Source organism: Streptomyces sp. NPDC007856 (assembly GCF_042868225.1).
In the GTDB taxonomy this organism is placed as follows: domain Bacteria; phylum Actinomycetota; class Actinomycetes; order Streptomycetales; family Streptomycetaceae; genus Streptomyces.
This window is the reverse complement of record NZ_JBIAEC010000002.1, coordinates 452,124-501,659: the sequence shown is the minus strand read 5'-3', so window position 1 is coordinate 501,659 and position 49,536 is coordinate 452,124. Positions and strand designations below refer to the sequence as shown.

At 71.4% G+C, this 49,536-nt stretch carries 50 protein-coding genes, 1 pseudogene and 1 riboswitch (1 of these 52 cut by a window edge); of the genes and pseudogenes, 22 read left to right on the top strand and 29 right to left on the bottom strand.

Annotation, left to right across the window (positions count from 1 at the left end; genetic code table 11):
• A pseudogene (locus ACFYOH_RS06760) lies at positions 1–349 on the bottom strand (peptidoglycan-binding protein); the annotation flags it as partial.
• Positions 350–497: 148 nt separating this feature from the next.
• Between ACFYOH_RS06760 and ACFYOH_RS06755 the strand changes: the two are divergent.
• Entirely contained in the window at positions 498–2,537 is a 2,040-nt protein-coding gene (locus ACFYOH_RS06755) for a DHA2 family efflux MFS transporter permease subunit (RefSeq protein ID WP_388621892.1), read from the top strand.
• On the opposite strand, the gene ACFYOH_RS06750 is transcribed toward ACFYOH_RS06755, so the two are convergent.
• Entirely contained in the window at positions 2,530–3,027 is a 498-nt protein-coding gene (locus ACFYOH_RS06750; protein ID WP_388621890.1) for a GNAT family N-acetyltransferase, read from the bottom strand. The genes ACFYOH_RS06755 and ACFYOH_RS06750 overlap by 8 nt on opposite strands.
• Positions 3,028–3,168: 141 nt before the next feature.
• Between ACFYOH_RS06750 and ACFYOH_RS06745 the strand changes: the two genes are divergently transcribed.
• Together ACFYOH_RS06745 and ACFYOH_RS06740 are read left to right on the top strand one after the other, a co-directional pair.
• On the top strand, positions 3,169–3,777 hold the full coding sequence (locus ACFYOH_RS06745; protein ID WP_388621888.1) for a hypothetical protein: 609 nt from the start codon (positions 3,169–3,171) through the stop codon (positions 3,775–3,777).
• A gap of 266 nt (positions 3,778–4,043) precedes the next feature.
• Positions 4,044–4,784 (top strand): hypothetical protein, encoded by a 741-nt coding sequence (locus ACFYOH_RS06740; RefSeq protein ID WP_388621887.1) that lies wholly within the window; start codon positions 4,044–4,046, stop codon positions 4,782–4,784.
• Here the strand turns inward: ACFYOH_RS06740 and ACFYOH_RS06735 are convergent.
• Positions 4,773–5,207, bottom strand: coding sequence for a DUF1992 domain-containing protein (locus tag ACFYOH_RS06735; protein WP_388621885.1), 435 nt, complete (start codon positions 5,205–5,207; stop codon positions 4,773–4,775). The two genes, ACFYOH_RS06740 and ACFYOH_RS06735, sit on opposite strands and share 12 nt — an antisense overlap.
• A gap of 103 nt (positions 5,208–5,310) precedes the next feature.
• On the opposite strand from ACFYOH_RS06735, the gene ACFYOH_RS06730 reads away from it, so the two are divergent.
• A complete protein-coding gene (locus ACFYOH_RS06730) occupies positions 5,311–5,703 on the top strand; it encodes a hypothetical protein (protein WP_388621883.1) in 393 nt (130 codons plus the stop codon).
• Between the two features lie 18 nt (positions 5,704–5,721).
• On the opposite strand, the gene ACFYOH_RS06725 is transcribed toward ACFYOH_RS06730, so the two are convergent.
• On the bottom strand, positions 5,722–6,393 hold the full coding sequence (locus ACFYOH_RS06725; protein WP_388621881.1) for an O-methyltransferase: 672 nt from the start codon (positions 6,391–6,393) through the stop codon (positions 5,722–5,724).
• Between the two features lie 170 nt (positions 6,394–6,563).
• Positions 6,564–7,940 carry a glycine betaine/L-proline transporter ProP gene (gene proP / locus ACFYOH_RS06720; RefSeq protein ID WP_388621879.1) on the bottom strand — a complete coding sequence of 459 codons (1,377 nt, stop codon included), beginning with the start codon at positions 7,938–7,940 and terminating at the stop codon, positions 6,564–6,566.
• A gap of 389 nt (positions 7,941–8,329) precedes the next feature.
• Here proP and ACFYOH_RS06715 point away from each other — a divergent pair, with 389 nt between their 5' ends.
• Positions 8,330–10,366 (top strand): bifunctional glycosyltransferase 87/phosphatase PAP2 family protein, encoded by a 2,037-nt coding sequence (locus ACFYOH_RS06715; protein WP_388621877.1) that lies wholly within the window; start codon positions 8,330–8,332, stop codon positions 10,364–10,366.
• A gap of 28 nt (positions 10,367–10,394) precedes the next feature.
• Here ACFYOH_RS06715 and ACFYOH_RS06710 read toward each other — a convergent pair whose 3' ends face one another.
• The gene (locus tag ACFYOH_RS06710) at positions 10,395–10,787 is read right to left on the bottom strand and encodes an ATP-binding protein (RefSeq protein WP_388622335.1); all 393 of its coding nucleotides are present in this window, start codon (positions 10,785–10,787) and stop codon (positions 10,395–10,397) included.
• Between the two features lie 108 nt (positions 10,788–10,895).
• Between ACFYOH_RS06710 and ACFYOH_RS06705 the strand changes: the two genes are divergently transcribed.
• Entirely contained in the window at positions 10,896–11,723 is an 828-nt protein-coding gene (locus ACFYOH_RS06705; RefSeq protein WP_388621875.1) for a helix-turn-helix transcriptional regulator, read from the top strand.
• On the top strand, positions 11,704–11,961 hold the full coding sequence (locus ACFYOH_RS06700; RefSeq protein ID WP_388621873.1) for a DUF397 domain-containing protein: 258 nt from the start codon (positions 11,704–11,706) through the stop codon (positions 11,959–11,961). Before ACFYOH_RS06705 ends, ACFYOH_RS06700 begins: the two co-directional genes overlap by 20 nt.
• Here the strand turns inward: ACFYOH_RS06700 and ACFYOH_RS06695 are convergent.
• Positions 11,945–13,114: a steroid 3-ketoacyl-CoA thiolase gene (locus ACFYOH_RS06695; RefSeq protein ID WP_388621871.1), complete on the bottom strand. Its 1,170-nt coding sequence runs from the start codon at positions 13,112–13,114 to the stop codon at positions 11,945–11,947. The genes ACFYOH_RS06700 and ACFYOH_RS06695 overlap by 17 nt on opposite strands.
• Positions 13,115–13,393: 279 nt before the next feature.
• Here ACFYOH_RS06695 and ACFYOH_RS06690 point away from each other — a divergent pair, with 279 nt between their 5' ends.
• The gene (locus ACFYOH_RS06690; protein WP_388621869.1) at positions 13,394–14,629 is read left to right on the top strand and encodes a cytochrome P450; all 1,236 of its coding nucleotides are present in this window, start codon (positions 13,394–13,396) and stop codon (positions 14,627–14,629) included.
• A gap of 84 nt (positions 14,630–14,713) precedes the next feature.
• On the opposite strand, the gene ACFYOH_RS06685 is transcribed toward ACFYOH_RS06690, so the two are convergent.
• The 8 genes from ACFYOH_RS06685 to ACFYOH_RS06650 all read right to left on the bottom strand — a co-directional run bounded on the left by ACFYOH_RS06685 (position 14,714) and on the right by ACFYOH_RS06650 (position 23,251).
• Positions 14,714–15,412 (bottom strand): YoaK family protein, encoded by a 699-nt coding sequence (locus ACFYOH_RS06685; RefSeq protein ID WP_388621867.1) that lies wholly within the window; start codon positions 15,410–15,412, stop codon positions 14,714–14,716.
• Between the two features lie 101 nt (positions 15,413–15,513).
• The gene (locus ACFYOH_RS06680; RefSeq protein WP_388621865.1) at positions 15,514–15,927 is read right to left on the bottom strand and encodes a transglycosylase SLT domain-containing protein; all 414 of its coding nucleotides are present in this window, start codon (positions 15,925–15,927) and stop codon (positions 15,514–15,516) included.
• A gap of 285 nt (positions 15,928–16,212) precedes the next feature.
• Positions 16,213–17,109 (bottom strand): ECF transporter S component, encoded by an 897-nt coding sequence (locus ACFYOH_RS06675; RefSeq protein ID WP_388621863.1) that lies wholly within the window; start codon positions 17,107–17,109, stop codon positions 16,213–16,215.
• Positions 17,106–18,827: an ABC transporter ATP-binding protein gene (locus tag ACFYOH_RS06670; RefSeq protein WP_388621861.1), complete on the bottom strand. Its 1,722-nt coding sequence runs from the start codon at positions 18,825–18,827 to the stop codon at positions 17,106–17,108. Before ACFYOH_RS06670 ends, ACFYOH_RS06675 begins: the two co-directional genes overlap by 4 nt.
• Entirely contained in the window at positions 18,824–19,960 is a 1,137-nt protein-coding gene (locus ACFYOH_RS06665; protein WP_388621859.1) for an energy-coupling factor transporter transmembrane component T, read from the bottom strand. The genes ACFYOH_RS06670 and ACFYOH_RS06665 overlap by 4 nt, the downstream gene beginning before the upstream one ends.
• Positions 19,947–20,597 carry an SCO2322 family protein gene (locus ACFYOH_RS06660; protein ID WP_388621857.1) on the bottom strand — a complete coding sequence of 217 codons (651 nt, stop codon included), beginning with the start codon at positions 20,595–20,597 and terminating at the stop codon, positions 19,947–19,949. Before ACFYOH_RS06660 ends, ACFYOH_RS06665 begins: the two co-directional genes overlap by 14 nt.
• On the bottom strand, positions 20,594–21,820 hold the full coding sequence (locus ACFYOH_RS06655; RefSeq protein WP_388621855.1) for a prenyltransferase/squalene oxidase repeat-containing protein: 1,227 nt from the start codon (positions 21,818–21,820) through the stop codon (positions 20,594–20,596). The genes ACFYOH_RS06660 and ACFYOH_RS06655 overlap by 4 nt, the downstream gene beginning before the upstream one ends.
• A 134-nt stretch (positions 21,821–21,954) precedes the next feature.
• Positions 21,955–22,029: riboswitch (cobalamin riboswitch) on the bottom strand.
• 190 nt (positions 22,030–22,219) lie between these two features.
• Positions 22,220–23,251, bottom strand: coding sequence for an MBL fold metallo-hydrolase (locus ACFYOH_RS06650; RefSeq protein WP_388621853.1), 1,032 nt, complete (start codon positions 23,249–23,251; stop codon positions 22,220–22,222).
• 286 nt (positions 23,252–23,537) lie between these two features.
• Here ACFYOH_RS06650 and ACFYOH_RS06645 point away from each other — a divergent pair, with 286 nt between their 5' ends.
• Positions 23,538–23,711: a hypothetical protein gene (locus ACFYOH_RS06645; protein ID WP_388621852.1), complete on the top strand. Its 174-nt coding sequence runs from the start codon at positions 23,538–23,540 to the stop codon at positions 23,709–23,711.
• Between the two features lie 96 nt (positions 23,712–23,807).
• Complete coding sequence (locus ACFYOH_RS06640) at positions 23,808–24,149, top strand: hypothetical protein (protein WP_388621850.1); 342 nt, start codon at positions 23,808–23,810, stop codon at positions 24,147–24,149.
• Positions 24,150–24,242: 93 nt separating this feature from the next.
• Here the strand turns inward: ACFYOH_RS06640 and ACFYOH_RS06635 are convergent, their stop codons facing one another.
• Entirely contained in the window at positions 24,243–25,208 is a 966-nt protein-coding gene (locus ACFYOH_RS06635; protein WP_388621848.1) for a DUF1152 domain-containing protein, read from the bottom strand.
• A gap of 171 nt (positions 25,209–25,379) precedes the next feature.
• Here ACFYOH_RS06635 and ACFYOH_RS06630 point away from each other — a divergent pair, with 171 nt between their 5' ends.
• Positions 25,380–26,831, top strand: a complete 1,452-nt coding sequence (locus tag ACFYOH_RS06630) for an aldehyde dehydrogenase (protein WP_388621846.1) — start codon at positions 25,380–25,382, stop codon at positions 26,829–26,831.
• A gap of 3 nt (positions 26,832–26,834) precedes the next feature.
• Positions 26,835–27,068 (top strand): ferredoxin, encoded by a 234-nt coding sequence (locus ACFYOH_RS06625; protein ID WP_388621845.1) that lies wholly within the window; start codon positions 26,835–26,837, stop codon positions 27,066–27,068.
• Positions 27,069–27,094: 26 nt separating this feature from the next.
• Here ACFYOH_RS06625 and ACFYOH_RS06620 read toward each other — a convergent pair whose 3' ends face one another.
• Positions 27,095–27,727, bottom strand: a complete 633-nt coding sequence (locus tag ACFYOH_RS06620; RefSeq protein WP_388621843.1) for a TetR family transcriptional regulator — start codon at positions 27,725–27,727, stop codon at positions 27,095–27,097.
• A 219-nt stretch (positions 27,728–27,946) separates the two neighbouring features.
• Here ACFYOH_RS06620 and ACFYOH_RS06615 point away from each other — a divergent pair, with 219 nt between their 5' ends.
• The 3 genes from ACFYOH_RS06615 to ACFYOH_RS06605 are packed head-to-tail and all read left to right on the top strand — an operon-like array spanning position 27,947 to position 31,265.
• The gene (locus ACFYOH_RS06615; protein ID WP_388621841.1) at positions 27,947–29,452 is read left to right on the top strand and encodes a glycosyltransferase family 4 protein; all 1,506 of its coding nucleotides are present in this window, start codon (positions 27,947–27,949) and stop codon (positions 29,450–29,452) included.
• Positions 29,446–30,198 carry a class I SAM-dependent methyltransferase gene (locus tag ACFYOH_RS06610; protein WP_388621839.1) on the top strand — a complete coding sequence of 251 codons (753 nt, stop codon included), beginning with the start codon at positions 29,446–29,448 and terminating at the stop codon, positions 30,196–30,198. Before ACFYOH_RS06615 ends, ACFYOH_RS06610 begins: the two co-directional genes overlap by 7 nt.
• Positions 30,195–31,265, top strand: coding sequence for a prenyltransferase (locus ACFYOH_RS06605; RefSeq protein WP_388621838.1), 1,071 nt, complete (start codon positions 30,195–30,197; stop codon positions 31,263–31,265). Before ACFYOH_RS06610 ends, ACFYOH_RS06605 begins: the two co-directional genes overlap by 4 nt.
• 23 nt (positions 31,266–31,288) lie before the next feature.
• Here the strand turns inward: ACFYOH_RS06605 and ACFYOH_RS06600 are convergent, their stop codons facing one another.
• Entirely contained in the window at positions 31,289–31,582 is a 294-nt protein-coding gene (locus ACFYOH_RS06600) for a hypothetical protein (protein WP_388621836.1), read from the bottom strand.
• 128 nt (positions 31,583–31,710) lie between these two features.
• On the opposite strand from ACFYOH_RS06600, the gene ACFYOH_RS06595 reads away from it, so the two are divergent.
• On the top strand, positions 31,711–32,289 hold the full coding sequence (locus ACFYOH_RS06595; RefSeq protein WP_388621834.1) for a hypothetical protein: 579 nt from the start codon (positions 31,711–31,713) through the stop codon (positions 32,287–32,289).
• Here the strand turns inward: ACFYOH_RS06595 and ACFYOH_RS06590 are convergent.
• The 5 genes from ACFYOH_RS06590 to ACFYOH_RS06570 all read right to left on the bottom strand — a co-directional run bounded on the left by ACFYOH_RS06590 (position 32,286) and on the right by ACFYOH_RS06570 (position 37,753).
• Positions 32,286–33,296: an LLM class F420-dependent oxidoreductase gene (locus ACFYOH_RS06590; protein ID WP_388621832.1), complete on the bottom strand. Its 1,011-nt coding sequence runs from the start codon at positions 33,294–33,296 to the stop codon at positions 32,286–32,288. The two genes, ACFYOH_RS06595 and ACFYOH_RS06590, sit on opposite strands and share 4 nt — an antisense overlap.
• Before the next feature lie 104 nt (positions 33,297–33,400).
• A complete protein-coding gene (locus ACFYOH_RS06585; RefSeq protein ID WP_388621830.1) occupies positions 33,401–34,192 on the bottom strand; it encodes a hypothetical protein in 792 nt (263 codons plus the stop codon).
• Between the two features lie 83 nt (positions 34,193–34,275).
• On the bottom strand, positions 34,276–35,226 hold the full coding sequence (locus ACFYOH_RS06580) for an N-acetylmuramoyl-L-alanine amidase (protein ID WP_388621828.1): 951 nt from the start codon (positions 35,224–35,226) through the stop codon (positions 34,276–34,278).
• 22 nt (positions 35,227–35,248) lie between these two features.
• Positions 35,249–35,899, bottom strand: coding sequence for a class I SAM-dependent methyltransferase (locus ACFYOH_RS06575; RefSeq protein WP_388621826.1), 651 nt, complete (start codon positions 35,897–35,899; stop codon positions 35,249–35,251).
• A gap of 108 nt (positions 35,900–36,007) precedes the next feature.
• On the bottom strand, positions 36,008–37,753 hold the full coding sequence (locus ACFYOH_RS06570; RefSeq protein WP_388621824.1) for an MFS transporter: 1,746 nt from the start codon (positions 37,751–37,753) through the stop codon (positions 36,008–36,010).
• Positions 37,754–37,962: 209 nt separating this feature from the next.
• Here ACFYOH_RS06570 and ACFYOH_RS06565 point away from each other — a divergent pair, with 209 nt between their 5' ends.
• Positions 37,963–39,393 carry an MFS transporter gene (locus ACFYOH_RS06565; protein ID WP_388621822.1) on the top strand — a complete coding sequence of 477 codons (1,431 nt, stop codon included), beginning with the start codon at positions 37,963–37,965 and terminating at the stop codon, positions 39,391–39,393.
• 112 nt (positions 39,394–39,505) lie between these two features.
• On the opposite strand, the gene ACFYOH_RS06560 is transcribed toward ACFYOH_RS06565, so the two are convergent.
• Entirely contained in the window at positions 39,506–40,147 is a 642-nt protein-coding gene (locus tag ACFYOH_RS06560) for a response regulator (protein ID WP_388621820.1), read from the bottom strand.
• 63 nt (positions 40,148–40,210) lie between these two features.
• On the opposite strand from ACFYOH_RS06560, the gene ACFYOH_RS06555 reads away from it, so the two are divergent.
• Complete coding sequence (locus ACFYOH_RS06555; protein WP_388621818.1) at positions 40,211–40,984, top strand: methyltransferase domain-containing protein; 774 nt, start codon at positions 40,211–40,213, stop codon at positions 40,982–40,984.
• Between the two features lie 169 nt (positions 40,985–41,153).
• Entirely contained in the window at positions 41,154–42,713 is a 1,560-nt protein-coding gene (locus ACFYOH_RS06550) for an alpha-L-arabinofuranosidase B (protein WP_388621816.1), read from the top strand.
• Here ACFYOH_RS06550 and ACFYOH_RS06545 read toward each other — a convergent pair.
• The 3 genes from ACFYOH_RS06545 to ACFYOH_RS06535 are packed head-to-tail and all read right to left on the bottom strand — an operon-like array spanning position 42,691 to position 45,638.
• Complete coding sequence (locus ACFYOH_RS06545; protein WP_388621814.1) at positions 42,691–43,965, bottom strand: sensor histidine kinase; 1,275 nt, start codon at positions 43,963–43,965, stop codon at positions 42,691–42,693. The genes ACFYOH_RS06550 and ACFYOH_RS06545 overlap by 23 nt on opposite strands.
• An 18-nt stretch (positions 43,966–43,983) precedes the next feature.
• The gene (locus ACFYOH_RS06540; RefSeq protein WP_388621812.1) at positions 43,984–44,700 is read right to left on the bottom strand and encodes an ABC transporter permease; all 717 of its coding nucleotides are present in this window, start codon (positions 44,698–44,700) and stop codon (positions 43,984–43,986) included.
• On the bottom strand, positions 44,700–45,638 hold the full coding sequence (locus ACFYOH_RS06535) for an ATP-binding cassette domain-containing protein (RefSeq protein WP_388621810.1): 939 nt from the start codon (positions 45,636–45,638) through the stop codon (positions 44,700–44,702). Before ACFYOH_RS06535 ends, ACFYOH_RS06540 begins: the two co-directional genes overlap by 1 nt.
• A gap of 255 nt (positions 45,639–45,893) precedes the next feature.
• On the opposite strand from ACFYOH_RS06535, the gene ACFYOH_RS06530 reads away from it, so the two are divergent.
• The 3 genes from ACFYOH_RS06530 to ACFYOH_RS06520 are packed head-to-tail and all read left to right on the top strand — an operon-like array spanning position 45,894 to position 48,839.
• Complete coding sequence (locus ACFYOH_RS06530; protein WP_388621808.1) at positions 45,894–46,769, top strand: MaoC/PaaZ C-terminal domain-containing protein; 876 nt, start codon at positions 45,894–45,896, stop codon at positions 46,767–46,769.
• Between the two features lie 25 nt (positions 46,770–46,794).
• A complete protein-coding gene (locus tag ACFYOH_RS06525) occupies positions 46,795–47,871 on the top strand; it encodes a Zn-dependent alcohol dehydrogenase (RefSeq protein WP_388621806.1) in 1,077 nt (358 codons plus the stop codon).
• A gap of 14 nt (positions 47,872–47,885) precedes the next feature.
• Positions 47,886–48,839 (top strand): 3-oxoacyl-ACP reductase, encoded by a 954-nt coding sequence (locus ACFYOH_RS06520; RefSeq protein WP_388621804.1) that lies wholly within the window; start codon positions 47,886–47,888, stop codon positions 48,837–48,839.
• A gap of 75 nt (positions 48,840–48,914) precedes the next feature.
• Here the strand turns inward: ACFYOH_RS06520 and ACFYOH_RS06515 are convergent, their stop codons facing one another.
• Both ACFYOH_RS06515 and ACFYOH_RS06510 read right to left on the bottom strand, forming a co-directional pair.
• Complete coding sequence (locus ACFYOH_RS06515; RefSeq protein ID WP_388621802.1) at positions 48,915–49,073, bottom strand: hypothetical protein; 159 nt, start codon at positions 49,071–49,073, stop codon at positions 48,915–48,917.
• Between the two features lie 96 nt (positions 49,074–49,169).
• Positions 49,170–49,536, bottom strand: the 3' portion of a protein-coding gene (locus tag ACFYOH_RS06510; protein WP_388621800.1) for a hypothetical protein. 950 nt of this gene lie beyond the right edge of the window; the window shows 367 of its 1,317 coding nt (coding positions 951–1,317); its start codon lies beyond the right edge, outside the window — the gene reads right to left on this strand; its stop codon occupies positions 49,170–49,172.

The following is a 49,536-nucleotide window of genomic DNA, read 5'->3' as shown; positions in this document are numbered from 1 at the left end:
GTATCCGCGGTGGGCCGTCGTCCGGCTGCCGCGCCGTCGCGGAATCGATCGCGGCGGAGTCGCAGGCCGAGGCACGGTCCCGCACCTCTTCAGGGCGCTGTATCCGCAGGTCGGTCGTGCTCGGCGGCGGCTCCGCCGACGGCCGCAGGGGCGGCGTCGTCTCGACGGCCTCGACCCGCACATACGGCCGTATCCGCAGCGGATCGAAGTCCTCCGCCGCTGCCGCCTCGGCCGTCCGCGTCTCGCGCAGGGCCTCGGCCGCGCGCTCGGCGCAGTCGCAGGACGGGCTCAGGTCCGGGCCCCTCGGCGCTCCGCACTCCGGACAGCTGTGACCCTCGGATTCACTCATGCGTTCGCCCCCTCCCCTCACCAACTACAGACCCTATGCGCAACTTCTTCGCATCCGCCGCCGGAAACGCGGGACTCAACAGGCCATAAAGGGTGACTCCGACCACGATGGAAGGTGCACTCGAGCCCCTGAGTCCCAGGAGGTCTCCATGGCCCTGGACGCGCACGCCACGCAGCAGGAGATCAAGGCCGCCGAGCACGTCTCCGGCAACGTGTTCGTCTCGATCGGCGCCTTGCTCCTCGGGCTGCTGCTCGCCGCGCTCGACCAGACGATCGTGTCGACCGCGCTGCCCACCATCGTCAGCGACCTCGGCGGCCTGGAGCATCTGTCCTGGGTGGTCACCGCCTATCTGCTGGCCTCGACCGCCGCGACCCCGTTGTGGGGCAAGCTCGGCGACCAGTACGGCCGGAAACGGCTGTTCCAGACGGCCATCGTGATCTTCCTCATCGGCTCGGCCTTGTGCGGCATGGCGCAGAACATGGGCGAGCTGATCGGGTTCCGGGCGCTGCAGGGCCTGGGCGGCGGCGGGCTGATGGTGCTGTCGATGGCGATCGTCGGCGACCTCGTGCCGCCCCGGGAACGCGGCCGCTACCAGGGGCTGTTCGGGGCCGTGTTCGGCGCGACCAGTGTGCTCGGACCGCTGCTCGGCGGGCTGTTGACCCAGCATCTGAGCTGGCGCTGGGTGTTCTACGTCAACCTGCCCGTCGGCGTGGTCGCGCTCGCCGTGATCGCCACCGCCCTGCACATCCCGCGCCGTACCGAGCGCCATGTCATCGACTACCTCGGCACGTTCCTGATCGCCTCCGTCGCCACCTGCCTGGTCCTGGTCGCCTCCCTCGGCGGCACGACCTGGCCCTGGGCCTCGGCACAGATCATCGGGCTCGCCGGGCTGGGCGTCCTCTTCGCCGTGGCCTTCGTCGCCGCCGAGCGGCGGGCCGCCGAACCCGTCCTGCCGCTCAAGCTGTTCGGCATCCGCACCTTCAGCCTCGCCGCCGTCATCAGCTTCATCGTCGGTTTCGCCATGTTCGGCGCGATGACCTATCTGCCGACCTTCCTGCAGGTCGTGCACGGCATCTCGCCGACCCTGTCCGGCGTGTACATGCTGCCCATGGTCGTCGGCCTGCTGCTGTCGTCCACGATCTCCGGGCAGATCGTCAGCCGCACCGGCCGCTGGAAGGTGTTCCCCGTCACCGGCACCGCCGTCACCGCCATCGGCCTGCTCCTGCTGCACCGGCTCGACGAGCACAGCCCGACCGCCGAGATGAGCGCCTGCTTCTTCGTGTTCGGCCTCGGACTAGGCCTGGTCATGCAGGTCCTGGTGCTCATCGTGCAGAACGCGGTGTCGTACGAGGACCTGGGCGTCGCCACCTCCGGCGCGACCTTCTTCCGCTCCATCGGCGCCTCCTTCGGCGTGGCGATCTTCGGCACGGTGTTCGCCGGCCGCCTCGGCGACAAACTCGCCGCCGCCTTCCGGGGCGTGAGCCTGCCCCCGGGCGTGTCCGCGAACGCCCTCAAGTCCGACCCGCGCGGCATCGCCGCCCTGCCGCCCACCCTGCGCCCGGCGGCCCTGCACGCGTACGCGTCCGCCATCACCGACGTCTTCCTCTACGCCGCCCCCGTCGCCCTCCTCGGCTTCCTGCTGGCCTGGTTCCTGAAGGAGGACCGGCTGCGCGGCTCGGTCACCGCGCCGGACGTCTCCGAGACCATTCCGCCCAACCCGGTCGAGCGGTCCTCCTACGACGAGTGCTGCCGCGCCCTGTCCCTGCTCGGCACCCGCGAGGGCCGCCACGAGGTCTACCGGACGATCACCGAACGGGCCGGGTACGACCTGCTGCCCGCCGCCAGCTGGATGCTGCTGCGCATCCGCAAGTACGGCTCGATCGAGCCGGGCGTCCTCGCCGAGCGCAGCCCCGTCCCGCTGGAGGCCGTCCTCGCCGCCGCCCGCCAGGTCGAGGAACGGCACCTGGGCGAACGCCGTGGCCTCGACCTGTACCTGACGAATACCGGCCGCGAGGTCGCCGAACGGCTCGCCAAGGCCCGCGAGGAGTCCCTCGCGGAACTCCTCGGCGACTGGTGGAAACCGGGCCGGTCCACCGACCTGACCAAGCTCGTCAGGGAACTCAGCGGGGAGATGTGCGGCACCGAGCGTGAACGACCGCACGACGCCACCGGCGCCAAGGTCAGTTGAGCGCCAGCTCCTTGCGGAACCAGTGCTCGGCGTAGAAATCGTCGTTGTGCGGGCCGGTCTCCGTGTAGCCGAGGCGGGCGTACAGGGAGCGGGCCTCGACCAGGTCGCTGCGGGTGTCGAGGATCAGCCGCCGGGCGCCGAGGGCGCGGGCGGCCTCCTCGGCGGCGGCCACCAGCAACGGGGCGCCGCCCCTGCCGCGCGCCCGCTCGTACACGAACACACGGGTCAGTTCCGCCGTGTCCGGCTCCAGCAGCCGTACGCCCGCGCAGCCGGCCGGCTCACCGTCGTACCGCCCGACGAGCAACTGCCCGGTAGGAGGCGTGAGTTCGGCACCGGTCGCGGCCGCGATCCCCCGCTCCAGCTCGTCGGGGTCGGTCCGGCGGCCCTCGTGCAGCAGATACCAGCGGTCGCTGACCTCCGTGTAGTAGGCCCGCCACAGCGCGGCGGCGACCGGGGAGTCGTACGGTTCCGGAGTGATCGACCACGTCATGGCGGCCATTGTCGGCGGCCGTCACCGCGCCGCCCAGCGGTTTTCCGCGCCGCTTCGCGGACTGACCACCGTTTGTGGCTCCCCTTCCGGGTCACCCGGAAGGGGAGCCGGTCAGCGGGGCCGGCCGATCGGAAGGCAACCATGTCCACAGGCATGATCGTGGTGATCGTGATCGTGGCGGCCGTGGTCATCGCCGCGGTCACCTCCCTGGTTCTGCGCGGCCGGGTGCGGTCCGGCGGGCCCGGTCTGAAGCGGCGCTTCGGGCCCGAGTACGAGCGGACCGTCGCCCTGCACGGCGGGGACGCCAAGGCCGCCGAACAAGAGCTGGCCGAGGGCGTCGAACGCCACGGCGACCTGTGGGAACGGCCGCTGGACCCGGCCGGGCGTGAGCACTACGTGGCCCGCTGGACGGCCGTACAGGAACACTTCGTCGCCTCGCCGCGGCAGGCGGTGGCCGAGGCCGACCAGCTGCTCGCGGACCTCGCGGCCGCGCGCGGCTACCCGAACGGCGGGCGTTACGAGGAGCAGCTCGCCGCGCTCTCCGTCCACCACGCCGACCACGTCGACGGCTATCGGCAGGTGCACCGGGTGGCCCGTGCCGGGGCGCGCCACGGGCTGACCGAGGCCGGCTCCGGGACCGAGGAGATGCGTACGGCGCTGGTCGGCGCCCGCGCCCTCTTCGACGACCTGACCCACCCCTCCCGGGAAACCGGCCGCCACCGTGCGACCGGCCACGCGAAGAAGGACTGAGCATCATGCCGGACGACGAGCGCCCCACCGGCCGCTTCCGCCGACCGCCGGACGAGGACTGGACCCCGGAGGACATGCCACTGGGCCAACGCACCCCGAGAGACCCCCTGCCAGAGGAACGGCTCCCCGGCGAACCACCGCCGGCGCCCCCTTCCCGTCTCCCCGGCTCGATCGGCCCCGGCAGAAACGGCCTGACAGCCGACGACCTCACCCCGGAGGACACACCAGTCCACCCAACCGAAACCGGCACCCCGGCCGAAGGCCGAATGCCAGGCGTAGCCGGCATCGCCGCCGAGGGCCGGCGCCCGGCCGAGGGCTGGCTGCCGGGCGAGGGACGAATGTCGGGCGAGAGCGGAATGCCGAGCGAGGGCAGCATGCCGGGCGAGAGGGCGATGCCCGGCGAGGGTGGCACGTCGATCGAGCCCGGAATGCCACGCGAGAGCCGCATGCCACGCGAGGGCAACATGCCGCGCGAGGACCGGATGCCGGGCGAGAGCCGTGTGCCCGGCGAGGCTGGTATGTCCTACGAGAGCCCCATGCCGGACGACGGGCTGGGGGTTCCGTCGCCCGGGGATGTGAGCGGGCGGGATGCGCATACCACCGAGTCCACCGAACCGGATGCATGGCCGACGGCACCGGCCGATGCCCGCGCACGCGGGTCCGCGCCGGCGCCCGGGGCCTCCTCCGTCGGTGAGACGGCACCCGCTCCCTCCGGTACCGGCGCACCGCTGCTGTCCCACGACGAGACGGACCGCTGGGAGCAGCGGATGCGGCGGCTGGCCGCGGGGTTCGTGGACGAGCCCCGGGGCGCGGTCGAGCAGGCCGATCACGTGCTGGAGGAGATCGCGGGGCGGTTCGAAGAGGCCGTGGAGCGGCGGCGGCGTACGCTGCGGCGGTCCTGGGAGGCCTCCGAGGACCGCGGACCGGGCTCGGACACCGACACCGAGCAGCTCAGGCTGGCGCTGCGCGACTACCAGGAACTGGCCGGGCGCCTGCTACACCTCTGACGGACCCCGCCCGCGCGCGGCGGCAGCCCTGCGCTGCCGCCACTCGCGTACGACCTCCTCGACGTCGTACGGCTTCTTCCCCAGCGGGGGACCGGGCGGCGGCTTGAACATCATGCCCTTGATCTTGACGTTGACGTCCTCGATGATCTTCCGCGCGATCCGCTCGGACGGCGCCGCGTAGGCCGCCGCGAGCGCGTCCTCGGCCTCCTTGCGCAGGGCGAGGGCGGGCGGCAGCACGGACAGGCCCTCGCGCGCCATCTTCCGCTTGATCCACCACAGTTCGTCATAGGCGGAGTCGAGTTCGCTCGGCAGCGGCTCCCCCGTCCCCGGCAGCCGCTCGAACTCACCGCGCCCCTGCGCGTCGCGGATCTGCTTGTCGACCCAGGACTCGAACGGCACCCCGGGTGGCTTTCGCTCGGTCATGAGCCCATTGTGCCGGACGCCGCCTCGCCGGGCGTTTTATCATGCGGCGGGGATACGGCGATCCGGCCGCCGTACGCCGATGGTCGTACAGGGGGAAACGCGCGTGCTCGAACTCACCATGGCCACCGTCTCCGGCGCCGACGCGGGCGCCACGGCCGGCATGACGATGGCCGACGCGCCGAGCGAGCCGGGCGCCGTGCTCCGGGTCGGCCGGGACGCGTCGATGTGTCGGCTGGTCACCCCGGAGGACTGGCTGTTCGTCTCCCGGGTGCACCTGGAGTTCCAGTGCGGCCCCGACGGCGGCTGGCAACTCACCTGGCTGCGCGGTTCGCAGGCCGAGCCGTCGTCCGAAGTGCGGCTGGTGGTCGGGGAGTACGCGCAGCCCCTCGGCTACGGCGCGACCGTAGCGCTGCCGCGCGGCGGGTCCGGCGAGATCGTCGTCCAGGACCGCACCGCGCCGCGCAGCGTCAACGTCGGCTTCTACCACGAGGTCTGAGCCCGCCCGAGCGGCGACTCAGTCCAGTACCCGAGCCAGCGCGAAGCCGTCGTACCCCTTGCTGCCGACCGTCTGGATCGCCGTGCCGCTCAGCCTCGGATGCGTGGCGATCAGCTCGATCGCGGCGCGTGTGCCCACGACGTCGGGCTCGGTGGTGCGCTCGTCGACGACCCGGCCGCCGCGCACCACGTTGTCCACGACGATCAGGCTGCCGGTACGGGAGAGCCGCAGCGCCCACTCCACGTAGTGCGCGTTGTTGGCCTTGTCGGCGTCGATGAACACCAGGTCGAACGGGGCCGGGTTCTCGTCGGCGAGCTTGGGCAGCGACTCCAGGGCCGGGCCCACCCGCACCTCCGCGATCCGGTCCAGGCCGGCCCGGGCGAGGTTGCGGGTGGCCACCTCGGCGTGCTTGGCGCTGTACTCCAGCGACACGAGCCTGCCGTCCTCGGGCAGGGCCCGGGCCAGCCAGATCGTGCTGTAACCGCCGAGTGTGCCGATCTCCAGGATGTGCCGCGCGCCCTGCAGCTGGGCGAGCAGCTGGAGGAACTTGCCCTGCGCCGCCGTGACGGCGATCTGCGGCAGACCGGCTGCGTCGTTCTCCCGCAGGGCCGCCCGCAGCGCCTCGTCATCGGGGGCGAGCCGGCTGGTGAAGTAGTCGTCGACGTCGTCCCAGAGCTGGGAGTCGCTCATGCTCCTGCTGCCTTTCCCGAGTGCCTGCCCTTCCCACCGACATCGTCTCAGCCGAGGGGCGCCGACGGCGTGATCACCGACGGATTCCCGGCCGCCGGGAGCGCCGTACGACGATCAGGGCGCCGGCGGCCACGGCCGACAGGAGCACTTGACCCGCACCCCTACGGCGCTCAGCGACCCTCCACCGCCGGGGCGGAACCCGGCAGCGGCCGCCCCGCGGACTCCGACATCCGCCACACCGCGAATCCGCCCACCACAGCCGCGGCCATCATGTAGTACGCGGGCATCATCATGTTCCCGGTCGCCCCGATCAGCGCGGTCACGACCAGCGGAGTCGTCCCGCCGAACAGGGACACGGACACGTTGAACCCGATGGACAGCGACCCGTACCGCACCCGCGTCGGGAAGAGAGCGGGCAGCGCGGCCGGCATGGCCGCCGTGAAGCACACCAGCAGCAGACCCAGCGCACCCATGCCCAGCCCCACCGCCACCAGACTGCCCTCGCGGATCAGCAGCAGCGCCGGGATCGACAGGAACAGGAAGCCCGCGCAGCCCGCCGCGATCACCGGACGCCGGCCGACCCGGTCGGTCAGCGCGCCCGCGAACGGCTGCACGATCATCATCAGCGCCATCACGCCCAGCACGACCAGCAGCCCGTGCGTCTCGTCGTACTTCAGCTCGCTGGTGAGGTAGCTCGGCATGTACGACAGCAGCATGTAGTCGGTGACGTTGAAGACCAGCACCAGACCCATGCACAGCAGCAGCGCCTTCCACTGGCCCGCGACCATCGCGCGCAGTGGCACCTTCGGCCGGGCGGCCTCCGCCTTCGCCACTTCGGCCGCGAACGCCGGGGTCTCCTCAAGACGCATCCGCAGATACAGGCCGATGATGCCCATCGGGCCCGCGATCAGGAACGGGATCCGCCAGCCCCACGACACCAGGTCGTGCGAGGACAGCAGCGCGGTCATCAGCGTCACCAGACCCGCGCCGCCGATGTAGCCCGCCAGCGTGCCGAACTCCAGCCAGCTGCCGAAGAAGCCGCGCTTCTTGTCGGGGGCGTACTCGGCGATGAAGGTCGACGCGCCGGCGTACTCACCACCGGTGGAGAAGCCCTGCACCAGCCGGGCGGCCAGCAGAAGCAGCGGCGCGCCCACGCCGATCGAGGCGTACGACGGGATCAGACCGATCGCGAACGTGCCCGCCGCCATCATGATCATCGTGATGGCGAGGACCTTCTGGCGGCCCACGCGGTCGCCCAGCGGACCGAAGACCATGCCACCGAGCGGCCGGACCAGAAAGGCCGCCGCGAAGGCGCCGAAGGTCGACAGCAACTGCGCGGTCGGGTTGCCGGACGGGAAGAAGACCTTGCCCAGGGTGACCGCGATGTAGCTGTAGACACCGAAGTCGAACCACTCCATCGCGTTGCCGAGCGCGGCCGCCTTCACGGCGCGCCTGACGAGCGCGGGGTCGGTGACGGTGATGTCACGGGCCGTGCCGGCCCGCCGGGTCTTCGGGAGGGACGGGGAGACTGCTGTGGCGGTCGCCAAAACGGGGCTCGCCTACCTTTCGACGGGGACAGGGCGCGGTCCGTACGGCGGCGCTGCCGGGAACGGGCCGGAAACCGACCATAGGAGGGCCTGCGCCCCTTACGTGCTGTACGCGTTTAGCTGCAGTGTGCAGCTAAATGGCGCGTATGCAGGTACGTCTGCCCGCTCACGATCAGGCATTCCGGTCCCGCGTTGTGATCCTTCTCGCGCCTCGGCCGGGGAACCGGCCGTGCCGCCGACTATCGTCTTCCGGACAAAAGGAGAACGGACGTCAGGTGAAGCCCGGGTTTCCGGCGTCCTTCTCCGGGGGGCTGGGACCCTCATAGGGTTCTCAGAGCAACCCGGCGTGACCGGCGCCGGGACCGTACGGGGCGGGAGGCCGACGAGGCGTGGCGAACGTGGAGCACAGCGGGCGACCGGCGGACACCTTCGGCAGGGCACCGGCGGAAGCCCGGTTGCTCGCGGCCCGGCTCGCCCTGTGGGCGGTGGCCGCGACCCTCGCGGTACGGCAGCTGGCCGTCGTCGCCACCACGCCGAGCGGCGAGCGGCTGACGGACCTGGAGACCTGGGTCGGCCCGCACGGCGTGCTGCATGTGAAGGGCTCGATCTACGACTCGACCCGGTTCGCCGGCACCCCCTTCGGCGGCCTGGTCCTCAAACCCCTCACGCGCTCCGCGCAGGCCGCCCTCGGCTGGGGCTGGACCTTCGGCACCCTGTCGCTGGTCGTCGCCCTCGGCCTGGTGGCCGCCCGTGCGCTGCCCCAGCCGGTCGGCCGCCGTACCTCCCTGCTGGCCGCGCCGGTCGCGATCAGCCTGCTCATGCTGTCGCTGCCGGTCCGCAACGCCCTGTGGCTCGGCCAGACCAGCATCATCCCGGTGCTGCTCGTCCTGCTCGGCTGCTTCACCGTACGCAGCGAACGCGAGAGCGGCCTGTGCATAGGCCTGGCCGCCGCCCTGCAGCCGACCATGCTGCTGTTCGCCCCGCTGCTGTGGTTCACCGGCCGTCGCCGGGCCACCGCCGCCACGGCCGGCACCTTCGCCGCCTGCACCGCGCTCGCCTGGGCGGCGCTGCCGCACGACTCGTACACGTACTGGGTGCACCACATGGCCGGGACGGGCCTCGGCGGCAAGGCCGACGCCCTCGGCAACCAGTCCCTGCACGGCGCCCTGCTCCGCCTGGGCCTGACCGGCCCGCTGGAGATCACCTCCTTCCTGGCGCTGAGCGCCGCCGTCACCGCCCTCGCCCTGCGGCGCGCCGTCCACTACGCGCACGACGGCCAACTGCTGCTGGCCGTGGCCGTCACCGGCTGCGCGGTCGTCGCCGTCTCTCCCACCGCCTGGCAGCACCAGTTGCTGTGGGTGCTGCTCGCGATGGTCGGCCGGGTCGGCAGACGGGCCTCCGACCGGTACGTCTGGCCGGTCGCGATGGTCCTGGTGACCACCCTGCCGGCGAAGATGCTGCTGCCGAACATGACGGTGATGCACCCGCTGCGCGACAACCTCGTCCTGCTCGCGGCACTGGCCGCCGCCACGGCCATACCGTTCGTGTCCCGGACGTCCCCCCACTACCAGCGACCGATCCCCGCGGAGTACGCGCCACCGGTGGCGCCCCGCTTCCGCCACGTCTCCCTGGCGCCCTTCCTGCGCCGCGTCCTCACCCGCCCCAACCTGCTGCTGGAACTGCTGCTGATCCGGGTCGTGTACGCCGCCTACCAGCAGGTACGCCTGGCAGCGACCGGCGGCACCATGTCCGGGGGCCGGGCCAGGGCCGAGCACCACGGCCACATCGTGCTCGACATCGAGCGCTTCCTGCACATCGACATCGAGCACTGGGCCAACCACGCCGTCGTGAAGATCGGCTGGCTGCGGAGCTTCTTCGACTTCTACTACGAGTCCTTCCACTTCGTGGCCCCCCTGACGGTCCTGGCCGTCCTCTACTGGCGCCGCCCCGTCGACTACCGCTGGGCCCGGGCCTCCCTCGGCTTCGCCACCTTCCTCGCCCTGATCGGCTTCTGGCTCTTCCCGCTGGCCCCGCCGCGCCTGATGCCCGGGCTCGGCGTGATCGACACCGTCCACGGCGTCCAGGACTTCTCCAAGCCGGACTACGGCACCCTGACCGCGCTCACCAACCAGTACGCGGCGATGCCGTCGCTGCACTTCGGCTGGGCCCTGTGGTGCGGTGTCGTGATCGCGGTCATCGCCCCCAGGTGGTGGATGAAGGCGCTGGGCCTCCTGCACCCCCTCCTCACCGTCTCGGCCATCGTCGCCACCGGCAACCACTGGGTGCTCGACGCGGTGGGCGGCGCGGTGGTGGTGAGCGCCGGCTTCGGGCTGTCGTACGTCTTCCAGGGCCCGCGGGCGAAGACGGTGACGGCGGTTGCGGGCGCCGCCCAGGCGGCACAGAAGGTGAGCGTCGGCAGCATGTGACCGTTCGGCCGCTCGCTTCTCGGCACGGTCACGTCCGAGTCAGCGGCGGGGAAACACCCTCGGTCCCGCACTCGAACCAGACCGTCTTCCCGTCGCCGCCGGCCGCTGACACGCCCCACTTGTCGACCACGGCATCGAGCAGAGCAAGACCCCGGCCGCTCTCCGAGTCCTGGTCGACTTCGCTTGCCTGACACGGGAGTTGGGCGCAACCGTCGGTCACCTCGGCCCGTACGCCCGCCGTCAGTCGCGCGAGCAGTACCGTGCAGCGGCGGTCCGGTACGTGCCGTACCACGTTGGTGACCAGCTCGCTCACGCCCAGCTCCACGGCGAAGACCAGCTCCGTCAGCTCCCATTCGTGCAGCAGCGAGCGGACGATACGGCGGATGTGTCGCACCGAGTGCTCGGCGGCGGTGAGCTGCATGCGGTACTGGGGCGTGTGGGGAATGTTGAGGTTCACAGGACGAGGCTGACCTCGGATCACTACGCTCGGCTACAGCTTGAACACAACGGGTCCGAGAGGGGACTTGGCATGGTGAACATCAACACCCTCGACCCGAGCGCCTCACCGCTCGACTACTACGGCTTCGAGTTGCGTCGCTTCCGAGAGGCGGCGGGGCTCACGCAGAAGCAGCTCGGGGACATCATCAACTACACGGGGTCGATGGTCGGCCAGGTGGAGACGGCCCGGAAGCTGCCGACGCTCGACTTCAGCCAGCGGGCGGACGCGGCGCTGTGCACGGGTGGGTTACTGACCCGGCTCCACCCGCTGGTGATGCGAAGCCAACTTCCGGCTTGGTTTCAGCAGGTGGCTGAGCTGGAGGTGCGGGCGGTTGAGATCTGCTCCTTTCAGACGCACATGATCCTTGGTCTGCTTCAGACTCCGGCTTACGCCCGTGCGGTGCTCGGCGCGGTGGACCGAAGCGACCTCGACGACCGGACTGCGGTCCGGCTGGCGCGGCAGAGTGTCTTTGAGAAGGAGGAACCGCCGGTCTTCTGGGCGGTACTCAGCGAAGCCGCACTGTATTTGGAGGTCGGCGGCCGGAAGACCATGCAAGGCCAACTGGCTCATCTGTTGACCTTCGAGGACAACCCCCGGATCAACATCCAGGTGCTGCCGTATTCGGCCGGATCGCATGCGGGGCTCACCGGCCCGTTCGACCTCTATCGCTTCGCTGGCGACCCGACCATTCTCTATACAGAGAGCTACCGCAGTGGGCACCCGACGGCGAACCCGGACACGGTCAAAGAATGCTCGCTCCGTTACGATCACCTCCAGGCCGCCGCACTCTCCCTCAAGGACTCGGCGGAGTTGATCCGGCGCGTGATGGAGGACCGCTATGGAGAGCAAGTGGCGTAAGTCCAGCTACAGCAGCGACCAGGGCGGCCAGTGCCTCGAGTGCGCGCCGCTCGGCCCGCTCGCATGGCGTAAGTCGTCGTACAGCGGAGACCAGGGCGGCGAATGCATCGAGGTCGCCGAACTGGCGGGAGCCACTGTCGCCATCCGCGACTCAAAGAGCCCGGCGGGCCCGATCCTCACCCTCGACCCCGCCGCCTTCACCACCTTCGTGAACTGGGCCGCTACAGCCGCTGAATGATCGTCCCCGTGGCCAGCCCACCGCCCGCGCACATGGTCACCAACGCGAACTCCTTGTCCGCGCGCTCCAGTTCGTGCAGGGCGGTGGTGATCAGGCGGGCGCCTGTCGCCCCCACCGGGTGACCCAGAGCAATCGCACCGCCATTCACGTTGACCTTGTCCGGGTCCTGTTCGAAGACCTGGGCCCAGCTCAACACCACGGACGCGAAGGCCTCGTTGATCTCCACGAGGTCGATGTCCTTCAGGGACATCCCCGCCTTGCCCAGCACCGCGCGCGTCGCGTCGATCGGGCCGTCCAGGTGGAAGTGCGGGTTGGCGCCGACCAGCGCCTGGGCGACGATCCGCGCCCGGGGCTTCAGCTTCAGCGCCCGAGCCATCCGCTTCGACGCCCACATGATGGCCGCCGCACCGTCCGAGATCTGCGACGAGTTGCCCGCCGTATGGACGGCCGTCGGCATCACCGGCTTCAACCTCGCCAGCGCCTCCATGGACGTGTCGCGCAGTCCCTCGTCCTTGTCGACCAGGCGCCACATGCCCTGACCGGCGTGCTGCTCCTCCTCGGTGGTCGGGACCTGGACCGCGAACGTCTCGCGCTTGAAGCGTTCCTCCGCCCAGGCCAGCGCCGCCCGCTCCTGGGAGCGAAGTCCCAGCGCGTCGACGTTCTCCCTCGTCAGCCCCCGGTGACGGGCGATGCGCTCGGCCGCCTCGAACTGGTTCGGCAGGTCCACGTTCCACTCGTCCGGGAACGGCTTGCCGGGACCGTGCTTCGAACCCGACCCCAGCGGTACCCGGCTCATCGCCTCGACGCCGCAGCTGATCCCGACGTCGATGACGCCCCCGGCGACCATGTTGGCCACCATGTGCGAGGCCTGCTGGGAGGAGCCGCACTGGCAGTCGACGGTCGTGGCGGCCGTCTCGTAGGGCAGCCCCATGGTCAGCCATGCCGTGCGCGCGGGGTTCATGGACTGTTCGCCGGCGTGGGTGACGGTGCCGCCGACGATCTGCTCGACCGCGTCGGCGGGGATGCCGGTGCGGCCGAGGAGTTCACGGTAGGTCTCGCCCAGGAGATAGGCGGGGTGCAGATTGGCGAGCGCGCCGCCGCGCTTGCCGATCGGGGTGCGGACGGCTTCGACGATCACGGGTTCGGCGGCCATGGGTGCGGGTCCTCTCCGAGAGGGCTCTCCTACCAGAACTAGTACGCGTTCTAGTTCCGCCCAGCAGTCTGCTGACGTGATGTCCATCACCGCAAGAGTCTTGCAGGTGCCGAAGTCGCGATCTGCACGAATTCCGCACGGACTGGGGCTGCCGTACCTCTTGCGACTTGTAGAACCTGTTACTACCTTCACCGCACCGCTGATGGACCGTCAGAACCGACTCAGGACCGACTCGGAACGAACTCAGAACGGACTCAGACCGGACGACGGGAGTCGCCGATGCACTGCCCCGCGCTGCCCGACGGGTTCGACTTCACCGACCCCGACCTGCTCCACCACCGTGTGCCCCTCCCGGAGTTCGCCGAGCTGCGCCGCACCGAGCCGGTCCGCTGGGTCCCGCAGCCGCACGGCCTTGCGGGCTTCGCCGACGACGGCTACTGGGCCGTGACCCGGCACGCGGATGTCAAGTACGTCTCCACGCACCCGGAGCTCTTCTCCTCCACCGTCAACACCGCGATCATCCGCTTCAACGAGCACATCGAGCGCGACGCGATCGACGCGCAGCGGTTGATCCTGCTCAACATGGATCCTCCGGAACATACGCGGGTGCGGCAGATCGTGCAGCGCGGCTTCACGCCACGTTCCATCCGCGCCCTGGAGGACCGGCTCCGGGTGCGCGCCGAGGCGATCGTCGCGAGTGCCCGCGCCCGCTCCGGACCCTTCGACTTCGTCACCGAGGTCGCGTGCGAACTGCCCCTGCAGGCCATCGCCGAGCTGATCGGCGTGCCCCAGGAGGACCGGTCCAAGATCTTCGACTGGTCCAACAAGATGATCGCCTACGACGATCCCGAGTACGCCATCACCGAGGAGGTCGGCGCCCAGTCGGCTGCCGAGATCATCGCCTACGCCATGAACATGGCCGCCGAGCGGAAGGAGTGCCCCGCCCGGGACATCGTCACGACCCTCGTCGCGGCGGAGGACGAGGGCAACCTGAACTCCGACGAGTTCGGCTTCTTCGTGCTGATGCTGGCGGTGGCCGGGAACGAGACCACCCGGAACGCCATCACCCACGGCATGCACGCCTTCCTCACCCATCCCGAGCAGTGGGAGCTGTTCAAGCGGGAGCGGCCCGGGACGACGGCCGAGGAGATCGTGCGCTGGGCGACGCCCGTCAACGCCTTCCAGCGGACGGCCACGCAGGACACGGAACTGGGCGGCGTGCGGATCAGGAAGGGGGACCGGGTCGGGCTGTTCTACGCCTCCGCCAACCACGACCCCGAGGTCTTCACCGCCCCCGACGCCTTCGACATCACCCGCGACCCCAACCCGCACCTCGGCTTCGGCGGTGGCGGACCCCACTACTGCCTGGGCAAGTCCCTGGCGATCCTGGAGATCGACCTGATCTTCAATGCGATCGCCGACGCGATGCCCGGCCTGCGGTCGGCCGAGGCGCCCCGGCGGCTGCGCTCGGCCTGGATCAACGGGGTCAAGGAACTCCAGGTCACGACCGGCTGACCCGTGCGGGTCGGCCCACCCCGAGGGAGGCAGGAGCACCCCTACCCCAACGCCCCGTTCCTGCCTCCCCCGAGGTCGGCGGAGTCACTCCCGGCCGGACGCCACCACCGCCAGCACGCCCGACGCCACCGCCGCGATCAGCAGCGGGATGCCCAGGCCGTGATGCAGCACCAGCCATGCCCCGAGGCAGGCGCCGACGAGCATGGCGATCACCGATGCCGTACGGCGTGGTGAGCGGTGGCCGGTGGCGTCGCCGAGGCGGGACTCGGAGGCCAGGCCGGTCAGGGTCATGGTCAGCACGGTGGTGGTGAGACCGGCGATGCCCAGTTTGCGGACGGTCGCGTTGCGCAGGCCCATTGCGTACCCCGTGAGGGCGATCAGGGCGTAGACCGTGCCGGTGGCGTGCGGCCAGGCGAAGGCGACCGCCGCCGACAGGGCCACCAGGACCGCTTCGGCCGCCAGGGTGAGGCGGGTCCAGGTACGGCGTGGCCCCTTGCCGACGCGGGCCGCCAGCCGGCCGCCGGTCACCGCGCCCAGCAGGAAACACCCCAGCGAGGTCGCCGTGTGCGGTACGGAGAAGCCGGGCGCGCCGGCCGCCGCGAAGCCGAGGACGACCACGTTGCCGGTCATGTTGGCGGTGAAGACCCGGCCGAGGCCCAGATAGCTGACGGCGTCGATCAGACCGCTCACCACGGTCAGGATCAGCAGCACGATCACCAGCCGGATCCCGTGCGCCTCCGGGTCGTACGTGTCGTGCGCCGATGCTTCTTCCGCTGCGCTCACCGCCCCAGTTGACCACGTGGGGACTGCGGAAACGCCGAAGGCGACGGCCCGGGGATCGGGGGCCGCCGCCTTCAGCGGCTCTTTGCCGCGTTGCGGGTGGCTCAGTACCAGCCGTTGGCCTGCCAGAACTTCCAGGCGTTCACGGGGCTGCCGTAGCGGGACTTCATGTAGTCCAGGCCCCACTTGATCTGGGTGGCCGGGTTGGACTTCCAGTCGGAACCGGCGGAGGCCATCTTGGACCCCGGCAGGGCCTGGACCAGGCCGTAGGCGCCGGAGGAGCTGTTGGTGGCCGACGGGTTCCAACCGCTCTCATGCGAGACGATCTTGCTGAACGCGTTGAACTGCGCGGCGTCCGGGATCATCTTGTGCGCGATCGCCTGAGCGGAGGAGGCCGTGTGCGAGGCGGCCTGGGCGGGCGCCGCGGACAGTGCCATGCCGGCGGTGGCGGTGGCCACGGCGGCAACGGTGAGGGCCTTCTTCGGGGAAGCGATGCGGCGGATGAAGGAGACGGTCACGGAGTACCTCTTGCGTCGGGGACAGGGGATCGCCCGCATGGGACGGGCCACGCGATGTGGCCGCATGCGTCGGCGCCTCGGCCCGGTGGGCTTGTGGCGCCTGGCGACGTCGTCCAGAGAAGCAGCCCGAAAAGCCGTCCGCAATGACCCCTTTTACTAGTTGTGACCGGATGGGCGGTAAAGGTCGACTCTGTGACGTGGGTCGCAAAGTGCAGGTCGGTGAGGGTGCCCGAAGGAGCGTATCGGACATTTGGCACTACGGCCCCGAATCGTAGGTGACCTGCGTCATGTGGGGTGCTTCACGGTCTCGCTCGCGCTGGGTGAAGCGCCGGATCCGTCAGGTGAGCGTTCCGGGCCGTCGAATGTGACCGCGGTCTCGAAGGCGGCCCGCCGAGTGGCCCGGCGCAGCGCGCGCAGCACGGCCGGGCCGAGGACGAGGGTCAGCGCCACCGTGCACAGGGCCCGGCCCAGGTCCCAGCCGAGCGAGGTGGCCAGGCAGTAGGCCACGAAACGGGCCAGGTTGGCGGGGACGGAGGCACGGGCGTCGAAGGAGATGTCCGAGGCGGCGGCTCCCATGAACGGCCAGCCGGCCAGGTTCATGACCGTGCCGTAGGCGAAGGCGGCGAGAAAGCCGTAGACGGCGAGGAGCAGCAGCTCGGTCCGGCCGCGCAGCCGGACCGGGCCCGGGAGCAGCCCCGCGCCCATCGTGAACCACCCCATCGACAGCATCTGGAACGGCAGCCACGGTCCGACCCCGCCCGTGAGCAGGGCGGACGCGAACATCGTCACCGAGCCCAGCGTGAAGCCGAAGCCGGGGCCCAGTACCCGGCCGCTGAGCACCATCAGGAAGAACATCGGCTCGATCCCCGCCGTACCCGCGCCGATCGGCCGCAGCGCGGCCCCCGTCGCGGCCAGCACGCCCAGCATGGCCACGGCCTTGGGTCCGAGATCCGACTCCGAGATCGTCGCTGCCACGACCGCGACCAGGAGGATGAGCAGTCCCGCGAAGAGCCAGGGCGCGTCCTGGGCGTGGGCGCTCAGCTGCGAGGTGGGCGGAGCGAGGAAGGGCCAGCCGAAGGCGACCACACCGACCGCGCTGACGAGGGCTAGTGCGGCGAGCGAGCGGGGCCCGAGACGGATGGCGTGGAGGCGTGCGGGGCGCAGCGGGCTCGTTGCGCTCATGCGAGGGCCTCGCGGACTTCGGCCACGGTGAGCCACTGCTGCGGGGCGAGGATCTTCGTCACCTGCGGGGCGAAGGACGGCGAGGAGACGACGATGTGCGCGGTCGGCCCGTCGGCAATGACCTCGCCCTCCGCGAGCAGCACCACCCGGTGCGCGATCTCGGCCGCCAACTCCACGTCATGCGTGGCCAGCACGATCGCGTGCCCCTCGGCGGCGAGGCCGCGCAGTACGGTCACCAGGCGGGCCTTGGCCGCGTAGTCCAGGCCGCGGGTCGGCTCGTCCAGCAGGAGGAGCGGCGGCCGGGCGGTCAGCACGACGGCCAGGGCGAGCGCCAGGCACTGCCCCTCGGACAGGTCGCGGGGGTGGGTGCCGTCCGTGATCCCCGGCAACAGCTCGGCCACGAGGGCCCGGCAGGTCCCGGGCCGGGCGGCGGCGTCCCGGTCGGCCGCGGCGCACTCGTCGGCGACTGTGTCGGCGTAGAGCAGGTCCCGCGGATCCTGGGGGACCAGGCCGACGCGGCGTACGAGGTCGGGGGGTGCGGTGCGGTGGGGTTCGGCTCCGCCGAGGCGGACGCTTCCGGCGCTGGGCGCCACCAGGCCGACGAGGGAGCCGAGCAGAGTGGACTTTCCGGCGCCGTTGCGGCCCATGAGGGCGATGGTTTCGCCGGTGGTGACGGTGAGGTCGATGTGCCGGAGGGCGTCGACGCGGGCGCGGCGGACGGAGAGGGAGCGGACCTCGGCGATGTGCGGTTGCCGGGGCCCTGGGGCGGGGGTCGGGCGGCGACGGAACCAGGGACGGCGCCCTGCGCTGGTGCCGGCCGGAGGTGGGAACTGCGCGGGGAACTGCGCGACCAGCCCAGACGCACCCGCGGCCGCGGTCCCACGAGTACCCGCGGCGGCGGCTGCGGCCAGGCGTTCTCGCAGGGGACCGGCTTGGCGGCGGGCGTCTCGGACGGTCAAGGGCAGGGGAGACCAGCCCGCCAGGTGGCCCAGGGCCACGACCGGGGGGCGGACCGGGGACACCGCCATCACCTCGGCCGGCGTGCCGGTGAGCGGGGGTTCGCCGGGGGCGGGCAGCAGGACCATGCGGTCGGCGTAGTGGATCACGCGTTCCAGGCGGTGTTCGGCCATCAGGATCGTCGTGCCGAGGTCGTGCACCAGGCGCTGGAGCACCGCGAGGACCTCCTCCGCCGCGGCCGGGTCCAGGGCCGAGGTCGGCTCGTCCAGGACCAGTACCCGCGGGTGCGGGGTGAGGACCGAGCCGATCGCGACCCGCTGCCGCTGCCCACCGGAGAGGGTGGCGATCGGGCGGTCGCGCAGTCCGGCCAGGCCCAGCAGGTCCAGGGTCTCCTCGACCCGGCGCCGCATGACCTCCGGGGCTAGACCCAACGACTCCATTCCGTAGGCGAGTTCGTCCTCCACGGTGTCGGTCACGAAGTGGGCGAGCGGGTCCTGGCCCACCGTGCCGACCACGTCGGCGAGTTCACGCGGCTTGTGGGTACGGGTGTCCCGGCCCGCCACCGTGACGCGGCCCCGCAGGGTGCCGCCGGTGAAGTGCGGCACGAGACCGCTCACCGCGCCGAGCACGGTCGACTTGCCGACCCCGGACGGGCCCACGAGCAGCACCAGTTCGCCCTCCGGCACCTCGAAGTCGACGCCCTGGACGGAGGGTCCGGCCGCACCGTCGTACGTCACGCTGACATCCTCGAAGCGGATCACGACGGTTCCTTGGGGACGACGAAGGCGGGCAGGAGGGCGAGGAGGACCGCCGCGGCGGGCCACAGGGGGAGGCCGGGGGCGACCAGGGGGACGACGCCCGGGTGCAGCGCCTCCGGGTCGCGGGCGGCGGCCACGCCGAGCAGCGCGGCGACCGTGGCGCCGGAGCTGGTCACCAGCCAGGCGCGTACGTCCCACGGGTCCGGGCGGTACCGGGTGCGCGGCGAACGCCGGCCGCCGAGGCGCAGCCCCGCGAGGGCGGCGACGACACCGGTGAGGAGCAGGGGGACGCCGTAGGTGCCGCCCTCCGCGGTGAGCAGCCCGTACGTCCCCGCGCACACGCCGAGCAGGCCGCCGAGGGTGAGCGCGGCCGTCGTACGGCGGACGCGGGCGGGGACCTCGACGGTACGGCCGTAGCCGCGGGCCTCCATCGCGGCGGCGAGCGCGACCGAGCGCTCCAACGCGCCCTCCAGCACCGGCAGTCCGACCTGGAGCAGGCCCCGCAGACCCCGGTCCGGGCGGCCGCGCAGCCGGCGGGCGGCACGCAGGCGCTGGACGTCGGCGATGAGATGCGGGGCGAAGGTGAGCGCGACGACCACGGCGACGCCGGTCTCGTACAGGGCGCCGGGGAGGGACTTGAGGAGGCGGGCGGGGCTCGCGAGGGCGTTCGCCGCGCCGACGCAGATCAGGAGGGTGGCGAGCTTGAGCCCGTCGTAGGCGGCGAAGACGAGCGCCTCCGCCGTGACCCTGCCGCCCAGGCGGATGCCCTGTGCCCAGTGCGGGAGGGGGACTTCGGGGAGCGTGAGGAGGGTGTGGGTGCCCGGGATGGGAGAGCCCAGCGCCACCGCGAAGAGGAGGCGGATGAGGAGGACGGCGAGGGCGAGCTTGGCGAAGGCGGTGTAGGCGTGGGCGGTGGGGGTGCCGGTGTTGCCGCGGTGCGTCGCCACGACGTAGGCGGAGGCGGATACGAGGAGGGCGAGCAGGAGGGGGTTGGTGGTGCGGGTGGCGGCGGTACCGAGACTCAGCGCCCAGAGCCACCAGGCACCGGGGTGGACAGCGGCGCGGGCCGTGTCGATATGCGGCTCCGCCGCGTGGGCACGACCGGCCCCCACCGGGCCGCAGTCAGACGGAGTCATCGCGTCGCCGTCGGAACCGCCACATCGCCGCGCCTCCCAGGAGGACGACCGCCCCCACGCCGATCGGCAACCCCAGGGACGGCCCGCTGTCCGAACTGCCGCTCTCCTCCGGCGACTTCTTGACCGTGGCCGCCGCGGATACCTGCTCCCCGCACCCCTTCTTCGGATACCCCGCGATCGCGCACAGCAGGGCGTTGGTGTCGTAGCGCAGGGGCGGGGCGACGGCCGCCAGGGCGTCCGCGGTCGTCGCGTCGGCCGGGACCCGCGCGCACGCCGTGCGGCGGGCAGGCGGCAGCTCGCCGGACGGCGCGTCGGCGGGGGTGCCGAAGTCGAGGACGAGAGCCACCCGCTTCGTACCGGACTTTGCGGGTGTGGCCGAACAGATCGTGCCGAAGTCCGCCGCCCCGCGCGGCCGGCTCGCGTCCGCCGAGTCCGCGCTCACCGCGAACCGGAAGCCCTCCACGGCACCGTCGTCGGGACGGGCGGTCGACGGGCCCTGCGTGGCGTACGTCCAGCGCCCGCCGGACCGCTCCCAGAAGGACCAGTAGCGGTATCCGGTGGCGTGCGCCTGACCCGCCCCGGCCAGCAGGACCAGCGCGGCGCACAGCAGGCTCGCGGCGCGGCGGACGGCCCTCACGGCTGCCGCTTCTTCCGGCCGCTGAGCAGGAAGCCGATGCCGATGCCCGCGACGAGGCAGACGCCGACGAACCACCAGACACCGAAGCCCGAGCCGCTGCCGGACTTCTCCGACTTCTCGGCCTTCTTGGTCTCGTGCGCGGCGGAGTCCATGGCCGGGGCCGGGCCCAGCTCGTTGAGGGACCGGACGAGGCTGGTGCCGCCGAAGTCACCGGGCTGCGCGCCGACCGCGTGCGCGGCGAGGATCAGTTGGGCGTACGCCGCCGGACCGCTCTGCACCGCCCACTGCCCGGCGTTCTTCTCCAGCCAGCCGTACGCCTTCTTGGCCTGCTCGGTCCGGCCGTCCGCGGCGAGGGCGACGACCGTGTCCACCGTGTTGCCGAAGTCCGGCTGGTCCTTGGCGCCGGGGAGGGCGGACTGCAGGTGCCCGGTCTTGCCGACGGCCGCGGCCAGATAGGCACCGGCGTTGTCGGCGAACTGCGTCGGACGGGCGGCCTTGGCGCACGCGTCCTGCGCGGGCGCCTTGGCGGCCGTCGCCACGAACCCCTTGCCGAGGGCGCCGAGCACCCCGGCCGCCGTGGCGTCCGCGTTGGCGGCCAGCTTGCCCTTCTTGTCCGGCTGGAAGGCGAGGGCGCCGCCGCCGTCCTGGTCGCAGGGGAGGGACATGGCGGCGAGGAGGTCGTAGGGGGACTTGCCCGCCTTGCCGACGCTCGCCGGATCCGTACCCACCGCCGCGAGCGCGCCGATGACGACGGAGGTGGAGTTGGTGTCACTCTCCCCGCCCGGCGAGTAGCCCCAGCCGCCGTCCTTGTTCTGTACGGACTTCAGCCAGGCCACCGCCTTGGCGACGGCGTCGTCGTGCCCGCCGACCGCCTTCAGGGCCTGGACGGCGGCGGCCGTGTTGTTGGTGTCCACCATGACCTTGGCGTCGCAGGCCTTGGCGGGGGCGCCGCGGAACGCCGGGAAGGCGCCGTTCGCGCACTGCTGGCCGGTGAGCCAGTCCACGGCCTTCGCCGCCGGCCGGTAGCCGAGGGTCCGCTGGGCGATGAGCGTCAGCGACTGGCGCCACACGCCGTCGTAGGTCGGGTCGGACTTTCCGTACAGCCCGGACGGGATCGCGACCTTCGGAGAGGGGGACGGGGACTGGCCGGCGGCCGTGGCGGGCGCGGCGGCGGCCAGCACGCCTATGGCGGCGAGAGCCGCGGCACTGCGGCGGACGTTCATGGTCGGCGACTGCCTCTCCTGCGGGGAGCCGGGCAGCGCACGGGAGACACCCCGGGCGGCTCGGCTCCGTAAACCTCGACGGTGCCGTGCGCGGCGGACCACCGACGCACGCGAGCCGGTCAACGTCCCGCCCGGGGCGTTCCGGCTCACCGTTCGATGACGAACGATTCACGGTTGCGGGTCAGCGCCGGAATTGCACCGGCTTCCCCCCGAACGGGTGTGATGACGACCCCGCCACTTTACCGGCCGCCCCGGGCGGGCTGAGGAGTGGCTGTGCACACGGGGATGCGGTGACCAGGGTCACGACCGTGACTGGGGCGGGAGCCGAAGTGGGTGCGCAGGGCCTGTCGGCCCTGGACCCGGCGCCCGTCTCCCGGCGGGACCAACGTGAGCCACCGGTCACACCGCCACGTAGGCCACCGGCTCGCTCCCCGCCACCGGCTCCGCCCGGCCCTGTTTCACCAGGCGGCGCAGATGGGACTCGGCCTCCGAGACGGCGATGTTCCGGGAGCCGTAACCGATCTCCGCCCAGGGGCGGTTCCACTCCATGCGCTCGGCCAGCTGCCAGGGCGTCAGCGGCTCGGCGAGCAGGGCGAGCAGGCCGGCCAGCCGCTCCTCGTGGTGCGCGAGCAACTCCCTTACCCGGCCTGGCGCGTCGGTGAAGGCGTGCTGGTGTGCGGGGAGGACCTCGGCGGGTGCGAGGCGGCCGACCCGCTCCAGGGAGTCGAGGTAGTCGCCGAGGGGGTCGGTGACGGTCGCGTCGTCGGGATCCTCGTACAGGCCGATGTGCGGGGTGATCCGGGGGAGGAGGTGGTCACCGCTGAACAGTCGCCCATGACCCGGAAGTCGATGGTCGGGATGCTGCTCCTCCAGGTGCAGGCAGACGTGGCCCGGTGTGTGGCCGGGGGTCCAGATCGCGCGCAGTCTGCGGCCGGGCAGGTCGAGGAGTTCGCCGGGGACGATCTCCCGGTCCGGGAGGGCGGGGGAGAGGCCGGGCAGGGTGCGGGGGCTGCGCGGAGCTCGCAGCGGCGCCAGGTGTTCCTCGGGCGCGCCGGCCGCCGCGAGCTTGGCGCTCATGTAGCTGAACCAGTGCTCGGGCCGGGCCTCCCGGGTGCGCCGTACGACCGCGGCGTCGGCGGCGTGCATCGCCACCCAGGCACCGGAGGCCTCGCGCACCCGGGCCGACAGGCCGTGGTGGTCCGGGTGGTGGTGCGTGATGACGACGCCGTACACCTCCGCCACCGCCGTACCGCACGCGGCCAGTCCCGCCACGAGCGTGTCCCAGGACGCCGGATCGTCCCACCCGGTGTCGACCAGCACCGGGCCGTGGTCGGTGGCCACGACGTAGACCAGCGTGTGACCGAGGGGGTTGTCCGGGATGGGCACCGCCACGGACCGTACGCCCCCGCCGTGCTCGAACGTCGTCACCATCGGCCCTCCACCCCTCACAACTGCCAACGGCAACTGATGGTACGTCAGGTAGCTCCAAGTGCCCCCGGGGTGGCCCGCGGTTCACATGATCGCGTAACTGTGATTCATCTGCCGAGGCTCCGTGAACAGCTCGTGAACATAGTCACGTTGCCTTCGTTTCTCGCACCGCATTAGCGTCGCACTCGACCACTTATTTTTGCTTTACGTCTGTGTGCACGGGGGGCTGCAGATGTCGTTTCGTCATGCCGTCACCCGGGCCTGGAAAGGAATTCGGGTGACTCCTCGTATGCGCAGGATGCTCCCCGTCGCGGGGGTTGCTGTCTTTCTGGCGATCGCGGGCACGCCGATGCTCGCGTCCACCGACCCGCAGCCGACAGGGGGATCTGTCGGGGCCACACCGCCGTCCGCGGTGGAGGACTTCGCCTATCCGAACGCGGATCAGATCCAGCGGGACCTGTAGGTGAGCTGCCCCGGAACAGGCTCACCTTCTACCTGGGAGGAAAAGATGTCACCGACGAAGTCTTTTCGGGATCCAAATACCTAGGGGGTTCTTGAAATGCCTTCTGCCCGATGGGAACGCAGGTTTCGGGTGTGGCACTACTTGGTAAGCTATCAGCGGCTGCTCCTGCGCAGCCTCACCGAGTACTCCCCGACTCGAGTGGATGTGCTCTTCTCGAACGTCGACTTCATGCACCTTCCTACGGATTTCGACCGTTTCGAGGTGCACGAGGACGACCAGTTCGCCATGCCGGGGGTGGAGATCGAGAGTCCGCGAGGAAAATGGTTCATCGTCAACGGCGGGGTTGGCTATGTCCATGCGACCCACTGTCAATGGCACGAAGATGAGGGGAACTCCATGACGCCCTCCCGCTTTGGACCGTTCAGGCCGACGGGCTGAGCTCCATGAAGGACATGTAGGGCTCCTGTGCCGCTGCGCGAGAGGATCGGAACCTCGCTCATCGGTACAGGAGCCTTCGTGCTGCCGCCGGACTCAGTGCGGGAATGCCCGGGGTGGCCGCTGCCTGGGCAGTTCCTCGCGGAAGGCGGCGATGGCGGAGCTGATCTGGCGCATCAGAACCGTGTCCTCCAGCCGGTCGAGGTAGAGGTTCGCGTGCGCCAGGGCGGGCAGGTCGACACAGAAGTACAGTGCCATCAGCGGGTTGACGAACAGTTCGCTGCCACGGGTGCGCTCGGTGAACCTCACGTCACCGAACTCCCCCCGCACCGCGGCGGCGACGGACCCGTGCACGATGCTCGGATGACTCGCGTGACAGCGCTGGGCATCGGCCACCGCGTCGAGGTAGGCGGCCCCCTCAGGGCTTTCGCGGGGCAGTGAAAAGGCACCCAGATAGCCTCCGGCGCGGTCCAGGCGGGCCAGGTTCTCCAGCACCAGAGAGTGGCTGACACCGTGGTAGGCGTCCACACCGAAGCCCACGCAGGTCACCAGTCGCTGCGGGACCTCGTCCAGCCCGGCGACGGCCGCGAGGCTGGCCATGTCCTCCTCCGGAGTGCCGAGCCCGTGCTCGTCCCCGCGCATCAGGATGTCGGTCCCGCCGTCCACCAGCACGATCGCATCCACCCCGCCCGCATGCTCCAGCAGTGCCCGGTAGGCGGCGCGCAACGGCTGGACACCCGTGCGGGGGAAGGCGTAGACGGTGTCGGGCAGTTCCCGCGAGTGGAGCCAGCGGGCGAGGGAGCGCTCGGGGAAGTAGTCGCCACGCAGCGGGGTGTCCGGGCGGACGGCGGCGACGTCTTCCGCGACCCAGGAGTCCAGGTCCAGGCCGTACAGGTCGGAAAAGGAGAGGCTGGCCAGGTGAACCTCGGCACCGGCCGACCGCAGCGCGAGAGCCAGGGGCAAGCCGGCGTAGACGTCGAAACCCCCGCCCGCACCGGCGACGAGGATCCGGCGCGCCTCGCGCAATCGGCTGAAGAAGACGGGCTCACGGAGGGAGAACATCACCCGACCCTAACAACGCCCGCGCACGGGAACCCCGGAATGCTGCGCAGAGGACCGCAAATCCGCTGGTGAGGGCCTATCCGGCGCTAGGTCTGGCCTAGTTCGACCAGAACTGATATCAGTTTCTGATACAGCGTCAGAAACATGCGGTGCGGTGGGAGGCAGTCGGCCATGACCGAGCTCGTGGAACACGGACAGCTGTTCATCGGCGGGGAGTTGACCGAGCCCCTGGGCAAGGACGTCATCGAGGTGATCTCCCCGCACACCGAGCAGGTCATCGGCCGGGTGCCGCACGCCTCCCGGCAGGACGTGGACCGGGCCGTGGCCGTCGCGCGCCGCGCCTTCGACGAGGGGCCGTGGCCGCGGGCGACCTTGGAGGAGCGGATCGAGGTCGTCACTCGCATCAAGGACGGCATCGCGGCCCGGCACGAGGAGATCGCCCGGGTGATCTCCGCCCAGAACGGCTCCCCGTACTCCTGGAGCGTCCTCGCCCAGGCGCTCGGCGCGATGATGGTGTGGGACGCCGCGATCAGGGTCGCGCGGGACTACATGTACGAGGAGCGCCGGGAGGGTGTCCTCGGTCCGATCCTCGTCCGCCGCGAGCCGGTCGGCGTGGTCGCGGCCGTGGTCCCGTGGAACGTGCCGCAGTTCGTCGCCGCCGCCAAGCTCGCGCCCGCGCTGCTGGCCGGCTGCACGGTCGTACTGAAGCCGTCCCCGGAGTCCCCGCTCGATGCCCATCTCCTGGGGGAGATCGCACAGGCGGCCGGACTCCCCGAGGGTGTCCTCTCCATCCTGCCCGCCGACCGCGAGGTCAGCGAGTACCTGGTCGGGCACCCCGGCATCGACAAGATCTCCTTCACCGGCTCGGTCGCGGCGGGCAAGCGGGTGATGGAGGTCGCGGCCCGCCATCTCACCCGCGTGACCCTGGAGTTGGGCGGAAAGTCGGCGGCGGTCGTCCTGCCGGACGCGGACGTGCAGACCGCGGTGACCGGGATCGTCCCGGCGGCCTGGATGAACAACGGGCAGGCGTGCGTGGCCCAGACCCGCATCCTCGTCCCGCGCGCCCGCTACGACGAGTTCGCCGACGCCTTCGCGGCCGCGGCCGGCGCGCTGAAGGTGGGCGACCCGCTGGACCCGGCGACCCAGGTCGGCCCGCTCGTCGCCCGCCGCCAGCAGCAACGCAACCTCGACTACATCCGGATCGGTCAGGAGGAGGGCGCCAAGATCCTCACCGGCGGCGGCCGGCCGGCGGGACTCGACCGCGGCTGGTACGTCGAACCGACCCTCTTCGGAGACGTGGACAACTCGATGCGGATCGCCCGCGAGGAGATCTTCGGACCGGTCATCTGCCTGCTGCCGTACGGCGACGAGCAGGATGCGGTGAAGATCGCCAACGACTCGGACTACGGTCTGTCCGGCAGCGTGTGGACGGCCGACGTCGAGCACGGCATCGACGTGGCGCGGCAGGTCCGCACCGGCACCTACTCGGTCAACACCTTCAGCCTGGACATGCTGGGCCCGTTCGGCGGCTACAAGAACTCAGGGCTCGGGCGGGAGTTCGGCCCGGAGGGCTACGGCGCCTACCTCGAGCACAAGATGATCCACCTGCCGGCGGGGGCGTAGGCCATGGGCGACCGCTGGCACGTCGAGGTCGACCGGTCGGTGTGCATCGGCTCGGCCCAGTGCCTCCATCACGCCCCGCACGCCTTCCGCCTGGACTCCGCCCGCCAGTCCCACCCGGTGCAGGCGGACACCGACGCCGGCGAACCCGTCCTGGAGGCGGCCGAGAGCTGCCCGGTGGAGGCGATCGTGATCACGCTGGCCGAGAGCGGGGAGGCGGTGTACCCGCCCGAGGAGTAGGGCCACCGGTCCCCGAGGCCGGCACGTCAGTGCCCGGCACCCGGTTCCGTCTGGTCGATCAGGCGGCACACCGTCTCGATGTCTATCTTCACCTGGGCGATGGACGCGCGGCCGGAGAGCCAGGTGATCAGGGCCGAGTGCCAGGTGTGCTCGATGACCCGGACCGCCGAGAGCTGCTCGGGGGTCGGGTTCTCCAGGCCCATCGCGTCCAGGATGATCAGGGTCGTCTGGCGGGAGACCTGGTCGACCTCCGGCGAGACGCTGCGGTCGGCGAAGGTCAGGGCGCGGACCATCGCGTCGGCCAGGTGCGGCTCGCGCTGGAGGGCACGGAAGGCCCGCATGAGGGTCTCGGCGACCCGCTCGGCGGCCGTGTCGCCGACCGGGGGCTTCTTCCGCAGGGTGCCGTGCATGTGCTCCAACTGGTCCTGCATCGTCGCCACCAGCAGATGGATCTTGGAGGGGAAGTAGCGGTACAGGGTGCCGAGGGCCACCTGGGAGGACTCGGCGACCTCGCGCATCTGCACGGCGTCGAAACCGCCCCGGCTGGCCAGCTGGGCGCTCGCGTGCAGGATCCGGCGGCGGCGGGCCTCCTGGCGCTCGGTGAGCGGCGCCGAGGAGGGCCGGACCGTACTGGCTTCCACCTTGGATTCCGCAGGCATGGTCCCGTCCGTGACAGTCGGTGAAGGCGTCTGTTGGGGCGTGTGATCAGACAGCATGGTAGGCCGGTCCGCCGTGGCGTGAATCACCTGATCCACTGCTCCCAGCGCCCCTACCTGCCGGTAGATTCAGAGCCTCTTGAACGATCAAGTCTGAAACTTGTTCTAGATTAGCGTCCCGACGTAGTCTCGCGGGACAGTGCAGGCAGAAGGGGGCACGGAGTGACCGCTGAGGCCCGTGCGGCGGGCGTCGAGCAGGACCCCGCTGCCGACGGCGAGCGACCGCTCGACATCGCGCTCCTCACCTATAAAGGGAACCCGTTCTGCGGCGGCCAGGGTGTCTACGTACGGCATCTCTCCCGTGAGCTGGCCCGCCTCGGCCACCGGGTCGAGGTCATCGGCTCGCAGCCGTACCCCGTGCTCGACGAGGGGTATCCCCACCTCACCCTGACCGAGCTGCCCAGCCTCGACCTCTACCGCCAGCCCGACCCCTTCCGCACCCCGGGACGGGACGAGTACCGCGACTGGATCGACGCCCTGGAAGTCGCCACGATGTGGACCGGCGGCTTTCCCGAACCGCTGACCTTCTCCCTGCGCGCCCGCCGCCATCTGCGGGCCCGGCGCGGCGAGTTCGACGTCGTCCACGACAACCAGACCCTCGGGTACGGGCTCCTCGGCGACATCGGCGCGCCCCTGGTCACCACGATCCACCACCCCATCACCGTCGACCGGCAGCTGGAGCTGGACGCGGCCGAGGGCTGGCAGCGCCGCTACTCGGTGCGCCGCTGGTACTCGTTCACCCGGATGCAGAAGCGCGTCTCGCGCCGGCTGCCCTCCGTCCTCACCGTCTCCGGCAGCTCCAAGCAGGAGATCGTCGACCACCTCGGCGTCCGCGACGACCGCGTGCACGTGGTCCACATCGGCGCCGACACCGATCTGTTCGCGCCGAATCCGGCCGTGCCCGAGGTGCCGGGCCGGATCGTCACCACCTCCAGCGCCGATGTGCCGCTCAAGGGACTGGTGTTCCTGGTCGAGGCGCTGGCCAAGGTGCGCACCGAGCACCCGGCCGCCCATCTCGTCGTCGTCGGCAAGCGCCCCGAGGAGGGGCCGGTCGCGGCGGCGATCGAGCGGTACGGTCTCGAAGGCGCCGTCGAGTTCGTCAAGGGCATCTCCGACGCCGAACTGGTCGACCTGATCCGCTCGGCCGAAGTGGCCTGCGTGCCCTCGCTGTACGAGGGGTTCTCGCTGCCCGCCGCCGAGGCCATGGCCACCGGCACCCCGCTTCTCGCCACGACCGGCGGCGCGATCCCCGAGGTCACCGGCCGCGACGGCGAGACCTGCCTGGCCGTACCGCCGGGCGACGCGGGGGCGCTGGCCGCCGGGCTCGGCCGGCTGCTCGGGGAACGTGAGCTGCGGGTGCGGCTCGGCCGCGCCGGCCGCGAGCGCGTGCTGCGGCACTTCACCTGGGCGCGGGCCGCGGAGGGCACGGTGGCCCACTACCGCGAGGCCATCGCCCGCGCCGCCCGCTTTGCGGGTCCCGCCCGTGCCGAGGACCCCAGCCGCACCCACGCTGGAACAGGCCCGCGCGGGGGGACCCCCACCGCGGCCCGGACTCCCGGCCGCTCCGCGGCCTCACCGAGTGTTGCTCCCGCGGCGCCGCACAGCGTTGCTTCCGCGGCCCCGGCAACTGTTGCAGGCGTCTCTTCCGAAAGCAGGGCCACGTGCTGACCGTCGACTTCTCCCGGTTCCCGCTCGCCCCGGGCGACCGTGTCCTGGACCTCGGCTGCGGGGCCGGCCGGCACGCCTTCGAGTGCTACCGGCGCGGCGCCCAGGTCGTGGCCCTGGACCAGAACGCCGAGGAGATCCGCGAGGTCGCCAAGTGGTTCGCGGCGATGAAGGAGGCCGGGGAGGCGCCGGAGGGCGCCACCGCCACGGCCATGGAGGGCGACGCGCTCGCCCTTCCCTTCCCGGACGAGTCCTTCGACGTGATCATCATCTCCGAGGTGATGGAGCACATCCCCGACGACAAGGGCGTGCTCGCCGAGATGGTCCGGGTGCTCAGGCCGGGCGGCCGCATCGCCATCACCGTGCCGCGCTACGGCCCCGAGAAGGTCTGCTGGGCGCTGTCCGACGCCTACCACGAGGTCGAGGGCGGCCACATCCGCATCTACAAGGCCGACGAACTCGTGGCGAAGGTCCGCGAGGCGGGCCTGAAGCCGTACGGCAGCCATCACGCGCACGCGCTGCACTCGCCGTACTGGTGGCTGAAGTGCGCGTTCGGCGTCGACAACGACAAGGCGCTGCCGGTGCGGGCGTACCACAAGCTGCTGGTCTGGGACATCATGAAGAAGCCCCTCGCCACCCGGGTCGCCGAGCAGGCGCTGAACCCGCTGATCGGCAAGAGCTTCGTGGTCTACGCGACCAAGCCGCACCTGCCCCGCCTGGACGAGACCGCCGAGGCGGCCGCCAAGTGACCACTCCCCGGACAGAACACCTCGTCCTGCCCGGGGTCCTCACCGCCGAGCAGGCCGCCGCGACCGTCCGCGGCATCCTCGCCGCACAGCGGGAGGACGGCGCGATCCCGTGGTTCCGCGGGCATCACCTGGACCCCTGGGACCACACCGAGGCCGCGATGGCCCTGGACGCGGCCGGCGAGCACGAGGCCGCCGAGCGGGCGTACGAGTGGCTGGCCCGGCATCAGCACGAGGACGGCTCCTGGTACGCCGCCTACGCCGACGGTGCCCACGACGACGTCACCGACCGCGCCCGCGAGTCCAACTTCGTCGCCTACATAGCCGTGGGCGTGTGGCACCACTATCTCGCCACCGGCGACGACACGTTCCTGGACCGCATGTGGCCCCGCGTGTACGCGGCCATGGAGTGGGTGCTCGCCCTCCAGCAGCCCGGCGGCCAGATCGGCTGGCGCCGCGAGGACGACGGCACGCCCGCCGCGGACGCCCTGCTGACCGGCAGCTCCTCGATCCACCACGCGCTGCGCTGCGCGCTCGCCATCGCCGAGCAGCGCGAAGAGCCGCAGCCCGACTGGGAGTTGGCGGTGGGGGGCCTGCGGCACGCGATCCGCCGGCACCCCGAGCGCTTCCTCGACAAGGACCGCTACTCGATGGACTGGTACTACCCGGTCCTCGGCGGCGCGCTGACCGGCGAGGAGGCCAGGGCCCGGATAGCAGAGTCCTGGGATCGTTTCGTCGTACCCGGCGCCGGCGTGCGCTGTGTCGTGCCCAACCCCTGGGTCACCGGCGGCGAGTCCAGCGAACTCGCCCTGGCCCTGTGGGCGGTGGGGGAGTCGGACCGCGCCCTGGAGATCCTCCAGTCCATCCAGCACCTGCGCGACCCGGAGAGCGGCCTGTACTGGACGGGCTATGTCTTCGAGGACGACGCGATCTGGCCCCGCGAACTCACCACGTGGACGGCCGGCTCCCTGCTCCTCGCCGTAGCCGCGCTGGGCGGGCACGAGGCGACGTGCGCGGTCTTCGGCGGGGAGCACCTGCCGACCGGCCTGGACCCCGACTGCTGCGGCTAGGCCCTGTCGGCAGCCCGAGGGGCTCAGCGCCGGTGTATCCGGTTGGCGATGGCGTGGCCCACGAACAGGTACACCACCGCCGCCAGGCCGTAGCCGGCGACCACGCGGGCCCAGGCCTCGTTGAAGGTGAAGAGGTCGTGGGACCAGCCCGCCAGCCAGGCGGCGGCCTGGTGGACGACCTGGACCAGGCTGTTGGCGCGGTTGGCGTCCAGCAGATACATCAGGATCCACAGGCCGAGGATCAGCGCCATGATGTCGGCGACGACCGCGATGACCGTCCCGGCCTGATTCGCACCATTGCGATATCGAGCGAACATACCTTCCGGATTGCCGGGCGGCGGCCGATGAAACCCGACCGGCGGCGGCCGAGTGGCGTATCCGGCCGTCCCGGGTGACGCTGCCGGAGGAAGCAGACCGCTCGGGGAGGACACGCCGGGAGGACCCCGTGCCCGTACCCATACGCCGCCTAGCCGTGGCGCTCACCCTGTGCTGTGCCCTGCTGGCCGGTTCCACCGCCTGTGGCAGCGGCGAGAAGACCAGTACGAAGGACGCCGCGGCGCTCCAGGCCGCCCCCGCCGCCACCCCCAGCCCGACCACCTCGGCCGAACGGCAGAAGTTCGCCAAGACCCGGTTCGTGGCAAACGCCGGTCTCGCCGCAGGCGCCACCTACCAGTGGATCGTGAAGCCCTGGAAGGCGGGCAAGTTCAAGAAGGGCGCCCACGGCCGCAAGATGACCCTGGTGAAGGCCGGTCTGGCCGGCGCGTTCACCTACAACCGGCTCAAGGCGGCCGTCCGCAACGCCCAGGGCGACCCCGCGCTGTCCAAGGCGCTCGCCCCGCTGGGCGCCGCCATCGAGGGCCTGAAGAACCTGCCGGCCAAGCTCCGCAGCGGCGACGGGAACGCGGCCAACTCCTTCAACGACGTCATCGACAAGGTCAAGGACGCGGGCAGCAGCGCCGGCGCCCCGGTCAAGAACCAGGTGCCGTCGGCGTCCCAGCTCTCGCAGGGCAGCAAGAGCGGCTAGGAGTTCAGCTCCGCCAGCACTCTGAGGGTGTGCGGGTCCGGTGACAGGGCCAGCAGGTCCGTCACCGGGCCGGCGCGCCACAACTGAAGCCGCTCGGCGATGCGTTCCCGCGGCCCTACCAGCGAGATCTCGTCGGCGAAGGCGTCCGGCACGGCCAGAACGGCCTCCTCCCGCCGCCCCGCCAGGAACAGTTCCTGGATCCGCCGGGCCTCCTTCTCGTACCCCATGCGCGCCATGAGGTCGGCGTGGAAGTTGCGGGAGGCGTGGCCCATCCCGCCGATGTAGAAACCGAGCATGGCCTTCACGGGCAGCAGACCCTCGGCCACGTCGTCGCACACCTTCACCCGGGCCATCGGAGCCACCACGAACCCCTCCGGCAGCTCGTGCACCACGTCCCCGTACACCTCCGGCCGGCTCGGCGCCCAGTACAGCGGCAGCCAGCCGTCGGCTATGCGGACGGTCTGGGCCACGTTCTTCGGGCCCTCGGCGCCGAGCAGCACGGGCAGGTCCGGACGCAGCGGATGGGTGACGGACTTCAGCGGCCTGCCGAGCCCGGTGCCGTCCGGCCCCCGGTACGGCAGCGGATGGAACCGCCCGCCGGAGGCCACCGGCGCCTCCCGCCGCAGCACCTGCCGTACGACGTCCACGTACTCCCGGGTCGCGGTCAGCGGCGACGCCGGGAACGGGCGGCCGTACCAGCCCTCCACCACCTGCGGCCCGGACAGCCCGAGCCCGAGCATCATCCGCCCGCCCGAGAGATGGTCCAGGGTGAGCGCCTGCATCGCGGTGGTGGTCGGCGGGCGGGCGGCCATCTGGGCAACGGCCGTACCCAGCCGGATCCTTGAGGTCCGTGCGGCGATCCAGGTCAGCGGGGTGAAGGCGTCCGAGCCCCAGGACTCCGCCGTCCACACCGAGTGATACCCGAGCCGCTCCGCCTCCCTCGCGAGCGGCACATGACGGGCATCCGGGCCGCGTCCCCAGTAGCCGAGTGCGAGACCGAGCCGCATGCGCCGCCTCCTGACGCTTCGTCAGTTCACTGCCGGGAGGCGACTGTACGACAACGGCCCCCCGCCCGGAAGGGCGAGGGGCCGTGTGCGAGGGCGCGCGGGGCTCAGCCGCGCTGGATGCCGGAGGTGTCCTGCAGCACGCCCCGGCGGCCGTCCTGGGTCTGCGCGACCAGCGCGGCACCGCGCTGCTCGACGGCCAGATACCAGGTGCCCGGCGCCAGTTCGGCGATCGGGGTGGGCGAACCGTCCTCCGCGAACAGCGGACGGGTCACCGGCACCGCGAACCAGAACGGCGAGAAGTCCGCGACGGGTGGCTGCGCGACCGCCGGACCGCCCTGCGGCTGCTGCCCGAACGGCTGACCCGGCTGCGGCTGGGCACCGTACGGCTGGCCCGGCTGCGGCTGCGCACCCGGGTACCCGTAACCACCGGGCGGCTGGGCGCCGTAGGGCTGCGGGGCGACCGGCTTGGCGGCCGGGAGCAGCGCGCCCTGGAGGGCCGGGACCAGGGGGGTCGCGACGGCGGCGGCGGCGAGAACGAGGGCCGCGACGAACCCGAGGATGAGGCCGGAGCCGGCGTCGACGTGGTCAGGGACGTCCACCAGCGTCCAGAAGAGGGTCCACGCGGACAGAATCGTGAAACCCGTGCCCACCATGGCGAGGTCCAGGCCCAACACCTTGCGCTGCTGCGGCAGACAGCGGTTGAGGACGATCAGCGCGGCACCGATGACGGCCCCCATGTACGTGCCGAGGCCCGTCCCGAGGTTGTCCCACACGCTCTGGCTGTAGGAGAAGCCGGAGGCCGAGTAGGAGTAGAGCTTGAGGAACGACGCGATGAACAGCAACACCGCTGCTCCGATCACCACGCCGTCGCCTCTAGTGAGGGAGCGGATGTTCACTTCAGGTCCTTAGTGAGTCGTCTCGTCGTCGGTAGACACTACCGTCCGCAAGATCCGGCTGTCCGGCCGGTTCCGCCCGCCGGTCACGAAGCGCGCAGGAAACTCACGATTCCCTCAGAGATCCCTTGCGCCGCCTTCTGCCGCCAGGCGCCGCTGGTCAGCAGTGCCGCGTCCTTGCTATCGCGCATGTTGCCGCACTCGATGAACACCTTCGGAACCGTTGACAGATTGAGACCGCCCAGGTCCGTGCGCGTGACGAGACCGGTGCCGTTGCCTAGGTAGTTGGACGGCGGCTCATCGGTGTCGCGCAGGAAGTTTCCGGCGATGCGGGTACCGAGGTCGTGCGAGGGTCCGACGATGCGGCGGGTGTCGGCGGCACCGGCGTGCACCGAGCCCGGCAGGATCACATGGAAGCCGCGGTTGCCCTCGGCCGAGCCGTCGGCGTGGATGGAGACGGCCGCGTCGGCGTGCGCGTCGTTGCCGATCCGGGCCCGCTGGTCCACACACGGCCCCCAGGCCGGGCTGTCGCCGTCATGGGTCAGCTTCACCGTGGCGCCCTGCTTCTCCAGCAGCGCGCGCAGCCGGTGCGCGACGTCCAGGGTGAACCGGGCCTCGGTGTAACCGTCGTTGGTGGACGTCCCGGTGGTGTCGCACTCCTTGTGGTTCGTGCCGATGTCCACCTTGCGGTTGATCTCGGCCGCGTGCTGGAAGTTGCCCGGGTTGTGCCCGGGGTCGATGACGACGACCTTGCCCGCGAGCGGACCGGACGCGGCACCTCCCGAGGGCCGCTTGCCGTCGTCCGTCGCGGAAGGGGAGGCGGAGTGCGCGGACGCGGAGGGCGCGGCGGACGTGCCGGACGCCGGAGCGGCGGAGGCCGTACGCACACCGCCGTCCCCGGCACCGCCGCCCACCGCCTCGTACACCACCCAGCCGAGCAGCGCACCGGGCACCAGCGCGGCGAGCGCCACGGTCAGCGGGCCCCGCCGGGGCCGGCGCGGCTGGGGGGGATCGAACTCCGGGCCTAGGTACGACACGTCTGCGACTCTAACCGGGGTCTCAGATCCCCGCTCCCGTTCGCCGCAGGACACGCAGCGAGCCGGTCACCGAGATCTCCGTGAACGCGCCGGACTCAAGTGCCCGCAGGTACACGCGGTACGGAGCCTGTCCGGTGAACTCGTCCTCGGGCTCCGGGAAGACGTCGTGGATGACCAGCAGTCCCCCTTCGGCCACATGGGGGGCCCAGCCCTCGTAGTCGGCGCCCGCGTGCTCGTCGGTGTGGCCGCCGTCGACGAAGACGAGGCCGAGCGGGGAGTTCCAGATGGCCGCGATCTGCGGGGAGCGGCCCACGAGGGCGACCACGTGCTCCTCCAGGCCTGCCTTGAACAGCGTCCGCCGGAAGGCCGGCAGGGTGTCCATCAGCCCGACCTCGGGGTCGACGGTCTCGGGGTCGTGGTAGTCCCACCCGGGCTGCTGCTCCTCACTGCCCCGGTGATGGTCCACGGTCAACGCCGTGACCCCGGCCGCACGGGCCGCGTCGGCGAGCAGCACGGTCGACCGCCCGCAGTAGGTCCCGACCTCCAGCAACGGCAGCCCCAGCCGCCCCGCCTCCACGGCAGCCCCGTACAGCGCCAGCCCCTCGTCCACGGGCATGAACCCCTTGGCCGCCTCGAAAGCGGCCAGGATCTCGGGCTTGGGGGTGGTCGGCATCGCGGGCCTCTCGGTCGTACGGCTGTGACAGCGCCCCAAAGGGGTGCGGGGAACTGCGCGACCAGCCACGACGAAGCCGCAGCCGCCGGCCGGCAGTCCCCCCGAGTTCTACGCGTTCACAATCTCCTCAGGCAAGGAAAGATCCAGATCGACAGCCCGCTCCTCCCCGGAATGCGTGGCAGCAGAGGCAAGCGGCCCATGGCCGGAGGCCTTCGCGGCCAACACGTACGCCCCCTGCGCCGGCACGGCCAGCACATAGCTGCCGTCCTCGTCGGAGACGGTCGCCCCGGCCTGCCGTCCCCGTCGGTCGATCAGCGTGACCTTGGCCTGGGCGACCGGAGCGCCGTCGGCACCGAGGACCCGGCCACGGAAGCCCCGCAGCACCTCCTCGGCCCGCTCCAGCACGGCGTCCTCCTCGCTGCTGGCCCGCAGCTGAGTGTGCTGCTGAGCCGGCCGGGAGGCCTTCGGCAGGAACAGCGCCATCAGCAGCCCCACCACGACCGCGGCGGTGGCGATCAGGAAGGACACCCGGAACCCGTGCATGGTCGGGATCGCGATACCGCCCACGTTCTTCGCGGTGTTGGCGAGGACCATGCCGATGACGGCACTCGACACCGACGTACCGATGGACCGCATCAGGGTGTTGAGGCCGTTGGCCGCGCCGGTCTCCGAGGCCGGGACCGCACCGACGATCAGCGCGGGCAGCGAGGAGTAGGCGAGACCGATGCCGGCGCCGAGGACGACGGAGGTGACGATGGTCTGCCAGGCCGCGTCCATCAGGCCGAGGCCGCCGCCGTAGCCGAGCGCGATGATCAGCAGGCCGATGATGAGGGTGGTCTTCGGGCCGTACTTGGCGGACAGCCGGGCGTACACCGGAGCCGTGAACATCATCGTCAGGCCCAGCGGGGCCACGCACAGGCCCGCGACGACCATGGACTGGCCGAGGCCGTAGCCGGTGGCCCTGGGCAGCTGGAGCAGCTGGGGCAGCACGAGGGAGACGACGTAGAACGCCACACCGACCATGATCGACGCGAGGTTGGTGAAGAGGACGGCCGGGCGCGCGGTGGTGCGCAGGTCGACCAGGGGCGCCTTGATCCGCAGCTCGAACAGGCCCCACAGGACGAGGACCACGACCGACGCGGCGAACAGACCGAGCGTCGTGCCCGACGACCAGCCCCAGTCGCTGCCCTTGGTGACGGGCAGCAGGAGCAGCACCAGGCCGGTCGACAGGCCGAGCGCGCCCAGCAGGTCGAAGGAGCCCTCCGCCCGCATCGGGGACTCGGGTACGACCAGGAGGGTCAGGACGATGGACAGCACGCCGAGGCCGGCGGCGCCGTAGAACAGGACGTGCCAGTCGGTGTGCTGGGCGACCAGGGCCGCGGCGGGCAGTGCGAGGCCGCCACCGACGCCGATCGAGGAGCTCATCAGGGCCATGGCCGAGCCGAGCCGCTCGCGAGGCAGCATGTCGCGCATCAGGCCGATGCCGAGCGGGATCGCGCCCATGGCGAAGCCCTGGAGGGTACGGCCGACGATCATGGTGAGCAGCTGGCTGGTGAGCGCGCTGACCAGGGCGCCGACCACCATGACGGCGAGGCTGAGGATCAGCATCCGCCGCTTGCCGTAGAGGTCGCCGAGCCGGCCCATGATCGGGGTGGCCACGGCGCCGGACAGGAGGGTCGAGGTGAGGACCCAGGTGGCGTTGCTGGGCGCGGTGTGCAGCAGCTGTGGCAGGTCCTTGATGACCGGCACCAGCAGGGTCTGCATCACCGCGACGACGATGCCCGCGAAGGCGAGCACCGGGACCACGGCGCCGCTCGCCCTCCGGGCCGGCTGGTCGGTCGTCGTGTGGGTCATGGAATCGAGGCCTCCCCGTAGTGATAAGTGCTGGGTAAACCTCGTATGCACAGGCAACTATTCCGTTGCTTCGGGCCTCTAATGAATCTTTGACCGGGTCATGGGTTTCTGATCGCGCGTCAGGGCGATGCTACGAGCGGTGTAGGCCCCAGGACCTAGGCACCCGTGGTCCGAAATGCTGATGCAAGGACCGTAACCGGGTTGAGAGCATGACACCCATGCTGGAAGCCGCCGACACCACGCCTGTCATATCCCGCCGTACGACCGCGCCGACCTGGCTGGTCGTGGCGCTCGCCTGCGCCGGGCAGTTCCTGGTCGTGCTCGATGTGTCGGTGGTGAACGTCGCCCTGCCGTCCATGCGGTCCGGTCTCGGCCTGACCCCGTCCGGCCTGCAGTGGGTGGTGAACGCGTACGCCATCGCCTTCGCCGGGTTCATGCTGCTCGGCGGCCGGGCCGGCGACCTGTACGGGCGCAAGCGGATGTTTCTCGTCGGCCTCGGCCTGTTCACGCTGGCCTCGCTGGGCGGCGGCCTCGCCCAGGAGGGCTGGCAGCTGCTGCTGGCGCGGGCCGTGCAGGGGCTGGGCGCGGCGGTACTGGCCCCCTCGACGCTGACCCTGCTGACATCCGCGGTGCCGGAGGGGGCGGCGCGGGCGCGCGCGATCGCCACCTGGACCGCGGTGGGCGCCGGTGGCGGGGCCGCGGGCGGACTGGTCGGCGGGGTGCTCGTGGACGTGCTCTCCTGGCGCTGGGTGCTGCTGATCAACGTGCCGGTGGGCGCGCTGGTGCTGGCCGGCTCGGTGCGGTGGCTCACCGAGAGCCGGGCCGGCGACGGACGGCGCCTGGACCTGCCGGGCGCGCTGCTGGTGACGGCGGGCCTCGCGACCCTCGCCTACGGCATCTCGCAGACGGAGGCCGAGGGCTGGACGGCCGCCGCCACGCTGCTGCCGCTGCTCGCCGGGTTGGCGCTCATCGCCCTGTTCCTGCTGGTCGAGGCGCGTACGGCGGCCCCGCTGATGCCGCTCGGCCTGCTCCGGCTGCGCTCGGTCGCCTCGGCGAACGCGGCGATGTTCCTCTCCGGCTCGGCCATGTTCTGCATGTGGTACTTCATGACCCTCTACGCCCAGAACGTCCTCGGCTACACGCCGCTGGAGGCCGGAGTCGCCCTGGTGCCCAGCTCGCTGTCCGTGGTCGTCGGCTCCAAGCTGGCGCCGCGCCTGATGCGGCTCGCGGGCCCGCGGACCGTGGCGGCGCTGGGCACGCTGGTGGCAGCGGCCGGCTTCGGCTGGCAGTCGACGATGAGCGCGCACGAGGCGTACCTCATCGCGATCATGATCCCGGGCATCCTGATGATGCTCGGTGCAGGCCTCGCGGCGACGCCGCTCGCCTCCCTGGCCACGTCCGGGGCGGCACCGGGCGAGGCCGGTGTGGTGTCGGGGCTGGTCAACACCTCGCGCACGATGGGCGGTTCGCTCGGGCTCGCCGTGATGTCGACCGTCGCCGCGGCCGGCACGGGCAGCGGGCACGGCCCCGAGGCGCTGACCGCCGGCTATGCGCTGGCGTTCCGGGCCAGTACGGCGGTGCTGCTGGGCGGGGCGGTGCTGATGCTGCTGTGGCTGCCGCGGAGAACTTCTTCGACGTGAGGCAACGGTCCGGGCCGCCCAGCCGCCGGCCGCGGCTGATGCGTACGGCATTTCTCCTCACGGGGAGCAGCACGCCGCCGAGGACCTGGTCCGGTCGACGGCCGGGTCCTGCTCACAGCCAGCCCTGCTGCCGGGCCTCCCGTACCGCCTCCGCCCGGTTGCGGGTGCCGGTCTTGCCGATCGCCGAGGACAGGTAGTTGCGGACGGTGGACTCGGACAGATGCAGCTTGCCGGCGATGTCGGCGACGGTCGCCCCGTCCACCGACGCCTTCAGCACATCGCACTCCCGGGCCGTCAGCGGACTGGGCCCGGCGCTGAGCGCGGCGGCGGCCAGCGCCGGATCGACGACGGTCTCCCCGGTGAGCACGCGCCGGATCGCCGCGGCCAGTTCCTCCACGGGCCCGTCCTTGACGAGGAACCCGGCCGCCCCGGCCTCCATGGCCCGGCGCAGATAGCCGGGACGGCCGAAGGTGGTGAGGATCAGCACCCGGCAGTCGGGCGCCTGCTCCCGCAGCTCGGCCGCCGCGTCCAGTCCGCTGATGCCCGGCAGTTCGATGTCCAGCAGGGCCACGTCCGGCCGGTGGGTGAGCACGGCGTCCACGATGCCGTCGCCCGAGCCCAGCTGGGACACCACCTCGATGTCCTCCTCCATGCCGAGCAGCAGAGCGAGTGCACCCCGCATCATGCCCTGGTCCTCGGCGAGCAGCACCCGAATGGACTTGGTGGTCCGGTGCTCCCGGGGCATCTCGTTCATGGGCTCAGGTTACGGCCGGAAACTCCGGCCCAGCGCAGCTCCCGGCGGGCTAACCTCGCCCGCATGCCCGAGTTCTCGACCGCGCGCTTCTACGACGAGCTGGCCGACGACTACCACCTGATCTACCCGGACTGGGAGACGAGCCTCCGCAGGCAGGGTGCCGCGCTGGACTCCCTGGTCGGCCGGGAGGGTGCGGCCGTGCTGGACTGTTCCTGCGGCATCGGGACGCAGGCCATCGGGCTGGCCCTGGAGGGTCACCGGGTGGTCGGGACCGACCTCAGCGTGCGGGCCGCCGCCCGTGCGCGCCGGGAGGCAGCCCGGCGCGGAGCGACTCTGCCCACCGCCGGTGCCGACATGCGCCAACTGCCTTTCCGTGGAGGCCGGTTCGACGCCGTGGTCTGTGCCGACAACTCGCTGCCCCATCTCCTGACGGAACCGGACGTGCGCGCCGCGCTGGGGGAGATGCGCCGGGTGCTGCGGCCCGGCGGGCGGCTGCTCGTCAGTACCCGGCCCTATGACGAACTGCTGCGCGAGCGGCCGGTTTCGACGCCCCCGCAGGTGCACGAGTCCGCCGACGGCACCGAGCGGACCGTCAGCTTCCAGCTCTGGCAGTGGCACGCGGACGGCGAGCACTACGACCTGGAGCACTTCCAGCTGCGTCCGGGCGAGGGGCAGTGGGGGGTCCGGGTGCGCCGGGCCACCTACTGGGCGCTCGGGCGGGAGCGGCTCGCCGGGTTCGCCGCCGGTGCGGGATTCACGGACATCGCCTGGCTGATGCCCGAAGAGACGGGTTTCTTCCAGCCGTTGCTCGTGGCGCGGGCAGCCGCCCTCGATTAAAGACTTGGCATTGTCCGGTGCGGCGGGGGTTGACGGTCTCCGGCGGTACTCAAACAATCGCCCCTGCATTTCCAGGAATCCGCGCAATTTCCACCGTCGAATAGGTTCGGTATTTCGATCGAACAGCGTCCGAGATATCGAACGAGAGAATCCGAGGTGCACCGTGCCCGTGAGATCCCCCCACGTCCCCCCGCGGCTGAGCAGCGCCGCCCTGTCCGTGCTCGCCGTCTGCGCGACCCTCGCCGCGCTGCTCCTCGGCGTCGGCGCGCCCCAGGCCGCCGCCGCGAGCTCCCTGCCCTGTGACGTCTACGCCGCCGCCGGAACCCCCTGCGTCGCCGCGCACAGCATGGTCCGGGCGCTGTACTCGTCGTACAACGGCTCGCTCTACCAGGTGCAGCGGGCCTCGGACGGCGCCACGAAGGACATCGGGCTGCTGGCCGCCGGCGGATACGCGAACGCGGCCGCCCAGGACTCCTTCTGTTCCGGCACGACCTGCATCATCACCAAGATCTACGACCAGTCCTCCCGGCACAACGACCTCACCGTCGAGGGTGCGGGCGGCGCCGGGAAGGCCGATGTCGGGGCGCCCGCCGACGCGCTGCCGGTGACCGTCGGCGGCCACCAGGTCTACGGCCTGGAGATCTCCGCCGGCATGGGCTACCGGAACGACGCCACCTCCGGCGTCGCCACCAACGGCGCCGCCGAGGGGATGTACATGGTGACCTCCGGCACCCATGTCAACGGCGCCTGCTGCTTCGACTACGGCAACGCCGAGACCAACAACAAGGACACCGGCAATGGCCACATGGACGCCATCAACTTCGGCACCGAGTGCTGGTTCTCCCCCTGCTACGGGCAGGGCCCCTGGGTGCAGGCCGACCTGGAGAACGGGCTGTTCCAGTCCGACGCCGGATACAGCAAGAACTCCGCCAACACCGGCACCGGACCCCTGCCGTTCGTGACCGCGCTGCTCAAGAACAACGGCCAGAACCATTTCGCGCTCAAATGGGGGAATGCACAATCCGGTGGGCTCACGACCACCTATTCCGGTGGTGAGCCGACCAGGAGCGGATACTCACCCATGCACCAGGAGGGCGCGATCGTCCTCGGTACCGGCGGCGACAACAGCAACGGCTCCATCGGCTCGTTCTTCGAGGGCGTCATGACCTCCGGCATCCCGACCGACGCCGCCGACAACGCCGTCCAGGCCGACATCGTCTCCGTCGGCTACGGCGGCGCGACCGGCAGCACCGGCACCCTGAGCGCCGGCTCGGAGATCTCGCTGCGCGCCACCACCTCCTGCTGCACCGCCGACTACGTCCGCCACCAGAACAACGCCGGCGTCCTGTCCGCCATCACCTCCAGCAGCTCCAGCCTGGACAAGAACGACGCCACCTGGATCGTGCGCAAGGGACTCGCGAGCAGCTCCTGCGTCTCCTTCGAGTCACGCAACTACCCCGGCGACTACCTGCGCCACTACAACTACAAGCTCTACCGGCAGCCCATGGACGGCACCGCCCAGTTCCGGGCCGACGCCACCTTCTGTCCGCAGACCGGCAAGAGCGGCACCGGCACCTCGTTCGCCTCGTACAACTACCCGACGCGATACCTGCGCCATTACGACTACGACCTCTACATAGCGAGCGACGGCGGGTCCAACGCCTTCGACAGCAGTACGTCCTGGACCGACGACGTCAGCTGGGCGGTCAGCGCGCCCTGGGCGCCGTAGCCACCGCCTCCGCGAACTCCGCCGACTCCACCGGGAGTTCGGCGGTCACCGTGAAACCGCCGCGCGGCGACGGGCCGGCCGTGAGCGAGCCGCCCGCCGCCGCGAGGCGCTCGGTGAGCCCCTTCAGTCCGGTGCCGCCGATGCCCTGCTGGGGCCGGCTGACGGCCTTGCCGCTGCCGTTGTCGGTGACGGTGAGCCGGACCTGCTCGGCGCCGCTGTCGACGGTGATCTCACAGCGGCCCGCGTCGCTGTGCCGCACCACGTTCGTCACCGCCTCGCGCACCACCCAGCTCAGCAGCGCCTCCGTCTGCGGTTCCAGCGGCACCCCCGACTGCCGTACCACCGGCTCCACACTCGCCGCCGACAATGCCGAGCGGGCCCGGGTCAGCTCGGTGGCGAGGCTTCCCTCCCGGTAGCCGGTCACCGCCTCGCGGATCTCGGTGAGCGCCTGCCGGCCCACCGACTCGATGTCCGTGATCTGGCCCAGCGCCGCGTCCATGTCGCGCGGGGCGAGCCGCCGGGCCGCCTCCGACTTCACCACGATCACCGACAGCGTGTGCCCCAGCAGATCGTGCAGATCCCGCGAGAAGCGCAGCCGCTCCTTCTCCACCGCGCGCCGGGCCAGCTCCTCGCGGGCGGCGCGCAGTTCCCGCACCGCCTCGGACAGGCCGAGGATGGCGGCGGTCACCATGCTGGACAGGAAGGTGGCGTAGCCGATGTTCGTCGCGTCCCCCCAGCCGCCGCGGACGGCGGAGACGCAGGCCGCGTACACCGTCAGCAGCAGACCCGTGCGGCCCAGCCACGGCCCGCGCAGGGCGGCGCCCACGGCGAGGCCGAGGAGCGGGAAGAACATCAGCCAGTTGCCGCCGTAGCCGAGGGCGAGGCCCGTGGTCACCAGGACCATGAGGAGCAGCGCCACCCGGGTGGAGGCGGCGGCCCGCTTCTCGCGGTCGAAGGAGCGGAAGGTGACGTAGATGTAGAGGCTGTTGAAAGTCACCAGCCCCAGGCCGCCGATCCACGGGTTCGAGGTCCTGCCCTGGAGGAGATTGGAGAAGGACCCCATCCCCATCAGCAGCCAGGGCAGCAGGGCGAAGCCAGTGGGCGGCGGGCCCGGATGGTCGACGTCCGGCGCCTTGCCCGCCTGCCGGGCCGCCAGTTGCGCGGCCTTGAAGCGCTCGTGCTCGGCCTTCCACTGGCGCCGCTCGGCCCGAAAGGCCTGTAGCTGGCACCGAACTCCCCATGCCCACGTCATGTCTGATGTTTCCCCCGGTCAAATGGTCCCCGCCCGACGGCGGTACGACAGCACAGCGTACGAACCGAACAGAAAGAGCCAAGCGGTCAGCATGATGATCGCACCGGTGTCCGGTGCGTGCCCCTCGGATACGGCGGTGCCCAGCTGGGCGAACCGATGGGTCGGGGCGTACGCCGACACGGCCCGCAGCCAGCCGGGAAAGAGGCTGATCGGGAACCACAGGCCGCCGAGCACCGCGAGCCCCAGATTGCACACCATGTTCACCACCCCGGTGCTCGGCCCGGTCAGCCGGTAGCCGTTGCCGAGGCCGAGCAGGGTGAACGGGATCGAACCGAGCCACAGCAGCAGCGCGATCGCCACCCACTGGCCGGCCGCCAGTCGTACGCCGTTGAACAGTCCGCCCGCCGCCAGCACTGCGACGATCGAGGGCAGCACGGTCACCACGCCGGTCAGGGCCCGACCGGTCACCACCTCGCGTGGGGTCATGGGGGTCACGCGGAGCTGTCGCAGCCAGCCGGTCGCGCGGTCCTCGGCGACGGCACCTCCGGTGTTCAGCGCGGAGCCCACGGCGCCGTAGGCGGCCATGCCGACCATGGCCGCGGTCTTCCAACTCCCATCGTTTTCACCGAGGTTGGTGAACAGGAGATACATCATCACGGGCATGGCGATGCCGCCGATGACGAAGCCTGTGTCGCGCAGGGTGCGGCGGGTTTCGAGTCGTATGTAGGCGAGCATCAGACTGTCTCCGGGGCGTGAGAGGAGCGGGGGCCGCCCAGGGTGTTTGCCCCGGCCGTGATGGCCAGGAAAGCGTCGTCCAGTGATGCCGGAGACACCTCCAGGTTCCTGATCGCGCCCAGCTCCGCCAGCGCGATCACCGTCGCGTCCGAGTCGTCCGTGCGCAGGCGTGCCCTCTCGCCGTGCACCTCCACCGAGCGGACCCCGGGCAGCAGGCCGAGGGACTCCGGGTCCCGCCCCGCCAGGTCCACGCGCACCAGGTTGCCGCCCGCCGTGCGCCGCAGCTCCTCGCCCGTGCCGTCGGCGATGATCCGGCCCCGGTCGATGACCACGATCCGGTCGGCGTACGCGTCCGCCTCCTGGAGGTAGTGCGTGGAGAAGAGCACGGTGTGGCCGCGCCGGGCGTACGTGCGCATCGACTCCCAGAACGCGTGCCGGGCCTCCACGTCCAAGGCCGCCGTCGGCTCGTCCAGGACCAGCAGCGCCGGGTTCCCGGCCAGCGCGAGAGCGAACCGCACCCGCTGGACCTGCCCGCCGGACAGCCGGTCCACCCGGCGCCCGGCCAGGTCCGCGATCCCGGCCAGCTCCAGGGCCCGCGCCACCGGGATCGGCGCGGGATAGCGGGAGGCCAGGAAGGTGACCAGCTCGCCCACGGTGACCCGGGGCACCGGCCGGGCGTCCTGGAGCATCGCGCCCACCCGCCCCGCGCGCACCGACCGCTCGGGCGCCGCGCCGAACAGTTCCACGGCGCCCGCGTCGGGCTCGTACAGCCCGAGCAGCAGTCCGATCGTGGTCGACTTGCCTGCACCGTTGCGGCCCAGCAGGGCCACGGTCTCCCCGCGCCCGATCCGCAGGTCCACCTCATCCACGGCGCGCACCGCGCCGTATGTCTTGACCGCCCCCGTGAAGGACACGGCGGTGTTCTCCGTCTGTGTCATGCCGACGACGCTAGGGAATCGCGGCCCCGCCCCGGCAGAGGCGCATGTACGGACTCGGGCAGTACAAATGTCACTGTCCCACCGAGCCAGCCCCGAAGCTGACACATCGTCAGGAGCCTTCACAACTGTGGAGCGCTGGGCTATACAGAGGGCGCCGGACTGGAACGCGTTCTAGGTCGGCCCGTAGCGACCTCGGTGCGGCCGACGGTGCGGACGTCCGCGCCGGGGTCTTGAACCGCCAGTGTCAGGAGCCGTATGCCCATCGACGCAAGCCGAGCCCTCGCGGCCGAACCCCGGACCGGCGAGATCTCCTGGACCACCAAGGACGTCCAGCTCTACCACCTCGGCATCGGCGCGGGAGCCGACCCCGACAAGAACGCCCCCGCCACCGACCCCGACGAGCTGCGCTACACCCTGGAGTCCCGGCTGCACGTCCTGCCGAGCTTCGCCACCGTCGCGGGCTCCGGCGCACCCGGCGTGATCAGCGGGCTGTCCATGCCCGGCGTGGAGGTCGAGCTTTCCAAGGTCCTGCACGGCGGACAGACGCTGGAGATCCACCGCCCCATCCCGGCCGAGGGCAGGGCGAGTGCGACCAACCGGCTCGCCGCCGTCTACGACAAGGGCAAGGCCGCCGTCCTGGTCCTGCGCACCGAGGTCGCCGACGCCGACGGGCCGCTGTGGACGAATGACGCCCAGATCTTCGTACGGGGCGAGGGCGGGTGGGGTGGCGACCGGGGTCCGTCCACGCGGCTCGAACCCCCCGTCGGCCAGCCGGACCGGACCGTCGAGCGCCCGATCCGCGAGGACCAGGCCCTCCTCTACCGCCTGTCCGGCGACTGGAACCCGCTGCACGCCGACCCCGAGTTCGCCAAGCTCGCCGGCTTCGACAAGCCGATCCTGCACGGGCTGTGCACCTACGGCATCACGCTCAAGGCGGTCGTGGACACGCTGCTCGGCGGGGATGTGAGCCGGGTGCGGTCGTACACCACCCGGTTCGCGGGCGTCGTGTACCCGGGGGAGACACTGCGCATCCGCATGTGGCGGCAGGAGGGGAGCGTGCGGGTGGCCGTGAGCGCTGTCGAGCGGGATGACGCGCCGGTCCTCGCGGACACCGTCGTAGAGCACTCCTGAAACCAGTATCGAGGGGAGCCGCACCATGCGCGCAGCCGTACTGCACGAGATCGGCCAGGAAAAGCTGGAGGTCCTCGACGACGTCGAGGCGGTGGGCTTCGGCCCCGGCAAGGTCAGGGTCCGGGTGCGGGCGACCGGGCTGTGCCACTCGGACCTGTCCGCGATGAACGGGGTGCTGCCGCAGCCCGCGCCGTTCGTGCCGGGGCATGAGGGCGCGGGCGAGATCCTCGAAGTGGGTGACGGGGTACGGCACTTGAAGGCAGGCGACCGGGTCGTCATCTGCTGGCTGCCCGCCTGCGGTGCGTGTCCGGCCTGCGGGCGCGGGCAGACCGAGCTGTGCCTGGCCGGGTTCATGAACGCGGGCACCCCCAACTTCAGGCGCTCCGGCGGTGACGTCTTCGGCTTCGCCGGTACCGGCACCTTCGCCGAGGAGGTCGTGGTCGACGCCGGGTGTGCGGTGCCGATCCCGGACGACGTGCCCTTCGACATCGCGGCGCTGATCGGCTGCGGGGTCACCACCGGTCTCGGCGCCGCCCTCAACACCGCCGATGTGGAGGCCGGTTCGTCGGTCGCCGTCATCGGGTGCGGAGGCGTCGGCATCTCCGCGGTGCAGGGGGCGCGGCTGAAGGGCGCCGCCGAGATCGTGGCCGTGGACCCGGTCGCCTCCCGGCGCGAGTCCGCGCTCAGGTTCGGCGCCACCAAGGCGGTTGCGCCGGAGGAGCTGGCCGACGCCAAACAGCAGGTCACCGGCGGGGAGGGCTTCGACTACGTCTTCGAGGTCGTCGGCAGGTCGGCCACCGCCCGCACCGCCTACGAGAACACCCGGCGCGGCGGCACCCTCGTCGTGGTCGGCGCCGGTGCCATGGACGACTTCCTGCGGCTCAACATGTTCGAGTTGTTCTTCGACGAGAAGCGCATCCTGCCGTCCATGTACGGCGGCGGTGACGTGCTGCGCTCCTACGAGCGCACGATCGCCCTGTGGCGGGCCGGCCGCGTCGACCTGGCGGGCCTGATCACCCACCGGGTCCAACTGGCCGGGATCAACGAGGCGCTGGACCAGATGCGCACCGGAACGGCCCTGCGTACCTGCATCGAGATCTGAGGACGGGGGCGGGTATGGCACTGCCATCCGAGGGGCCGTTGCAGGGGCTGTCCGCCGTCGTCACCGGCGCCGGACGCGGGCTCGGCCGGGCCGAGGCCCTGGAACTCGCCCGGCTCGGCGCGGCCGTCGTCGTGAACGACTACGGGCGGCCAGGACGGGACGGCTCGGGGGAGGCCTCGGCGGGACCGGCCGAACAGGTCGCCGCCGAGATACGCGCCCAAGGCGGCCGGGCGGTCGCCCACACCGGGGACGTCGCCGACTTCCAACAGGCAGAGGAACTCGTACGGTTGGCGATCGGCGAGTTCGGCAAGCTGGACATCCTCGTCAACAACGCGGGCATCCTGCGCGACCGCATGGTCTTCTCCATGACCGAGGACGAGTGGGACTCGGTGATCCGCGTCCACCTCAAGGGGCACTTCAACACCACCCACTTCGCCGCCCGGCACTGGCGGGAGCGGTCCAAGGCGGCCGGGGGAGAGCACGTGTACGGGCGGATCGTGAACACCTCCTCGGAGGCGTTCCTCGCCGGCTCCGCCGGGCAGCCCAACTACGCGGCCGCGAAAGGCGGGATCGTCGGCCTGACCACCTCCACCGCCCTCGCCCTCGCCAAGTACGGCGTCACGGCCAACGCGATCTGCCCGCGCGCCCGGACCCGCATGACCGAGGACGTCTTCGCCGGGTTCGAGCGGCCCGCCGAGGGCCTGGACCCGCTGGCCCCCGAGCATGTCGCCCCGCTCGTCGGCTACCTGGCCTCGCCGGCCGCCGCCGGGATCAACGGCCAGCTGCTCGTCGTGCACGGCGGCATGGTCGCGATCGTCGAACGGCCGCGGGTGCAGGTGAAGTTCGACAGCAAGCAGGAGACGTTCAGCTACGACGAACTCGACGCGCTCCTCACCCCGCACTACGCGGACCGGCCGCCGGGGGAGACCTTCGCGGCGGCGGAGGTGCTGGGACTCGGACGGGGCTGAGGGGGCCGCCGAGCAGACTTCCGGACGAGAAAAGAGGGGGCGCCCGTCGGACGCCCCCTCTTCTCGTTGCCACCGTCAGGCAGCCGCCTCCGCGGTCTGCTGGGACGGCTTGCGGTGCCGACCGTGCGGAGCCGACTCGCTCTCCTGGGCCGCGACCGGGCCCCGGTGCCGGCCGTGGCCGGCAGCCTCCAGAGAGTCGGCAGACAGCTGGTCCGTCGTGCTGGTGTCGCTCATCGGAAGTATTCACCCCGTCAACATGATCTTTCGTACAGCCGGGCGAGTGTAACCGGCGCCCCACGGGCCGAATCCAGGCGCACACGCCAACCGGCACTAGTTCGTTACAAGACGTCCCAGAGGCGCTTCCTGCAACGGCACCGGACGGGCCACCACGGGCTCCGGAATCCCCGGTTCCACACCCTCCCGAATCTCCGGTCCCGCAGGCTCCGAAGTGTCCTGCCCCGCAGGCTGCGAAGCCTGCGGGTCCGCGGGTCCCGGAGGGTCCGGTTCCGGCGGCTGAGGCGGCGCCCAGGGCGCCCCCGCAGCCGTGCCGTCCCGGACCGGACCCTCCGGGCCCGCCTCCCCCCGCGCCGCGGCAGTACCGCTCCCCGCGGCCGTCTCCCCCCTGGGCACCGTCAGCTCCGCCACGCCGCACGGAGTCTCCTCCGTGGCGTACGGCAGCCGCAGCACCCCGTCCCGT

Coding starts and splice junctions, on each gene's coding strand:
- ACFYOH_RS06630 (WP_388621846.1), top strand. CDS start 25,380: ATGACCGAGCTCGTGGAACACGGACAGCTGTTCATCGGCGGGGAGTTG.
- ACFYOH_RS06625 (WP_388621845.1), top strand. CDS start 26,835: ATGGGCGACCGCTGGCACGTCGAGGTCGACCGGTCGGTGTGCATCGGC.
- ACFYOH_RS06535 (WP_388621810.1), bottom strand. CDS start 45,638: ATGACACAGACGGAGAACACCGCCGTGTCCTTCACGGGGGCGGTCAAG.
- ACFYOH_RS06735 (WP_388621885.1), bottom strand. CDS start 5,207: ATGACCGAGCGAAAGCCACCCGGGGTGCCGTTCGAGTCCTGGGTCGAC.
- ACFYOH_RS06655 (WP_388621855.1), bottom strand. CDS start 21,820: ATGAACGTCCGCCGCAGTGCCGCGGCTCTCGCCGCCATAGGCGTGCTG.
- ACFYOH_RS06710 (WP_388622335.1), bottom strand. CDS start 10,787: ATGCAGCTCACCGCCGCCGAGCACTCGGTGCGACACATCCGCCGTATC.
- ACFYOH_RS06705 (WP_388621875.1), top strand. CDS start 10,896: ATGGTGAACATCAACACCCTCGACCCGAGCGCCTCACCGCTCGACTAC.
- ACFYOH_RS06600 (WP_388621836.1), bottom strand. CDS start 31,582: ATGTTCGCTCGATATCGCAATGGTGCGAATCAGGCCGGGACGGTCATC.
- ACFYOH_RS06745 (WP_388621888.1), top strand. CDS start 3,169: ATGTCCACAGGCATGATCGTGGTGATCGTGATCGTGGCGGCCGTGGTC.
- ACFYOH_RS06690 (WP_388621869.1), top strand. CDS start 13,394: ATGCACTGCCCCGCGCTGCCCGACGGGTTCGACTTCACCGACCCCGAC.
- ACFYOH_RS06695 (WP_388621871.1), bottom strand. CDS start 13,114: ATGGCCGCCGAACCCGTGATCGTCGAAGCCGTCCGCACCCCGATCGGC.
- ACFYOH_RS06555 (WP_388621818.1), top strand. CDS start 40,211: ATGCCCGAGTTCTCGACCGCGCGCTTCTACGACGAGCTGGCCGACGAC.
- ACFYOH_RS06540 (WP_388621812.1), bottom strand. CDS start 44,700: ATGCTCGCCTACATACGACTCGAAACCCGCCGCACCCTGCGCGACACA.
- ACFYOH_RS06525 (WP_388621806.1), top strand. CDS start 46,795: ATGCGCGCAGCCGTACTGCACGAGATCGGCCAGGAAAAGCTGGAGGTC.
- ACFYOH_RS06640 (WP_388621850.1), top strand. CDS start 23,808: ATGCCTTCTGCCCGATGGGAACGCAGGTTTCGGGTGTGGCACTACTTG.
- ACFYOH_RS06755 (WP_388621892.1), top strand. CDS start 498: ATGGCCCTGGACGCGCACGCCACGCAGCAGGAGATCAAGGCCGCCGAG.
- ACFYOH_RS06545 (WP_388621814.1), bottom strand. CDS start 43,965: ATGACGTGGGCATGGGGAGTTCGGTGCCAGCTACAGGCCTTTCGGGCC.
- ACFYOH_RS06620 (WP_388621843.1), bottom strand. CDS start 27,727: ATGCCTGCGGAATCCAAGGTGGAAGCCAGTACGGTCCGGCCCTCCTCG.
- ACFYOH_RS06665 (WP_388621859.1), bottom strand. CDS start 19,960: ATGACTCCGTCTGACTGCGGCCCGGTGGGGGCCGGTCGTGCCCACGCG.
- ACFYOH_RS06650 (WP_388621853.1), bottom strand. CDS start 23,251: ATGGTGACGACGTTCGAGCACGGCGGGGGCGTACGGTCCGTGGCGGTG.
- ACFYOH_RS06740 (WP_388621887.1), top strand. CDS start 4,044: ATGCCAGGCGTAGCCGGCATCGCCGCCGAGGGCCGGCGCCCGGCCGAG.
- ACFYOH_RS06575 (WP_388621826.1), bottom strand. CDS start 35,899: ATGCCGACCACCCCCAAGCCCGAGATCCTGGCCGCTTTCGAGGCGGCC.
- ACFYOH_RS06725 (WP_388621881.1), bottom strand. CDS start 6,393: ATGAGCGACTCCCAGCTCTGGGACGACGTCGACGACTACTTCACCAGC.
- ACFYOH_RS06515 (WP_388621802.1), bottom strand. CDS start 49,073: ATGAGCGACACCAGCACGACGGACCAGCTGTCTGCCGACTCTCTGGAG.
- ACFYOH_RS06590 (WP_388621832.1), bottom strand. CDS start 33,296: ATGCGGCTCGGTCTCGCACTCGGCTACTGGGGACGCGGCCCGGATGCC.
- ACFYOH_RS06565 (WP_388621822.1), top strand. CDS start 37,963: ATGACACCCATGCTGGAAGCCGCCGACACCACGCCTGTCATATCCCGC.
- ACFYOH_RS06570 (WP_388621824.1), bottom strand. CDS start 37,753: ATGACCCACACGACGACCGACCAGCCGGCCCGGAGGGCGAGCGGCGCC.
- ACFYOH_RS06700 (WP_388621873.1), top strand. CDS start 11,704: ATGGAGAGCAAGTGGCGTAAGTCCAGCTACAGCAGCGACCAGGGCGGC.
- ACFYOH_RS06635 (WP_388621848.1), bottom strand. CDS start 25,208: ATGTTCTCCCTCCGTGAGCCCGTCTTCTTCAGCCGATTGCGCGAGGCG.
- ACFYOH_RS06520 (WP_388621804.1), top strand. CDS start 47,886: ATGGCACTGCCATCCGAGGGGCCGTTGCAGGGGCTGTCCGCCGTCGTC.
- ACFYOH_RS06560 (WP_388621820.1), bottom strand. CDS start 40,147: ATGAACGAGATGCCCCGGGAGCACCGGACCACCAAGTCCATTCGGGTG.
- ACFYOH_RS06675 (WP_388621863.1), bottom strand. CDS start 17,109: ATGAGCGCAACGAGCCCGCTGCGCCCCGCACGCCTCCACGCCATCCGT.
- ACFYOH_RS06645 (WP_388621852.1), top strand. CDS start 23,538: ATGCGCAGGATGCTCCCCGTCGCGGGGGTTGCTGTCTTTCTGGCGATC.
- ACFYOH_RS06530 (WP_388621808.1), top strand. CDS start 45,894: ATGCCCATCGACGCAAGCCGAGCCCTCGCGGCCGAACCCCGGACCGGC.
- ACFYOH_RS06750 (WP_388621890.1), bottom strand. CDS start 3,027: ATGACGTGGTCGATCACTCCGGAACCGTACGACTCCCCGGTCGCCGCC.